The 55,467-nt window shown below is 56.7% G+C and carries 59 protein-coding genes and 1 pseudogene (1 of these 60 only partly in view); 34 read left to right on the forward strand and 26 right to left on the reverse strand.

Features of this window, described 5'->3' with window-relative positions:
* Window positions 1-210 (reverse strand): annotated as a pseudogene (locus AC2FID_RS09265) (hypothetical protein); the annotation flags it as partial.
* A gap of 54 nt (window positions 211-264) precedes the next feature.
* On the reverse strand, window positions 265-978 hold the full coding sequence (locus AC2FID_RS09270) for a uroporphyrinogen-III synthase (RefSeq protein ID WP_496836485.1): 714 nt from the start codon (window positions 976-978) through the stop codon (window positions 265-267).
* A 96-nt stretch (window positions 979-1,074) separates the two neighbouring features.
* On the opposite strand from AC2FID_RS09270, the gene tsaD reads away from it, so the two are divergent.
* Genes tsaD through AC2FID_RS09290 form a run of 4 tightly spaced genes read left to right on the forward strand, consistent with a single transcriptional unit; the run spans window position 1,075 to window position 3,824 of the window.
* Complete coding sequence (gene tsaD, locus AC2FID_RS09275; protein WP_496836487.1) at window positions 1,075-2,172, forward strand: tRNA (adenosine(37)-N6)-threonylcarbamoyltransferase complex transferase subunit TsaD; 1,098 nt, start codon at window positions 1,075-1,077, stop codon at window positions 2,170-2,172.
* The gene (locus AC2FID_RS09280) at window positions 2,169-3,131 is read left to right on the forward strand and encodes an NAD(P)H-dependent glycerol-3-phosphate dehydrogenase (protein WP_496836489.1); all 963 of its coding nucleotides are present in this window, start codon (window positions 2,169-2,171) and stop codon (window positions 3,129-3,131) included. The genes tsaD and AC2FID_RS09280 overlap by 4 nt, the downstream gene beginning before the upstream one ends.
* Before the next feature lies 1 nt (window position 3,132).
* Complete coding sequence (locus tag AC2FID_RS09285; RefSeq protein ID WP_496836491.1) at window positions 3,133-3,402, forward strand: YciI family protein; 270 nt, start codon at window positions 3,133-3,135, stop codon at window positions 3,400-3,402.
* Window positions 3,402-3,824 (forward strand): EVE domain-containing protein, encoded by a 423-nt coding sequence (locus AC2FID_RS09290; protein ID WP_496836492.1) that lies wholly within the window; start codon window positions 3,402-3,404, stop codon window positions 3,822-3,824. Before AC2FID_RS09285 ends, AC2FID_RS09290 begins: the two co-directional genes overlap by 1 nt.
* A 213-nt stretch (window positions 3,825-4,037) precedes the next feature.
* On the opposite strand, the gene AC2FID_RS09295 is transcribed toward AC2FID_RS09290, so the two are convergent.
* On the reverse strand, window positions 4,038-4,379 hold the full coding sequence (locus AC2FID_RS09295; protein WP_058275175.1) for a DUF2853 family protein: 342 nt from the start codon (window positions 4,377-4,379) through the stop codon (window positions 4,038-4,040).
* 198 nt (window positions 4,380-4,577) lie between these two features.
* Between AC2FID_RS09295 and AC2FID_RS09300 the strand changes: the two genes are divergently transcribed.
* Window positions 4,578-5,225, forward strand: a complete 648-nt coding sequence (locus AC2FID_RS09300) for a DUF899 family protein (protein WP_496836495.1) — start codon at window positions 4,578-4,580, stop codon at window positions 5,223-5,225.
* A 17-nt stretch (window positions 5,226-5,242) separates the two neighbouring features.
* Here the strand turns inward: AC2FID_RS09300 and AC2FID_RS09305 are convergent, their stop codons facing one another.
* From AC2FID_RS09305 to AC2FID_RS09315, 3 genes are all read right to left on the reverse strand, one after another.
* A complete protein-coding gene (locus tag AC2FID_RS09305) occupies window positions 5,243-5,992 on the reverse strand; it encodes an extensin-like domain-containing protein (RefSeq protein WP_496836496.1) in 750 nt (249 codons plus the stop codon).
* Window positions 5,993-6,006: 14 nt separating this feature from the next.
* Window positions 6,007-7,395: an adenosylhomocysteinase gene (gene ahcY / locus AC2FID_RS09310; RefSeq protein ID WP_282170564.1), complete on the reverse strand. Its 1,389-nt coding sequence runs from the start codon at window positions 7,393-7,395 to the stop codon at window positions 6,007-6,009.
* Window positions 7,396-7,498: 103 nt separating this feature from the next.
* Window positions 7,499-7,813: a hypothetical protein gene (locus AC2FID_RS09315; RefSeq protein ID WP_282170565.1), complete on the reverse strand. Its 315-nt coding sequence runs from the start codon at window positions 7,811-7,813 to the stop codon at window positions 7,499-7,501.
* Between the two features lie 204 nt (window positions 7,814-8,017).
* Between AC2FID_RS09315 and AC2FID_RS09320 the strand changes: the two genes are divergently transcribed.
* Window positions 8,018-8,611, forward strand: coding sequence for an HD domain-containing protein (locus AC2FID_RS09320; protein WP_282170566.1), 594 nt, complete (start codon window positions 8,018-8,020; stop codon window positions 8,609-8,611).
* Here the strand turns inward: AC2FID_RS09320 and AC2FID_RS09325 are convergent.
* From AC2FID_RS09325 to AC2FID_RS09345, 5 genes are all read right to left on the reverse strand, one after another.
* Window positions 8,608-8,979: a VOC family protein gene (locus AC2FID_RS09325; RefSeq protein WP_058275170.1), complete on the reverse strand. Its 372-nt coding sequence runs from the start codon at window positions 8,977-8,979 to the stop codon at window positions 8,608-8,610. The two genes, AC2FID_RS09320 and AC2FID_RS09325, sit on opposite strands and share 4 nt — an antisense overlap.
* Window positions 8,980-9,254: 275 nt before the next feature.
* Window positions 9,255-9,650, reverse strand: coding sequence for a DUF805 domain-containing protein (locus AC2FID_RS09330; RefSeq protein ID WP_282170567.1), 396 nt, complete (start codon window positions 9,648-9,650; stop codon window positions 9,255-9,257).
* A gap of 92 nt (window positions 9,651-9,742) precedes the next feature.
* Window positions 9,743-10,237, reverse strand: a complete 495-nt coding sequence (locus AC2FID_RS09335) for a lactoylglutathione lyase family protein (protein WP_058275168.1) — start codon at window positions 10,235-10,237, stop codon at window positions 9,743-9,745.
* A gap of 139 nt (window positions 10,238-10,376) precedes the next feature.
* Entirely contained in the window at window positions 10,377-10,931 is a 555-nt protein-coding gene (locus tag AC2FID_RS09340; protein WP_496755521.1) for an ActR/PrrA/RegA family redox response regulator transcription factor, read from the reverse strand.
* Window positions 10,932-11,017: 86 nt separating this feature from the next.
* On the reverse strand, window positions 11,018-11,638 hold the full coding sequence (locus AC2FID_RS09345) for an SCO family protein (RefSeq protein WP_496836498.1): 621 nt from the start codon (window positions 11,636-11,638) through the stop codon (window positions 11,018-11,020).
* Between the two features lie 92 nt (window positions 11,639-11,730).
* Between AC2FID_RS09345 and regB the strand changes: the two genes are divergently transcribed.
* The 10 genes from regB (at window position 11,731) to AC2FID_RS09395 (ending at window position 24,379) form a co-directional block, all read left to right on the forward strand.
* Complete coding sequence (gene regB / locus AC2FID_RS09350; protein ID WP_496697628.1) at window positions 11,731-13,128, forward strand: sensor histidine kinase RegB; 1,398 nt, start codon at window positions 11,731-11,733, stop codon at window positions 13,126-13,128.
* A gap of 85 nt (window positions 13,129-13,213) precedes the next feature.
* Window positions 13,214-14,722 carry a PAS-domain containing protein gene (locus AC2FID_RS09355; protein ID WP_496836501.1) on the forward strand — a complete coding sequence of 503 codons (1,509 nt, stop codon included), beginning with the start codon at window positions 13,214-13,216 and terminating at the stop codon, window positions 14,720-14,722.
* 41 nt (window positions 14,723-14,763) lie between these two features.
* Window positions 14,764-15,237, forward strand: coding sequence for a tRNA (adenosine(37)-N6)-threonylcarbamoyltransferase complex ATPase subunit type 1 TsaE (gene tsaE / locus AC2FID_RS09360; RefSeq protein WP_496697624.1), 474 nt, complete (start codon window positions 14,764-14,766; stop codon window positions 15,235-15,237).
* Window positions 15,234-16,238, forward strand: a complete 1,005-nt coding sequence (locus tag AC2FID_RS09365) for an aminoglycoside phosphotransferase family protein (RefSeq protein ID WP_496836503.1) — start codon at window positions 15,234-15,236, stop codon at window positions 16,236-16,238. Before tsaE ends, AC2FID_RS09365 begins: the two co-directional genes overlap by 4 nt.
* Window positions 16,235-16,921, forward strand: a complete 687-nt coding sequence (locus AC2FID_RS09370; protein WP_282170571.1) for a nucleotidyltransferase family protein — start codon at window positions 16,235-16,237, stop codon at window positions 16,919-16,921. The genes AC2FID_RS09365 and AC2FID_RS09370 overlap by 4 nt, the downstream gene beginning before the upstream one ends.
* Window positions 16,914-19,841: a double-strand break repair protein AddB gene (gene addB / locus AC2FID_RS09375; protein ID WP_496836505.1), complete on the forward strand. Its 2,928-nt coding sequence runs from the start codon at window positions 16,914-16,916 to the stop codon at window positions 19,839-19,841. Before AC2FID_RS09370 ends, addB begins: the two co-directional genes overlap by 8 nt.
* Window positions 19,838-23,197 (forward strand): double-strand break repair helicase AddA, encoded by a 3,360-nt coding sequence (gene addA, locus AC2FID_RS09380; RefSeq protein WP_496836507.1) that lies wholly within the window; start codon window positions 19,838-19,840, stop codon window positions 23,195-23,197. The genes addB and addA overlap by 4 nt, the downstream gene beginning before the upstream one ends.
* Before the next feature lie 59 nt (window positions 23,198-23,256).
* Window positions 23,257-23,577: a thioredoxin gene (gene trxA, locus AC2FID_RS09385; RefSeq protein ID WP_058275159.1), complete on the forward strand. Its 321-nt coding sequence runs from the start codon at window positions 23,257-23,259 to the stop codon at window positions 23,575-23,577.
* 92 nt (window positions 23,578-23,669) lie between these two features.
* Window positions 23,670-24,020 (forward strand): Lin0512 family protein, encoded by a 351-nt coding sequence (locus AC2FID_RS09390; RefSeq protein WP_496836509.1) that lies wholly within the window; start codon window positions 23,670-23,672, stop codon window positions 24,018-24,020.
* The gene (locus AC2FID_RS09395) at window positions 24,017-24,379 is read left to right on the forward strand and encodes a Lin0512 family protein (protein ID WP_496836511.1); all 363 of its coding nucleotides are present in this window, start codon (window positions 24,017-24,019) and stop codon (window positions 24,377-24,379) included. The genes AC2FID_RS09390 and AC2FID_RS09395 overlap by 4 nt, the downstream gene beginning before the upstream one ends.
* A gap of 61 nt (window positions 24,380-24,440) precedes the next feature.
* Here the strand turns inward: AC2FID_RS09395 and AC2FID_RS09400 are convergent, their stop codons facing one another.
* The gene (locus AC2FID_RS09400) at window positions 24,441-24,635 is read right to left on the reverse strand and encodes a DUF1127 domain-containing protein (protein WP_496836513.1); all 195 of its coding nucleotides are present in this window, start codon (window positions 24,633-24,635) and stop codon (window positions 24,441-24,443) included.
* Between the two features lie 197 nt (window positions 24,636-24,832).
* Here AC2FID_RS09400 and hslV point away from each other — a divergent pair, with 197 nt between their 5' ends.
* Both hslV and AC2FID_RS09410 read left to right on the forward strand, forming a co-directional pair.
* Complete coding sequence (gene hslV / locus AC2FID_RS09405; RefSeq protein WP_496836515.1) at window positions 24,833-25,390, forward strand: ATP-dependent protease subunit HslV; 558 nt, start codon at window positions 24,833-24,835, stop codon at window positions 25,388-25,390.
* Window positions 25,387-25,740 (forward strand): hypothetical protein, encoded by a 354-nt coding sequence (locus AC2FID_RS09410; protein WP_496755511.1) that lies wholly within the window; start codon window positions 25,387-25,389, stop codon window positions 25,738-25,740. The genes hslV and AC2FID_RS09410 overlap by 4 nt, the downstream gene beginning before the upstream one ends.
* Window positions 25,741-25,759: 19 nt before the next feature.
* Here the strand turns inward: AC2FID_RS09410 and AC2FID_RS09415 are convergent, their stop codons facing one another.
* Together AC2FID_RS09415 and AC2FID_RS09420 are read right to left on the reverse strand one after the other, a co-directional pair.
* Window positions 25,760-27,001: an MFS transporter gene (locus AC2FID_RS09415; protein WP_496836517.1), complete on the reverse strand. Its 1,242-nt coding sequence runs from the start codon at window positions 26,999-27,001 to the stop codon at window positions 25,760-25,762.
* 116 nt (window positions 27,002-27,117) lie between these two features.
* Window positions 27,118-27,519, reverse strand: coding sequence for a DM13 domain-containing protein (locus AC2FID_RS09420; RefSeq protein WP_058279372.1), 402 nt, complete (start codon window positions 27,517-27,519; stop codon window positions 27,118-27,120).
* A gap of 197 nt (window positions 27,520-27,716) precedes the next feature.
* Here AC2FID_RS09420 and hslU point away from each other — a divergent pair, with 197 nt between their 5' ends.
* The 3 genes from hslU (at window position 27,717) to AC2FID_RS09435 (ending at window position 31,440) form a co-directional block, all read left to right on the forward strand.
* A complete protein-coding gene (hslU, locus tag AC2FID_RS09425; RefSeq protein WP_108860507.1) occupies window positions 27,717-29,024 on the forward strand; it encodes an ATP-dependent protease ATPase subunit HslU in 1,308 nt (435 codons plus the stop codon).
* A 98-nt stretch (window positions 29,025-29,122) separates the two neighbouring features.
* Window positions 29,123-30,223, forward strand: coding sequence for an alpha/beta hydrolase (locus AC2FID_RS09430; RefSeq protein WP_282170578.1), 1,101 nt, complete (start codon window positions 29,123-29,125; stop codon window positions 30,221-30,223).
* On the forward strand, window positions 30,220-31,440 hold the full coding sequence (locus tag AC2FID_RS09435) for an MFS transporter (RefSeq protein WP_496836519.1): 1,221 nt from the start codon (window positions 30,220-30,222) through the stop codon (window positions 31,438-31,440). The genes AC2FID_RS09430 and AC2FID_RS09435 overlap by 4 nt, the downstream gene beginning before the upstream one ends.
* Here the strand turns inward: AC2FID_RS09435 and AC2FID_RS09440 are convergent.
* The 3 genes from AC2FID_RS09440 to AC2FID_RS09450 are packed head-to-tail and all read right to left on the reverse strand — an operon-like array spanning window position 31,437 to window position 33,714.
* Window positions 31,437-32,024, reverse strand: coding sequence for a Smr/MutS family protein (locus AC2FID_RS09440; RefSeq protein ID WP_282153650.1), 588 nt, complete (start codon window positions 32,022-32,024; stop codon window positions 31,437-31,439). The two genes, AC2FID_RS09435 and AC2FID_RS09440, sit on opposite strands and share 4 nt — an antisense overlap.
* Window positions 32,024-33,058: a murein transglycosylase A gene (gene mltA, locus AC2FID_RS09445; protein ID WP_282153649.1), complete on the reverse strand. Its 1,035-nt coding sequence runs from the start codon at window positions 33,056-33,058 to the stop codon at window positions 32,024-32,026. The genes AC2FID_RS09440 and mltA overlap by 1 nt, the downstream gene beginning before the upstream one ends.
* Complete coding sequence (locus AC2FID_RS09450; RefSeq protein WP_108860512.1) at window positions 33,055-33,714, reverse strand: Tim44/TimA family putative adaptor protein; 660 nt, start codon at window positions 33,712-33,714, stop codon at window positions 33,055-33,057. The genes mltA and AC2FID_RS09450 overlap by 4 nt, the downstream gene beginning before the upstream one ends.
* 107 nt (window positions 33,715-33,821) lie before the next feature.
* Here AC2FID_RS09450 and AC2FID_RS09455 point away from each other — a divergent pair, with 107 nt between their 5' ends.
* Window positions 33,822-34,322 (forward strand): FxsA family protein, encoded by a 501-nt coding sequence (locus AC2FID_RS09455; RefSeq protein ID WP_108860513.1) that lies wholly within the window; start codon window positions 33,822-33,824, stop codon window positions 34,320-34,322.
* Window positions 34,323-34,376: 54 nt separating this feature from the next.
* Entirely contained in the window at window positions 34,377-34,874 is a 498-nt protein-coding gene (secB, locus tag AC2FID_RS09460; protein WP_058275145.1) for a protein-export chaperone SecB, read from the forward strand.
* Window positions 34,875-34,901: 27 nt separating this feature from the next.
* Here the strand turns inward: secB and dnaQ are convergent, their stop codons facing one another.
* From dnaQ to AC2FID_RS09480, 4 genes are read right to left on the reverse strand one after another with little or no spacing between them, the layout of a single operon-like run.
* Window positions 34,902-35,624: a DNA polymerase III subunit epsilon gene (gene dnaQ / locus AC2FID_RS09465; protein ID WP_496836522.1), complete on the reverse strand. Its 723-nt coding sequence runs from the start codon at window positions 35,622-35,624 to the stop codon at window positions 34,902-34,904.
* On the reverse strand, window positions 35,617-36,210 hold the full coding sequence (coaE, locus tag AC2FID_RS09470; RefSeq protein WP_496836524.1) for a dephospho-CoA kinase: 594 nt from the start codon (window positions 36,208-36,210) through the stop codon (window positions 35,617-35,619). The genes dnaQ and coaE overlap by 8 nt, the downstream gene beginning before the upstream one ends.
* Complete coding sequence (locus AC2FID_RS09475) at window positions 36,207-37,040, reverse strand: shikimate dehydrogenase (RefSeq protein ID WP_496836526.1); 834 nt, start codon at window positions 37,038-37,040, stop codon at window positions 36,207-36,209. The genes coaE and AC2FID_RS09475 overlap by 4 nt, the downstream gene beginning before the upstream one ends.
* Window positions 37,037-37,636: a Maf family protein gene (locus AC2FID_RS09480; protein ID WP_496836527.1), complete on the reverse strand. Its 600-nt coding sequence runs from the start codon at window positions 37,634-37,636 to the stop codon at window positions 37,037-37,039. Before AC2FID_RS09480 ends, AC2FID_RS09475 begins: the two co-directional genes overlap by 4 nt.
* Window positions 37,637-38,039: 403 nt before the next feature.
* Between AC2FID_RS09480 and AC2FID_RS09485 the strand changes: the two genes are divergently transcribed.
* From AC2FID_RS09485 to AC2FID_RS09515, 7 genes are all read left to right on the forward strand, one after another.
* Window positions 38,040-38,489, forward strand: a complete 450-nt coding sequence (locus tag AC2FID_RS09485; RefSeq protein ID WP_496721351.1) for a CopD family protein — start codon at window positions 38,040-38,042, stop codon at window positions 38,487-38,489.
* Window positions 38,490-38,611: 122 nt separating this feature from the next.
* Window positions 38,612-39,883 (forward strand): transcription termination factor Rho, encoded by a 1,272-nt coding sequence (rho, locus tag AC2FID_RS09490; protein ID WP_058275260.1) that lies wholly within the window; start codon window positions 38,612-38,614, stop codon window positions 39,881-39,883.
* A gap of 30 nt (window positions 39,884-39,913) precedes the next feature.
* The gene (mnmE, locus tag AC2FID_RS09495) at window positions 39,914-41,200 is read left to right on the forward strand and encodes a tRNA uridine-5-carboxymethylaminomethyl(34) synthesis GTPase MnmE (RefSeq protein WP_496836433.1); all 1,287 of its coding nucleotides are present in this window, start codon (window positions 39,914-39,916) and stop codon (window positions 41,198-41,200) included.
* Window positions 41,201-41,212: 12 nt separating this feature from the next.
* Entirely contained in the window at window positions 41,213-43,081 is a 1,869-nt protein-coding gene (gene mnmG / locus AC2FID_RS09500; protein WP_496836530.1) for a tRNA uridine-5-carboxymethylaminomethyl(34) synthesis enzyme MnmG, read from the forward strand.
* Window positions 43,078-43,692 (forward strand): 16S rRNA (guanine(527)-N(7))-methyltransferase RsmG, encoded by a 615-nt coding sequence (rsmG, locus tag AC2FID_RS09505; RefSeq protein ID WP_058275138.1) that lies wholly within the window; start codon window positions 43,078-43,080, stop codon window positions 43,690-43,692. The genes mnmG and rsmG overlap by 4 nt, the downstream gene beginning before the upstream one ends.
* Entirely contained in the window at window positions 43,685-44,488 is an 804-nt protein-coding gene (locus tag AC2FID_RS09510; protein ID WP_058279264.1) for a ParA family protein, read from the forward strand. The genes rsmG and AC2FID_RS09510 overlap by 8 nt, the downstream gene beginning before the upstream one ends.
* 20 nt (window positions 44,489-44,508) lie before the next feature.
* Window positions 44,509-45,405 (forward strand): ParB/RepB/Spo0J family partition protein, encoded by an 897-nt coding sequence (locus AC2FID_RS09515; RefSeq protein ID WP_496766009.1) that lies wholly within the window; start codon window positions 44,509-44,511, stop codon window positions 45,403-45,405.
* On the opposite strand, the gene AC2FID_RS09520 is transcribed toward AC2FID_RS09515, so the two are convergent.
* Genes AC2FID_RS09520 through rph form a run of 4 tightly spaced genes read right to left on the reverse strand, consistent with a single transcriptional unit; the run spans window position 45,395 to window position 48,220 of the window.
* The gene (locus AC2FID_RS09520) at window positions 45,395-45,748 is read right to left on the reverse strand and encodes a YbaN family protein (protein ID WP_496836532.1); all 354 of its coding nucleotides are present in this window, start codon (window positions 45,746-45,748) and stop codon (window positions 45,395-45,397) included. The genes AC2FID_RS09515 and AC2FID_RS09520 overlap by 11 nt on opposite strands.
* Before the next feature lie 3 nt (window positions 45,749-45,751).
* Window positions 45,752-46,903: a radical SAM family heme chaperone HemW gene (gene hemW, locus AC2FID_RS09525; RefSeq protein WP_496836864.1), complete on the reverse strand. Its 1,152-nt coding sequence runs from the start codon at window positions 46,901-46,903 to the stop codon at window positions 45,752-45,754.
* Window positions 46,896-47,510, reverse strand: a complete 615-nt coding sequence (rdgB, locus tag AC2FID_RS09530) for an RdgB/HAM1 family non-canonical purine NTP pyrophosphatase (protein WP_282170591.1) — start codon at window positions 47,508-47,510, stop codon at window positions 46,896-46,898. The genes hemW and rdgB overlap by 8 nt, the downstream gene beginning before the upstream one ends.
* On the reverse strand, window positions 47,507-48,220 hold the full coding sequence (gene rph / locus AC2FID_RS09535; protein WP_496836534.1) for a ribonuclease PH: 714 nt from the start codon (window positions 48,218-48,220) through the stop codon (window positions 47,507-47,509). The genes rdgB and rph overlap by 4 nt, the downstream gene beginning before the upstream one ends.
* Before the next feature lie 112 nt (window positions 48,221-48,332).
* Between rph and hrcA the strand changes: the two genes are divergently transcribed.
* Together hrcA and AC2FID_RS09545 are read left to right on the forward strand one after the other, a co-directional pair.
* Entirely contained in the window at window positions 48,333-49,397 is a 1,065-nt protein-coding gene (gene hrcA / locus AC2FID_RS09540) for a heat-inducible transcriptional repressor HrcA (protein ID WP_282170592.1), read from the forward strand.
* 10 nt (window positions 49,398-49,407) lie between these two features.
* Complete coding sequence (locus AC2FID_RS09545; protein WP_058275130.1) at window positions 49,408-49,971, forward strand: nucleotide exchange factor GrpE; 564 nt, start codon at window positions 49,408-49,410, stop codon at window positions 49,969-49,971.
* Between the two features lie 58 nt (window positions 49,972-50,029).
* Here the strand turns inward: AC2FID_RS09545 and mutS are convergent, their stop codons facing one another.
* Window positions 50,030-52,645: a DNA mismatch repair protein MutS gene (mutS, locus tag AC2FID_RS09550; protein ID WP_496836866.1), complete on the reverse strand. Its 2,616-nt coding sequence runs from the start codon at window positions 52,643-52,645 to the stop codon at window positions 50,030-50,032.
* Between the two features lie 161 nt (window positions 52,646-52,806).
* Between mutS and AC2FID_RS09555 the strand changes: the two genes are divergently transcribed.
* Window positions 52,807-55,062: an NADP-dependent malic enzyme gene (locus AC2FID_RS09555; RefSeq protein WP_472722505.1), complete on the forward strand. Its 2,256-nt coding sequence runs from the start codon at window positions 52,807-52,809 to the stop codon at window positions 55,060-55,062.
* A 3-nt stretch (window positions 55,063-55,065) separates the two neighbouring features.
* Window positions 55,066-55,467: the 5' portion of a ribokinase gene (locus tag AC2FID_RS09560; protein ID WP_472722506.1), read on the forward strand. Its footprint extends 471 nt past the window's final position; 402 of the gene's 873 nt are visible here — the first part of the coding sequence; it begins with the start codon at window positions 55,066-55,068; the stop codon falls past the right edge of the window.

Here is a 55,467-nt window from a genome sequence, read left to right on the forward strand (position 1 = left end):
TTCGGCTTCGGCTTCGGCTTCGGCTTCGGCTTCGGCTTCGGCTTCGGCTTCGGCTTCGGCTTCGGCTTCGGCTTCGGCTTCGGAAAGGGCCTTTTCTAGCGGCTCATCCGCGTCAACGACTGTCTCATCACGCTGCGAGGTGAATTCAACTGTTTCGTCCGACTTGGGGTCTTCCACCGGCTTTTGATCGGTTTTTTTCTTACGAGCCACCGCGACGTTCCCCTTATCGAATCCAATTTCATATGAATAACAGACCGCTCTAAGTTAATCAGTGGTCTCTCCACGCTCAACCCGCATCGCGTGTTTGACAAGCTTTTTCACGGCTTTCCGCATTTTCTTGGGTGTCGGCTCTTTGGCGATCTTCAGGCGCTCATAGTCCAAGGAATAAAGGGGCTCGGCCGTGGCTTCGCTAATGGCAACCAGCCACAAGGGCGCGGTTCCGGTCCAAATTTCGGCAAATTGTCGCGCCGTTCGGGGCGAAAACAGCGGTGCGAGAACAGGTCTGTCACCGGATGTGGCCGCAACCGCTTCGGATGTCAGCGGTAACAAACGCTGTTGATAAACAATCTGTTCGTGAACCGTCAGCCCCGATTCGGTCAGACGCCCGGCAACATTTCCCCGCGTATGTTCACCCCTGAGATGCAGCAACGGGCTTTCAGGCCGGTGCTTCAACAGGTAGGCCACCAGCTCTTCGGCGGTATTACCCACCACCAATGCATCCCATCCAGCCCCTTTGGCTGTTCCAGTGGTCGCCGGACCAACACAATAGGCGGGCAGACCGGGTTTAACGCCCAACGACGCGGCGGCATTGACCGAGTTGGCCGAAGTAAAGATCAATCCGCGAATTCCGTCCGTTTCGACCGCAACCCTCAGGGGTCGGATTTCCAGGATCGGAGAATAGATGACATCCACCCGCGACCTGACGCGGTCCGACAGCTGTGCCACAAACCTTTCAGAGGCGGCGCGAGGGCGGGTCATCAACAAATACAATGGCGGGGCCTTCGGCCTTGGGATTGTTTGCGTCCGCGCAGGGTGATACCCCGCTTGAGTGTCATGATGCAACGGATCAGGCCTATGGTGCAAACACTTACCGTTCTTGGATTGGAAAGCAGCTGTGATGACACGGCCGCTGCTGTTGTGCGCCAATCCGATGGTGCGGGTGCCGAGGTTCTGTCGTCTATTGTTCACGGTCAAACCGAGCTGCACAGCGCATTTGGCGGGGTCGTGCCCGAAATCGCAGCGCGGGCCCATGCCGAAAAGCTGGACATTTGCGTGGTGCAGGCGTTGGAGGTCGCAGGACTGACACTGGCAGATATGGATGCGATTGCCGTCACTGCGGGTCCCGGCCTGATCGGCGGGGTCATGTCCGGCGTCATGTGCGCCAAGGGGCTGAGCGCTGCAACCGGGCTTCCCTTGATCGGTGTAAACCATCTGGCCGGTCATGCGCTGACACCCCGGTTAACGGATGGTATAACCTTTCCCTACCTGATGCTGCTGGTTTCAGGCGGTCACTGCCAATACCTGATTGCACACGGACCTGAGGAATTCACCCGGTTGGGCGGAACCATTGACGACGCGCCTGGAGAAGCGTTCGACAAAACCGCCCGTTTGCTGGGCCTATCGCAACCCGGTGGTCCTTCGGTGGAGGTTGAAGCACATTCTGGCGATCCCAAGCGTTTCCGGTTTCCCCGACCTCTTCTGGATCGGCCGGGATGCGATCTCTCCTTTTCGGGGTTGAAAACCGCGTTGATGCGGATGCGGGATCAAATTGTCGCCGAAAAGGGCGGCCTGATCCGTCAGGACCGCGCCGATCTATGTGCCGGATTTCAGCAAGCCATCGTGGATACGCTGGCCGAGAAGACCCGCCGAGCGATTGACAGGTATCTTGAGGAAAACCCAATTGATCCAGTCATTGCCGTCGCTGGCGGCGTTGCCGCCAATTCTGCCATTCGGGCTGCGTTAGAGACTGTTTGTGCCGAAAAGGACGCCCGGTTTACTGCACCGCCGCTCAACCTGTGCACCGACAATGCCGCCATGATTGCCTATGCCGGCATGGAACGATTTCGCGCTGGTGCGCGGGATGGTCTGGACCTTACGGCACGCCCTCGCTGGCCTTTGGACAAGACCAGTCCTGCTATGCTGGGCGGTGGCAAGAAAGGCGCCAAGGCATGAGCGTTTCCGTTCTGGGATCCGGCGCATTCGGCACAAGCCTGGCCATTTCACTGGCCGGGAACGGGCCGGTCACGCTGTGGTCTCGGGATCAGGATCAGGCCCAGCATATGCAAACAGCGCGTGAAAACACCCAGCGTTTGCCTGGCGTGGCTTTGCCTGCTGATATCACGGTGACATCGAACATCGATCAGGCGACCAAGGCTGATGTTCTGCTGATAGCTGTCCCTATGCAAAAGTTGCGCGATGCCTTGCAAGCGCAGGCCTCTGATCTGGCCGGAAAAACCTTGGTGGCGTGCTGCAAGGGCATCGAGCTATCGTCCGGGCTTGGACCGATTTCAGTCATTCGGGAAACGATCCCGGATGCGCGACCCGCCCTGCTGACCGGGCCCAGCTTTGCCGACGACATTGCACGCGGGTTGCCAACGGCGCTAACCTTGGCCTGCGCAGATGACTCGCTGAGTCTGACGCTGCAACATGACCTGACCACTGCCAACCTGCGCCTTTATCGAACCACCGACATGGTTGGGGCGGAACTTGGCGGCGCCTTGAAGAACGTAATGGCCATCGGATGCGGCGCTGCGATCGGGGCCGGGTTGGGCGACAGCGCGCGCGCTGCCCTGATGACACGCGGGTTTGCAGAAATGCAGCGCTTTGCGCTGATGCGCGGGGCGCGACCTGACACTCTGATGGGATTGTCTGGATTGGGGGATCTGGTCCTGACTTGTTCGTCCGAACTGTCCCGAAACTATCGCTTTGGCCTGTCATTGGGTCGGAATATCCAGTTCGATACCCACACCACTGTTGAAGGGGTCGCCACAGCGCGGGCCATGACGGAAATTGCCACCGCTGAAGGGCTGGACATGCCGATCAGTACAACGGTGGCAGACCTTAGCAGTGGCGCCTACAGTGTGACTGAAGCTATCCGAGCCCTGCTCAACCGACCCCTGAAGGAGGAATAATATGCTGATCGCTCTCATCGCCCGTGACAAGGACGGCGCGCTGCAAACCCGGCTGGACAATCGCGCTGCCCACCTGGCCTATATTGAGGAAACGGGTGTCGTTGCGCAGGCGGGTCCCTTGCTGAACGGCGACGCAATGATCGGCTCGTTGATCATTCTGGAGGTCGAAGACATGGCCGCCGCGCAAAATTGGGCGGACAACGATCCTTATGCAAAAGCCGGGTTGTTCCAGTCGGTTGACCTGATTGTGTGGAAAAAGGTCATAGGCTGATGGCGTACTGGCTGTTCAAATCCGAACCATCGACCTGGGGCTGGGACCAACAGGTTGCCAAAGGGGATGCGGGCGAAGAATGGGACGGCGTGCGCAACTATCAGGCGCGCAATTTTATGCGTCAGATGACGGTCGGCGATCGCGGGTTCTTCTACCACTCGCAAAAGGACAAGGCGATTGTCGGTATTGTCGAGGTCTGCGCCGAGGCGCACTCCGACAGCACCACGGATGATGAGCGTTGGGAATGCGTGGACATCAAGGCCGTTCGCCCGTTTGCAACCCCTGTAACGCTGGACCAGATCAAGGCTGACGAACGGTTGGGGGAAATGGTGTTGGTCAAAAACTCTCGCTTGTCCGTTCAGCCGGTCAGCGAGGCGGAATGGCAGGTAATCTGCGATCTGGGCGGCACAGAGGCCACTTAATACCAGATTAAAGGGAAGGCCCTGACAGATGCAGAACCTTCCCTACCCCGCGTGCTCCCGACTCACCACACGCGTATGGAAATTTTGGCTCTGACCGTCCTGGTCACGTCCTGACACTAACCGATCCATGCGGCGCGGTTCAAACGGCAAGTACTTAAAATTGGAAACGCCCGCCAGGGATCTGACGGGCGCTGCAAAAAAGGTGTGGCGGGATCAGCCGTAAACAGCCTCTTTGCCGAAGTGCTTGGTCAGCATGTAATACACGACGGCGCGGTATTTGTTACGCTCGGACATGCCATAGGTTTCCAGTGTCTTGTTGATCGCTTCCATCAGTTCCGGTCCGTCCGACAGGCCCAGCTTTTTGATGAGGAAGTTGTTCTTGACCGTTTCCAACTCACCTTCCTGAGTTGCCGCGACAGTCGATGCATCGGCGTCATAAATTGCAGGTCCACAGCCGATTGTGACTTTGGTCAGCAGATCCATATCTGCGTCCATACCGCATTTGGACTTCAGGTCCTCGGCATATTTAGCGATCAGGTCGTCGCGTTTTCCCATGGTTATCTCCCGGTTGAAACTCGTTTTTGGCCATACCAGCGCCGCAGACACGGTAACGGGAGCGGGAATTTGCACAAAGGGAAAAATTAGCGGCATTCCCCCTAAACCCTGCCGGTCTGATCTGAGGCTTGATTTCGATGGCCCTTTATTTAACAATAAGGTTAAATATGTTACTTGTTCCAGAACCAGGAGGCTACAATGCCTGTGTCGCTACCCAACGAAACTTCGCAATACAGAACCGCACGAAACACCTTGCTGTCGGCTGAAGCCGAACTGCGGGCTCAGATTGAAAATGTTGCAAAACTGCGCCGCGGTTTGCCCAAAGGTGGGGCAGTTCCGCGGGACTATGCATTCCGGTCAGACAAGGGTGCGCCGACACCGCTGTCGTCTTTGTTCGGATCACATGACACCTTGGCTATATACTCGCTTATGTACGGTCCGGATGCAGAGTCACCTTGCCCGATGTGTTCTGCCTTTCTGGACGGGTTGAATGGACAGATCGCCCATGTATCGCAGAAAATCGCCTTTGCGGTCGTGGCGCAAAACACCTGTGAAAGGCTGGCAGCGCTGAAAGCGGAAATGTCGTGGGATGATCTGCCGCTTTATTCTGCATTGGGCACAGACTATCAGCGCGACTATCTGGCCGAGGCCGAGGATGGAAGCCAACTGCCGATCCTGAACATCTTTCAGCGCGATGCGGACGGCATAAGCCATTTCTGGAGTTCCGAGTTGTTCTTCGAACCCAGTGCCTGGCATCCGCGGCACGTGGATGCGGCGTGGCCCCTGTGGAATATTCTGGATTTCACACCACAAGGACGCGGAGACTTCTTTCCGTCCCTGCGTTAAATACCCGTTAAGGTGACCTATCGGCAATAACCCCAACCGGGACCCTGCAGATGAAAGTGGTCCGCGTGCAAGTGATTGAAATCCGGACCCAATACCACACGAAACCAATCACATGCGCCGCGCCAGATCTGGCGCAAATATTGACCCTCAGGTCCTTCAGCGCCCCAATCGGATAGCAAGGTCAGACTGCGCCCATCAGCGAATTGCAAACCAACAATATCAATGGAATCCGCCTTGGCATGACTGCTCCAACCACTGCTCTGACCCTGGGCGGTACGGATCTGGCGGCAATTGTAACTGCCCACATGCCGCAACCGGCTGACCTGCGTGCCCAGAAGGTCTCTCGCAGTGGGTTGAACGACTTGATGTTCCCACATGGCCAGCCGCAGAGTGGTCGCGCAACTGGTTTCAACCGCATTTACATCCGACGTCACCAGCGCGGACAACAGACCGCGCCCGGTGATGCCGCAATTCTCATCCACGATCAGATCATCCATCGCTTCAAAGTTTGCGCCGGCGTCGGCCAAGGCGGCGCGGCACTGTACTTCATTCGCCAGCGCGCGATTAAGCTGAAACCGGGTAATTGGCGTGACCGGCGCGGTGATTTTCAGCTCTCGCAAAGGGTTCCAATGCGATGGCACGGGTGTTTCCGGGTGCGCCAACAACCACCATCCGCCCCCTCCGAACAGGATGGCTACGACGGCGATGCTAAAAACAAAAGACGCCGCCGATAACAGGAATCGGCGGCGTCCGGTGTGTTTGCTCATGCGTTCTTTCGCACTCAATAACGGTAGTGTTCCGGCTTGTAGGGGCCTTCGGGCTTCACGCCAATGTAAGATGCCTGCTCGTTATCCATCTTGGTCAGCTTCACGCCGATGCGATCCAGATGCAAACGCGCGACCTTCTCATCCAGATGCTTGGGCAGGATGTAGACGTCGTTGTTGTACTGATCGCCCTTGGTGAACAGCTCGATCTGCGCCAGAACCTGGTTGGTGAACGAGGCTGACATCACGAAAGATGGGTGACCGGTCGCATTACCAAGGTTCAGCAGGCGGCCTTCGGACAGCAGGATGATGCGATTGCCCGAGGGCAGTTCGATCATGTCCACCTGTTCCTTGATATTGGTCCACTTGTGGTTCTTCAGGCTGGCCACCTGAATCTCGTTGTCAAAGTGACCGATATTGCCGACGATGGCCATGTCCTTCATCTCGCGCATATGCTCGATGCGGATCACGTCCTTGTTGCCGGTGGTGGTGATAAAGATGTCGGCCGATGCGACTTCGTCTTCCAGCAACGTGACTTCGAAACCGTCCATCGCGGCCTGCAGGGCGCAAATCGGGTCAACTTCTGTCACTTTCACACGGGCACCAGCACCGCGCAGCGACGCGGCCGAGCCTTTGCCAACGTCACCGTAACCGCAAACCACGGCAACCTTGCCGGCCATCATGGTGTCAGTGGCGCGGCGGATGCCGTCAACCAGCGATTCCTTGCAGCCGTATTTGTTGTCAAACTTCGACTTGGTGACCGAGTCGTTCACATTGATCGCCGGGAACGGCAGTTGGCCGTCTTTCACCAGTTGATACAGGCGGTTCACACCGGTGGTGGTTTCCTCGGACACGCCCTGAATCTGGTCGCGCATCTTGGTGAACCAGCCGGGGGATGCCGCCAAACGTTTGGCGATCTGCGCTTTGATGACTTCTTCTTCTTCGGATGTCGGAACAGCGATGATGTCCTCACCCGCCTCGGCACGTGCACCCAGAAGAATGTACAATGTCGCGTCGCCGCCATCGTCCAGGATCATGTTTGGGCCATCGTCGAACAGGAAGGATTTGTCCAGGTAATCCCAGTGCTCTTCCAGCGTCTGACCTTTGATTGCGAAGACCGGGATACCAGCCTCAGCAATTGCTGCCGCCGCATGGTCCTGCGTCGAGAAGATGTTGCACGATGCCCAGCGCACGTCCGCGCCCAGCGCGACCAGTGTTTCGATCAGAACAGCCGTTTGGATGGTCATGTGCAGCGAACCGACGATACGCGCGCCGCTCAACGGTTTGGTTTCACCGTATTCCGCGCGCAAAGCCATCAGGCCCGGCATCTCGGTTTCGGCGATGTCCAGTTCCTTACGGCCAAACCCGGCCAATGTAATGTCTTTGACGATATAGTCCCCGGCCATCAGGTGCTCCATTCCGGTAAATCACAGTCCGGGCAGCCCCTAGCACTCCTAGGGGCAGGTGGCAACGTGGATGGCCGGAAAGGGGATAAACCGTCCGTCTAAATCAACTTGGTTCACCCTTTAGCTCTATCTTTGGTATCGCTTCAAAAAAATCTGTGCCAACGGCGACAATACAACTAATGCCGTTCGCCTGGGTCACCAGAACCGTATAGCTTCCGGTTGTCTTCGAGGTCCAAACCTCCATAACAGCCCGTGCGCCCCGTGTTTTCTGCAATCCGCCAAAGACCAGTTCTTCTGAATAACTGTCCTGCAGTTTGGCGATCACATGTTCGCGCTGTGCACAGCTTTTGGCGAAGGCAGGCGGCGCAGTAGCGGCCATGCCGAAGGTCAGAGTTATAGCAAATAGACGTTTGAACATAACATGCTCCTTTCGATACGCGTTTCAGTACGAGAGGGGCACAACTGAAAGGAGTACGCCCCCCTCAGTCCATATGTCGGGATCAAAACGTGCAGGTTCAAAGCACGAAAGCTCAATAAATTGTTGGCAGCCTGTGATCCAGACAGGTACATCATAGCACAAAAGCGCGAAGTTAACGTGTCCTACTTCACAAGGCATGGCAGAATGGCAACACAACCCAGAGCATGGCAGCGAATGCTTTCCGGTCGCAGACTGGATTTGCTGGACCCGACGCCTGTGGATATCGAGATCGAAGATATCGCGCACGGTCTGGCCTTTGTCGCCCGCTGGAACGGGCAAACGGTTGGTGATTTTGCCTATTCCGTGGCCGAGCACTCCCTTCTGGTCGAAGAGCTTTTCGGCCGAATTGCACCCAAAGCCCCGGTGAAATGGCAACTGGCGGCGTTGTTACACGACGCGCCGGAATACGTGATCGGAGATATGATCTCGCCCGTAAAATCCGCCGTTGGCCCGGATTACGGCGCGCTGGATGACCGTTTGGCAGCAGCCATCCACATTCGGTTCGGCCTACCTGCAGCGGTGCCGAAAACGGTGAAACGACAGATCAAAAAGGCCGACAAGATCAGCGCTTGGATGGAGGCGACCCAGATTGCAGGCTTTTCCGAGGCTGAGGCGACGAAGTTCTTTGGCCGTCCTGATAAGTCAGTGATGGAGGGGTTGGAGATCACGCTACGCCCGCCGGTTGAGGTGCGGCGGGCGTATATGGAACGTCATATGGCTCTGCTGACGCAGCTTTAGCCGAAGACGTAAAAACACAGCTTATTGCCGTCCAGATCGCGAGCGTAAGCGCCGTAGAACCGATCAGGGACGCGCTGGCCGGGTTCTCCTTCATCTGTAGCACCAAGGCTGATTGCCTTCTCGTAGAGCGCCTTAGCCTCATCCTTGGAGTCAGCTGCAAAAGCAACCATTCCGCCATTACCGGTCTCGCAGGCTTCGCCATCGTAGGGTGTGCAAACGGCGAGCATTGGCGCTGAAGGGTCATTGCCGATGAAAGCGATGCGCCCAGCGTCGATCACAACCTTTGCGCCCTTGTCGGCAAACAGTGTCGTATAAAAACTTTTAGCGCGCTCCAAATCCGAAACGCCGATGGTCACATAGCCGATCATTGATTTACTCCATTGTGACTAAAGATGAATTCCCTGCCCGAACCTCGGGCAAAGTGGAACTGGTATCAAGTCACTAAACTGTCAGGACCGGCGTACTATTGCAGACTTTTCCTGGGCCAGGGCATTCAAGGATTTTGGGCGGCCGGACAAAGCGGTGATGGAGGGGTTGGGGATCACGTTGCGCCCGCCGACAGAGGTGCGGCAGGCATACACTGAACGGCACGAAGAACTGCTGTTGAAACTGTAGCCTGAAACGACGACTTTCACCCCTCAAATCAAGGGAAGACGTCGGGTTCTCCAAACTGGTTTGAACCACTCTCACTTGGCTGAATGTAGAAGTACAACAGGACCAGAGTTCCGATTATCGGAATCAAGCCAATCAACAGCCACCAACCAGTTCGTCCGATGTCGTGCAAACGTCTGACTCCAATCGCCAGATTGGGAAGCAAAAGCCCAAGCGAAACCAAAACGGAAAGCGGTTGTCCGGCGTTCGGCTCAAACACCCCAAATCCGAGCATCGGAGCGATCAAAGCGCCATCAATTATTCGCGTCACCAGAAGAACGAGAAGAACGGCCAGAACCCACCACCAAAACGTCGGGCGCGAAGAACGCCCATTGAAATTGGCGTAGTTTGACAGAGCCCTTCGAAATGCCGTCGTGAGATTGTTCATGCCATCCTCCGCAATTGGACGACATTCACATATCACTATTTCAAATTATTTAACACGGAAACTACCAGATTGGTGGTCTGCCAACAAACAAGTCACGCGTATGCCCCGGCCGAATAGGTTAGTTCATAAGAATGACTGTATAGCTCAAATACGTTTCCAAACGGATCTTCCATGTAGACCATGCGATAGGGTTTGTCGCCTGGGTAGTATTTGCGAACCTGCTTCATTCGCTGTTTTCCACCAAGCTCTTCGATGATCTTGACCCGTTCTTCAAGGTTGTCATCCTGAACACAGAAATGGAACAACCCGCGACGCCAATATTCGAACGGCCTCTCTTCTTCGATCGTGTTTGGAAACTCGAAGAGTTCAATACCTATACCATCCCCCATCGAAAGATGAGCAATCCGAAATGAACCCCAGCCTTCTCCAAAAACATCGTCACACATCTGACCTATGGCACTATCGTCATGCAGCACTTCGGTGGGCTCCATAAGCACATAAAGTCCAAATGCCTTAGAATAGAATTCTACCGCTTTTTCCAGGTCTGGAACGGTTACTCCGATGTGTGAAAAGGTTAGTGCAGACATTTTTAGATACTCCTCGTTCCGCAGCAAACAAGAGAAAGGGCATCAGCAACCCTTGCCGATACCCCCGAAATAGTGCGCTTGTTTCTGTCTCCACGTCCAGAACGAAGCAAAGGTCCGCTTTGGTCCGACCAGAAGAGATTTAACGTGGACTGCGCTTCGCCAATATCCGCTGCAATGTCCGACGGTGCATGTTCAGGCGCCGTGCGGTCTCGGAAACGTTCCGGTCGCACAGCTCATAGACCCGCTGGATATGCTCCCAACGGACGCGGTCCGCACTCATGGGGTTTTCTGGTGGTGGGGGCAGTTCGTCGCCCTTGGCCAGTAGCGCATTGGTGATGTCCGTGGCGTCGGCGGGCTTCGACAGGTAATCCGTGGCGCCGATCTTGACCGCAGCAACGGCGGTGGCAATCGCACCGTATCCGGTCAGGACCACAACCCGGCTGTCGGGGCGCTTTTCGCGCAAAACTTCGACCACATCCAGACCGTTGCCATCTTCGAGACGCAGGTCAACGACCGCGTAGGCGGGCGGGCGGGCGGTGGAAATGGCGCGGCCTGCGGCGACGGAACCTGCGGTTTCAACCTCGAACCCGCGTTTTTCCATCGCTTTTGCCAGACGTCTCAGAAACGGTTCGTCATCGTCCACCAAAAGCAGCGTTTTATCGGGGCCGATGTCGAGTTCAGAGCTGTCCGCCATATTCTGTTCTTTCCGCTATTTCACGCCTTTGGCTTAACCATGAGTAATAGCAGCGCCATCCCAAAGGTCAAACAACCCGTCGTTTTCTAGATTTTGTCGAGGAAACACTCAACCTTGTCGGCCATCTGCTCGGCGGTGTCGTCCCGGTTGAAGAATTCGATGAACCCATCCTCGGGCGTGACAAGATAGGTAAAGGTCGAGTGGTCTACCAGATAGTACTCATCGCTTTTGTCATGGGCCTTGTAGTAAGTTTTGTAGGCCTTGCTGGCGGCCTTGACCTGCTCAGGCGTGCCGGTCAGCGCGATAGTCTTACCGCCCAGGTTAAAGGCATAATCGGCCATCACTTCGGTCGTATCCCGATCCGGGTCAATTGAAATGAACAAGGGCGTCACGGACTGGCCACGCTCGGCCAGAATGTCCACGGCCTCGGCATTGCGTGACATATCGAACGGGCAGACGTCGGGGCAGAAGGTATAGCCGAAATATACCAGCGTCGGTTCGGTGATAACATCGGTGTCGGTGACCGTTTCGCCCTTGCCGTTGAGCAGTTCAAATGGCCCGCCGATGGCCGCCGTTCCGCCAGCAATCTGACTGGTCCGGCATTGTGCGAACTTGTCATCTGATCCGGCACCGCGCGTCAGCAGCCACATGGCCCCCAGGCCCACGGCAAGAACAACGGTTGCGAGGATGGCATAAAGACGGACCATGACATCAATCCTGACGTAAGAGGGGTTGTTGATCGTTTCGGCCGGGACACCTATCAAGAAGTTCAGCCGATGCAACAGGACATAATCGACCGATGGCAAATTCCAACATCACATTATGGCGCGGTCAGGAACGCAGCAGCTGGATTCGGCTGCGCACCCTGATCCTGTTGCGCTGGGTGGCCATTTTCGGCCAGATCACAGCGATCACCGTCGCGCAGCAAACTTATGACATCCAGCTGGACGCAACGCTTTGTTATCTGGCGATTGGCGTCTCGGTCATGGGGAATCTGACTGCAATTCTGCTGTTTCCCCGCAACAAGCGCCTGTCCGAGTTCGAGAACTTCCTGATGGTGCTGTTCGACCTGCTGCAGCTGACCATTTTGCTGTACCTTACAGGCGGGCTGAACAACCCGTTTGCGCTGTTGCTGGTGGGGCCTGTCACGATTTCCGCGAGCGTCATGAGCACCCGGTCAACCCTGATAATCGGCGGCGTTGCCATTGCCTTGACAACACTTCTGGCCGAATTCCACCTGCCTTTGCGCACCGCATTGGGGGCAGAACTGGACATCCCAGATATTCTACTGTTCGGAAACTGGGCCGCAATCGTCATCGCAATTGTCTTTCTGGGCGCGTATTCGCATCGCGTCAGCTCAGAGGTACAATCTATGTCCGAAGCGCTGGCCGCCACCCATATGGCGCTTGCACGCGAACAGAAGCTGACCGATCTAGGCGGCGTGGTCGCCGCCGCCGCGCATGAGCTGGGCACGCCGCTGGCAACGATCAAACTGGCGAGCTCCGAGTTGATTGAGGAATTGGATGACCGGCCCGACCTTATCGAGGACGCCGCCCTGATCCGCGAACAGGCGAACCGTTGCCGCGATATCCTGCGAGACATGGGCCGGGCGGGCAAAGACGACCTGCATCTGCGTCAAGCCCCGCTTTCTACCGTGGTGCATGAAGCTGCCGAGCCGCATATCAACCGAGGCAAGACCGTTCATTTCTTCGAAGGCCCGGCCGAGGATGGCGATGTGCAGCAGCCCTCGATCCTGCGCAAGCCCGAGATCATTCACGGCCTGCGCAACCTGATCCAGAACGCGGTGGATTTTTCGCGCGGAAATGTCTGGGTCGAGGCGGAATGGTCCACCAAACAGATCACCGTCAGCATCATGGATGACGGTCGTGGATATCCGTCGCAGATGATCGGCCGGATCGGCGATCCCTTCATGCGCCGCCGCCGCAGTGAGACCGAAAAAAGGACCCGTCCGGAATATGAAGGCATGGGTCTGGGTCTTTTCATTGCCAAAACGCTGCTTGAACGCAGCGGAGCAGAGCTGGATTTCGCCAACGGATCGGACCCTTACCAAACCCTGTCGGATAACCCCGAACGTCGGGGCGCGATCGTCAAAGTGAGCTGGCCGCGTAACCTTGTGGATGCGCAAACCGGTGATACGCCTGTGCCTTCAGGTGTAAACCAACGGTTCCAAACCTGACCTGATACTGGCGAACATTGGTTAAGACCCCGTTAACCATTAAGGCGCATAGTACCGCTTCTTGGTTTCGCGCACCGGAGGGCGCATGGTCGACTGGATCATTCTGGCCATCATCGGCATTGTTTCCGCAAGTCTTGCCGTGCAGTGGCTGTTGCCCCGCAGGCGGGAACGGGGGGACAATTTTGGGCTGTCCTCACCTGCCTCCTTGTTTGATGCGGCATTCCTGTTTGATGGTGACCGGCTTATCAGTCACTCGGACATCGCGTTGGAAGGGTTCGAGCAGGTCCGTGATTGGGCCGATCTGTGCCGGCTGCTGCACAGGGATTTTCCAACATTCCCCGAAACACCTGATCAGGTCCGGCGTGAAGGCAACCTGGTCATCCCGGCCATCGATTGCACGGTTGAACGCGATGTTCTGTGCGAATGGATAGACGGAATTGTACGCGTTCAGCTGCGCGACCGCACCGATTGTCCCTCGATAACTCAAATCGCATCAAATGATCCAAACCGCCTTGCCATGGAAAAAGCGCCCTACCCTGTCTGGCTGTTGGATCATCAGGGCGATGTGCGCTGGTGCAATGCTGCTTATGTTTCGCTGGTGCGCAAAGTACGGGATCAGGACACGGACCTGACCGCACCATTGTTTCCGGTCCCCGATGCCGACCAACGGCTAAGTGCAAAGGCGCGGGTCTCAATTTCCTCCGAGTTCAGTGAAAACAAGCTGTGGTTCGATCTGACGTTGGTAGATCACCCCGAAGGGCACTTGTCTTATGCCGTGGACATCAACGCGATCGTCGAGGCGGAGGTGGCGCAGCGCAAATTCGTTCAGACCATGACCAAGACCTTCGCGCAATTGCCCATCGGGCTGGCTATTTTTGACCGCAACCGGCAGCTGGCGTTGTTCAACCCAGCCCTGATCGACCTGACCACCCTGCCCCCGGATTTCCTAAGCTGCCGCCCCAGCCTGTCCAGCTTTTTCGATCGCCTGCGGGATCAGCACATGATGCCCGAGCCCAAGAATTACCGCAGCTGGCGCAGTCAGATGAACGACCTTCTAGAAGCGGCAGAGGACGGGAACTACCAAGAGACTTGGTCCCTGCCCTCCGGCTCGGTTTATTCGGTCAGTGGACGTCCGCACCCGGATGGAGCAGTTGCCTTTTTGTTTGAGGACATCACTGCCGAGATCACTCTGACCCGTCGGTTCCGGTCAGAAATGGATCTGATGCAATCCATTCTGGACAAACTGGCCGATGCCATCGCCGTCTTCAGTGACGATGGTACACTGGCTTTTACAAATTTCGCCTACCAACAGCTTTGGGGTGATACAGGCGACGCAGGCTTTGACGCGGACTCCGTTCTTGAGGTGACCAAAAGCTGGCAGGAACATTGCACCGCGACACCAATCCTTGGCGAAATTCGCGATTTTGTAGAGGCGCGGGAAAATCGCGCGGAATGGTCGGGCGTGATCTATCTGCGAAACGGTATCCAGGTGTTGTGCACGGTCAGCCCGATGCAGAACGGGGCCACCATAGTTCGTTTCTCGGTGGATCGGGATGCATTGATGCGGCAAGAGGCGCAGCGAATCAGCGCCTGAACCGGGTTGCAGCCAACCGGGCGCAAGGCCATTGTGGCGCCATGACCAATTCGCCCTGCACGATCACTTTGAATTCGCCCGAGGAAACAGCAGAATTCGCTGCCCGCCTCGGTGCAGAATTGAGATCTGGAGACATCTTGTTGCTTGAGGGCGAGATCGGCAGCGGAAAGACCCATTTTGCCCGCAGCCTGATCCAATCGCTGATGATCGAGCCCGAAGATGTGCCTTCGCCGACTTTCACCTTGGTTCAGGCTTATGACACGCCGGCTGGGGAAATCTGGCACTGTGACCTGTACCGCCTGAGCGCGGTTGAGGAGGTCGAAGAACTGGGCCTGACCGAGGCTTTCGAAACCGCAATCTGTCTGATTGAATGGCCGGATAAACTGGGCCCGCTGATGCCGGAGTCTGCGGCGAAGATATCCTTCGAAACAGACCCCAACATGACAGAAGCACGCCATCTGACCCTTCGCTGGTCAGACCCGAAATGGCCCGTGAAACTAAGGATTCCCGCATGACAAACCGCGCGGTATTGGCCGAAGCGTTGATCGCGCAGACCAAATGGTCAAATGCAAAGCACGCGCCGCTGGCTGGGGATGCCTCGAACCGTCGGTACGAACGGCTGACCGATCCGGAAACCGGCAAGACGGCGGTGTTAATGGATTCACCCCCGGGCAAGGCGGAAAATGTCGAAGATTTTGCCCGCATGGCCGAATACCTGCGGTCCCTTGGTCTGAGCGCGCCCGAGATTTATGCCGAGGACACGCATTACGGCTTTCTACTGCTCGAAGACCTTGGAGATGACCTGTTCGCGCGCGTGCTTGCGCAGACCCCCAGCATAGAGCGTGCGCTTTATGAGGTCGCAACGGATGTTCTGATCGACCTGTACAACGCGCCAAGCCTTTCTTTGCGATCCTATGATCCGAGTTTGATGACCGAGTTGGCCGCGTTGTCCTTTACTAAATACGCGCAGGCCGTGCAGGGCACGCACGACGCCGATGCGCGTAACCGATTTGAAAACCGGTTCTCGGACATTCTGCACCGGGAAACTTCGGGGTCCAAAGTTGTTGTGCTGCGCGATTACCACGCTGAAAACTTGATCTGGTTGCCGGATCGCGACGGGGTTCAGCGCGCTGGTCTGTTGGACTTTCAAACCGCCATGCTGGGCCATCCGGCCTATGATCTGGTATCTTTGTTGCAGGATGTGCGTCGCAATGTGTCACTCGGAACCGAGATGCAAATGGTGAATCGTTATATCGTGGCGACTGGGGTGAATGATCATGACTTCCGCACCGCCTATGCGGTGTTGGGTGCTCAGCGAAATCTGCGCATTCTGGGCGTCTTTGCCCGGCTGGCAACCGAATACGGCAAGCCCAGCTATGTCGATCTGATCCCGGCAACCTGGACCCACCTGATGCGGGATCTGGAGCATCCCGCACTGGTAACCATCGCCAATCTGTTGCGCGAGGCCTTGCCCGCACCCACCCCTGAAAATCTGGACAGGCTCCGACAGAAATGACCCAAGACCCCGAAGCCGTCATGCTGTTTGCAGCCGGGTTTGGCACCCGTATGGGCGCATTGACCGAAAATCGGCCCAAACCACTGATCAAGGTCGCCGGCCGGCCTCTGATTGATCACGCGTTGGATTTGGTGAATGCCCTGCAACCAAAGCGTATCGTGGCAAACCTACATTATCTGCCAGATCAGCTTGAAGCTCATCTAGTCCCAAAAGGTGTTCTGCTTTCCCATGAAACGCCGGAGATTCTTGAGACTGGCGGCGGAATACGCGCCGCTTTGCCCCTGCTTGGATCGCACCCGGTTTACACCCTGAACCCAGACGCGATCTGGTCAGGACCGAACCCTTTGACGATGCTCCGCGAGGCGTGGAACCCCGATCACATGGACGCGCTGTTGATGTGCGTACCGGTGGATCAGACTGTCGGGCACACGGGCAAAGGCGATTTCACAGCAGATGAGAACGGACGGATCGTGCGCGGCGGCAGTTTGATCTATGGCGGTGCGCAGATCATGAAATCCGAAGGGTTGATGGATATCCCTGAGAAAGCGTTCTCACTTAACGTGCTATGGGACCGGTTGCAGCGGCAGGACCGTCTGTTTGCGCTCACCTATCCCGGCCGCTGGTGCGATGTCGGCCACCCCGAAGGGATTGCACTAGCCGAGGGGTTGATTGCCGATGTTTGAACCCAGCCCAGCTCCGCGCGTTTTTGCCGTTCCGCCCGGTTCGGACTTCCCAAAAATGCTGGTTCAGGGGCTGCAAGATCGCAGTGCAGCGCATCCGCCCGAGATGCTGGCGCGCGTTCAACTGGTCGTCAATACAAGGCGTATGGCCCGGCGCGTCCGCGACCTGTTTGACCAAGGCCCGGCGTGCCTTTTGCCGCGTCTTTCACTGGTTACCGATCTGGGGGAAAGCGTCGATCTTGCGCAGATACCTCCGGCGATTCCACCGCTGCGGCGCAGGTTAGAGTTGACGCAGTTGATCGCTAAGCTGTTGGAACAACAGCCTGATCTGGCTGCACGGTCTTCACTTTTTGACTTGTCCGACAGCCTAGCCGCGTTGATTGATGAGATGCAGGGCGAAGGTGTTTCGCCCGACGCGATCCGGAATTTGGATGTCAGTGACATGTCCGGGCATTGGGAAAGGGCGCAAAAGTTCATCGGAATTGCCGATCAAATCATAGATTCAGGCCCAGATGCGCTGGATGTTCAGGCCCGGCAGCGGCTTGTGGTGGAAAACCTGATAGAACGTTGGCAAGTCGCTCCGCCGCAGCATCCGGTTATCCTTGCCGGGTCAACCGGGTCTCGCGGAACCACTCTGATGCTGATGGAGGCGGTCGCGCGCCTGCCGCAAGGCGCGTTGATCCTGCCGGGTTACGATTTCGATCAGCCCGACCGCGTTTGGCGAGGACTGGACGATGCGCTGACATCGGAAGATCACCCGCAGTACCGGTTCCGCAAGCTGATGTCACGGCTTGGTTTGGAGCCAGATCAAATCATGCCTTGGACGGGTGATCAACCACCCTCGCCTGCTCGCAACCGCTTGGTTTCGCTGGCTTTACGCCCGGCGCCAATCACTGATGCATGGATGTCCGAAGGCCCGCAACTGACCGATCTGGATGGCGCCACAAAGGAGTTGACACTGGTCGAGGCGCAATCGCCCAGATCCGAGGCCCTGGCCATCGCACTGCGCCTTCGCCAGGCAGCCGAAACCGGCCAAACTGCCGCGCTAATCACACCTGACAGGATGCTGACCCGCCAAGTCAGCGCTGCTTTAGATCGCTGGAACATCCTTCCCGATGACAGCGCTGGCCTACCGCTGCAACTATCGCCGCCCGGCCGGTTTCTGCGTCACGTGGCGGGGCTTTTCGCACGGCGTGTGGATGGCGAGGCATTGTTGACCCTTCTGAAACACCCGCTGTGTCATGATGGTGACGAGCGCGGCGCGCATTTGCTGCACACGCGGGACCTTGAACTAGATTTGCGCCGACATGGCCCGCCTTTCCCGGACAGCGCTAGCCTGACCGCTTTTGCAATCCGCGAAGAAGTTCCCGAGGACTGGGTACGTTGGCTAAACTCCCATTTCTGCGATCAACAGATCGCGGGCCAACTCCCATTGACGGATTGGGTTGCCAGGCTGCGCATCTTGGCCGAGGCGATTTCGGCGGGCGCGTCAGGGGAAACAGGCACGCTCTGGGACAAGAACGCAGGCCAAAAGGCGCAAGGCGTCCTAAGCGCACTGGAAAAAGAGGCACAACACGGCGGCCCGATGACCGCCCATGATTTCGCCGACCTGTTGGGTGCTTTGCTCGCGGGCGAAGAGGTCCGGGATCGCGACGCCCCGCATCCACACATCATGATCTGGGGCACGCTTGAGGCGCGCGTGCAAGGGGCAGATTTGCTTATCTTGGGCGGCCTAAATGAAGGCAGCTGGCCCGAGGCTGCCGCGCCAGACCCCTGGCTGAACCGCCAGATGCGCGACAAGGCCGGACTTTTGCTGCCCGAACGGCGGATCGGCTTGTCGGCACATGACTTTCAACAAGCCATCGGCGCGCCCGAGGTCTGGCTGACCCGTGCCAAGCGGTCCGATGACGCAGAAACCGTTCCATCACGCTGGCTGAACCGCCTGACGAACCTGCTGCACGGCTTGCCGGGGCAGGGCGGGCGTGAGGCACTGTCAGAAATGCGCAACAAAGGCCGGCAATGGCTGCAATGGGCGGAACAGCTTGAAGTCGCGCCGCATATCGAACCGGCAACGCGCCCATCTCCGCGGCCGCCAGTGGCATCGCGCCCAAATCGGCTGAGCGTGACGGAAATCAAACGGCTGATCCGCGATCCTTATGCGATTTTCGCCAAACATGTGCTGCGCCTGAAACCGCTGGACCCTTTGGTGCAAGCGCCGGATGCCTTGTTGCGCGGGATCGTGATTCACGAAATTCTGGAACATTTCGTCAAAGACAGTGTTCTGGACACCGCCTTGTTGACCCGCGAAAACTTTTTGAAACGCGCGGAAACCTTGTTGGATCAACATGTTGCGTGGCCCACAGCGCGTAAATTGTGGCTGGCGCGTTTGGAACGCATCGCGGATGACTTTCTGGCCGCTGAAATCGCGCGGCGAAGGGACGGGGGACCAGTCGCCTTCGAGGCGGCGGTGAAACTTTTGCTAACGCCTCTGGATTTCACCATCGTGGGGCGCGCCGACAGGATAGATCGCAACAAGCGCGGTGCATTACGGATAGTTGACTACAAGACAGGGGCGCCCCCAACGGAAAGCCAGCAATCCAAGTTCGACAAACAGTTGCTTATCGAAGCCGCGATGGCCGAAGAGGGCGGTATCGACGGTTTCGACCCTTCTCCCGTGGCCGAGGCGATTTTCATTGGTATGGGCGGCACTTACAAAGAAGTACCCGCACCGCTGGCGAAAGAGCCGCCAGACAAGGTTCTGGCCGAGCTCAAAGAGTTGGTTTCTGCCTATTTAGAGCCTGATCAGGGGTTTTCATCCCGTCGAATGTTGCACAAGGATTCGGATGTGGGTGACTACGATCAACTGGCGCGGTTCGGGGAATGGGACCGCACTGATGACACAACGCCTGAGGACCTGACATGAGCGCTCGCAACGACGCAACCGAGCGGCAGGTACAGGCCGCGCGGCCCGACGCCTCGACCTGGTTGGCGGCCAATGCAGGCTCTGGAAAAACGCGGGTTCTGACTGATCGGGTGGCGCGTCTGTTGTTGGGCGGCGTGCAGCCACAGCATATCCTTTGTCTGACATACACCAAGGCCGCCGCCAGTGAGATGCAGAACCGGTTGTTTGATCGCCTCGGACAATGGGCAATGAAGGATGATGCCGGTCTGATGTCCCAACTGACCGATCTGGGCGTACCCGGCGAGATCGACTCAGACAGGCTCGCACAGGCCAGAACCCTATTTGCGCGCGCCATCGAAACACCCGGTGGCCTGAAGATCCAGACGATCCACTCGTTCTGCGCTTCACTGCTACGGCGTTTCCCGCTTGAAGCCGGGGTCAGCCCGCAATTTTCCGAGATGGAGGACCGCGCGGCGGCCTTATTGCGCGAAGAGATTGTCGAGGATTTCGCCGCAGGTCCGCAGGCGTATCTGATCGAAGATGTCGCCCGGTTTGTCACCGATACCGGGTTCGACAAACTTACCGCGGCCATCACCCAGAAACGCAACCTGTTTGCGCAGCCGCTGGAATGGGCCGATGTGCTGCAACGGTTTGAACTGGCCGACGGGTTCGATGAAGACGCTTTAATAGGACGTGTGTTTCTGGGCGGCGAGGTGGAATTGATCAGGTCGATTCTGCCGGTGCTTTCCGAAAGTGGCGGCAATAACGCCAAGGCGGCCGACAAGCTTGCGGCATTTACCGAGGCCCGGGTTAGCAGCTTACCTATTTTGGAAAGCGTGCTTTTGACCGGAAAATCCGCCAAAGAACCCTTCACGGCTAAAATCAACAGTTTCCCGACCAAAGCCCTGCGCGAAGGGGCGCTGGTGGGCAAGATGCCCCAGCTCGAAGCGTTGATGTTGCGGGTGGAGGCCGCGCGCGAACATCGGCTGGCCCTGGTGGCCGCGCGCAAGACAATGGTGCTGCATCGCTTCGCGACGGCGTTTTTGCCGGAATATGAGCGGCGCAAGCAACTGCGCGGATGGCTAGACTTTGACGACCTGATCTTACGTGCACGGCAGGTGTTGAATGATCCGGCGGTTGCCGAATGGGTGTTGTACCGACTGGATGGCGGCATCGACCACATTCTGGTGGACGAAGCGCAGGATACCAGTCCCGATCAGTGGGACGTGGTAGAAAAACTGGCGCAGGAATTTACCAGCGGGGAAGGGGCCCGGTCCGGGGTTGAACGCACGATTTTCGTGGTCGGTGACAAAAAGCAGTCGATCTATTCGTTTCAGGGTGCCGATCCGCAGGCATTCGATCTGATGCAGGCAGAGTTTGGGCGGAAGCTCTCTGAATCAGGCTCTAAATTGTGGGATTCCACGTTAGAATACTCATTCCGATCCTCCAGCGCGATCTTGTCCTTGGTCGACATCCTGTTCGAAAACCGAGCGAAAGCCGGATTTCACAAGGAAAGCCAGCACCGCGCGTTCAAGGCGGATCTGCCGGGCCGCGTGGACCTGTGGCCCGTGGTCGAAAAGGTTGAAGAGGATGACGATGCTGACTGGACCGATCCAGTAGATCGGCCTGGCGCGCGGCATCACACTGTCATTCTGGCCGAGAAGGTGGCGCAGTCGATCAAGGCAATGATCGAACAGGGCGAAACGATCCCTGAGGATGGCGAAACGCCCGGCACATTTGTACGGCGGAAGGTTCAGCCGGGGGACTTCCTGATCCTCGTTCAGCGCCGTTCGGACTTGTTTGCCGAGATCATCCGGGCCTGCAAGGCCGCTGACCTGCCGATCGCCGGGGCAGACCGGCTTAAGGTCGGCGCGGAATTGGCGGTCAAAGATCTGGCCGCGCTATTGAGCTTTCTGGCCACGCCCGAGGATAGCCTGTCGCTTGCTACAGTTCTGAAATCGCCGCTGTTCGGGTGGGGCGAACAACAATTGTTCGATTTGGCACATCGGCGCAATGAACAGTTCCTTTGGGCGGCCCTGCGTCAACGCGCCGAAGAGTACCCTGAAACACTGGCCGTTCTGCACGACTTGCGCGGGCAGATCGACTTTCTGCGCCCCTACGACCTGATAGAACGCATCCTGACCCGCCATGATGGCCGTCGGAAACTGCTGGGCAGGTTGGGAGCCGAGGCGGAAGACGGGATCAACGCGCTGTTGTCGCAGGCATTGGCGTACGAGCGCACGGATATCCCAAGCCTGACTGGATTTCTGGTGTGGATGCAGACCGATGATCTGGAAATCAAACGGCAGATGAGCGGCGTCGGAAACATGATCAGGGTGATGACGGTGCATGGTTCCAAGGGGTTGGAGGCTCCGATTGTGATCCTGCCGGATACGGGCAAACGGCAAGCTCCGCGCGATGCCGAGATCATGGTGGCCGAAGGCACACCGCTTTGGAAAGTTCCGGCAGATGCTTCTCCGGCATTGATTGCGTGCGCGCGCGACGAAGCCCGAGCGCGGGAAGAAAATGAGCGGCTTCGCTTGCTTTATGTGGCTCTAACACGAGCTGAAAAGTGGTTAATCGTGGCGGCTGCCGGCGATGTCGGTAAGGATGGGACCAGCTGGTATCAGATGGTTCAAGCCGCGATGGAACGGGCAGGGGCGGTGGCACTGCCCGGCTCAGAAACCCTGCGATTGTCACATGGTGATTGGAACGCGTCGCCGATTATTGAATCCGCAAAGACCTCAACTGCCGTGACGGACCTGCCAGCCCCGTTCCTGTCTCCCGCCACACCACCAGAGCCCGAAGCGGAAACGTTCAGCCCTTCAGATCTGGGCGGCGCCAAGGCTTTGCCCGGCGATGCAGGTCACGACGAAGAAGTGGCAAAGTTGCGCGGCACACGATTGCACCTGCTGCTGGAACACTTGCCTTCGGTCACGCGGGAAGACTGGCCGCAGCTTTGCGCGCGGGTTCTGCCCGATATGCAGGACGCGGAACGGCAAGAGCTGATGGACGAGGCATGCGACGTTTTGACTGCGGCGCATCTTCGGCCTGTCTTTGCCGCCGGCGCCTTGGCTGAGGTGCCCGTGACAGCCGACCTGAACGGACGCCGCATGCACGGGGTGATCGACCGATTGATCGTCACCGATACCGAGGTTCAGGTCATTGATTTCAAAACAAATGCAACGGTTCCCAACAGTGCAGAGACATGCCCTGAGGGGCTTTTGCGACAGATGGGGGCGTATGCCAACGCCTTGTCGCAGGTCTATCCGAACCACGAAATCCGCACCGCGATCCTATGGACCAGAAAAGCAGATCTGATGTGGCTGCCACACGATCTTGTGACGCACGCCCTGTCGCGCACCCAGATATCTTGACCTTGGATTGCCCGGCCCCTACGTTCTGTTCCCGAGATACCCCATTCAGGAGACAGAATATGTCGACCGTTGCCGTTACCGACGATACCTTTGACGCCGAAGTCAAAAACTCTGATGTCCCCGTTGTGGTGGATTTCTGGGCCGAATGGTGTGGCCCCTGTAAACAAATCGGCCCCGCTCTGGAAGAACTGGCCAACGAATACGGCGGCAAAATCAAAATTGCCAAGGTAGACGTGGACAGCAACCCGAACGCCGCTGCCGCCATGGGTGTGCGTGGCATTCCTGCTCTGTTCATCTTCAAGGACGGTCAGGTTGTGTCGAACCGCGCCGGTGCGGCCCCCAAAGCCGCACTGCAAAGCTGGATCGACGAATCCATCTGATCCGATGTGATCGGTATTGATCAAGGGCGTCCGAATTCGGGCGCCCTTTTTTTGTGACTGGCTCAATTGGGCCATCAATACAGGGAAAGCAAATGGCGAAAACACGGGTTCTGGTGGAATTCGGGATGGGCACATCCCTGCGGCGCGAGGATTACACTGAGGCCGCCCTGCGGGCGATCAAGGATGCGCTGTGGCATAACTCGGTGAACATGGCCGAGCTGTTCGGGTTTCCGAAAGAGGCGATGATCATCGACGCCGAAGTGGGTGTGCAGCAGCCAGACAAGGTCGATACCGATACACTGAAGGCGATCTTTCCGTACGGCCAACCCAACATCACGGTAACGCAGGGTGGTCTGGACATCGAAAAGCCCCATACTGACGGCCGCACTGTGATCGCCAATGCGGCGGTCATCGTCTCATTCGATATGGAGCCCGCCCAATGACCGAGAAGCGTATTATTCTGGAAATGGGCACCGGCAACGATCTGTACGGTCAGGATTACACCAAAGCCGCCTGTCGCGCCGTGCAGGACGCGCTGCATCATTCGTCGATCACGCTGTTTTCCAAGCTTGGAATCGATCACACGGAGATGCGGGTTCAGGTGACCATCGCCGTTCAACAACCTGATAAGGTTGACTGTGACAAGGTCGCCGCCGACCTGCCAAGGGGCCGCGCCGAAGTGCGGGCCGTCAAGGGTGGGTTGGATGTTGTGGATGACGCCGCTGGCACGCGCCATGTCATCGCCACAGCCGCGATCGAGGCGTTTTTGCCAGATCAGGCTGGTAAATACGTGCAAAGCTGACAAAGAAAAAGCCGCTCGGATACCCGGGCGGCTGCTTCAAATTCTGGTTCTGATTGCGGGATCAGATTTTTGCGATGTCCGCGCGCGCCAGACCGATGTCTTCCAGCTGTGCGCTGGTCAGACCCGACAGGATCTTGCGTGTCTTGCGGCTTTCGTTCCACTCAACAGCGGATTCGAAGACATTGATGAATGCTTCCACTACGTGCAGGATGGTAGCTGCTCCGAGTGGGGCATGGATGTTTGCAGTTGTTGCCATGTTCCCAGTCCTTATATCTGAAACAGCCGACCCGTTGTCGGTTGTGAGCCTCATGTAGTCCCACGGGCGGGGACTCACAATTGCTGGTCTGGTAACCCCGGTTTGCGTTTTGTGCATATCTTTTGGGCAGTTGTGCAACGGGTTGCGCCGATCCCGCGCCCGGCCCATATATAGCGACTGAGAACACGGAGGCTTTCATGGCGGACAGCGATTTTCCCGGATGGCACGGGACCACGATCATTGGTGTCAAAAAAGGCGGGCAAGTCGTTATTGCCGGGGACGGACAGGTCAGCCTGGGCCAGACCGTGATCAAGGGGACCGCGCGTAAAGTGCGCCGCTTATCGCCGGGCGGGTTTGAAGTTGTCGCCGGATTTGCCGGTTCGACCGCTGATGCATTTACGCTGCTTGAACGACTTGAGGCGAAACTGGAAGCGACACCCGGTCAACTGGCCCGTGCCTCGGTCGAGCTGGCCAAGGACTGGCGCACTGACAAGTATCTGCAAAAGCTTGAGGCGATGCTGATCGTCACGGACGGCAAAGACCTGTTGGTCATCACTGGGGCTGGGGATGTGTTGGAGCCTGAACACAACGTGGCGGCCATCGGATCGGGCGGGAACTTTGCCCTGGCCGCAGCACGCGCGATGATGGGCAGCGATAAACCCGCCGAAGAGGTCGCGCGTGAAGCTATGGCGATTGCCGCTGACATCTGCGTCTATACCAATGGCAATCTGACGGTTGAAACGATCACATCATGAGCGAGGTTCTGGCGGCAATATTCGGCGGTGTTATTGGTGGGATATTGGGGCCGATCATTTTTGAAGAGTATAGGTCGTGGAAACACCAAAAAGACTGGAAGGAACCTCGTAAAGAGCTCCTGAAGTCCATGCTCTTGGACCCCAAATTCAAGTTCAAATCTCTAGAACGACTCAGCCGCACTATCGGTTGCACCGAGGATGACACCCGATCGCTGTTGATTGAACTTGGTGCACGCGGAACGATCCTGAGGAAGTCCAAAAAAGAGGGTTGGGTCCTGATTGACAGAGCGCCGCTAAAGGAAGACGTGCGCAATCTGGAAGAAGAAGAGCTCGAAGAAGATCAGCCTTGATGGCTCTACATTATGAAGCTTAGGCCAACAGCGCCGAGATTTCTTTTCCCTTCCAACGCCGGTACATACCGACCAGCCCAAGCAGGGCGGTTGCTATGACGATGTAATAGGGCAGGCGGATGTCGATACTCATCAATCCGCCGCCGACCAGGGACATGACACCGCCGGCAAGACAGAAGACCGCCGTCGTAACGCCCATGACCCAACCTTGATCCGCTTCGCCAACGCTGGACGAAAACAGACCTAGCAGGGTCGGGTAGGCGACGCCAAAGAAGAAATAGAAGAAGAAGACCGGAACATAGCTCAGTACGCCGCTGGGGCTGAAGGCGAAGCCAAAGCCGCAGATCACCATCACCACCAATGAGGTATGGATGATGGAATGCTTGCTGAACCTCTCTTGCGCTGGTTTCACGAGGAATGTGCTGGAAAACGCCAAGGCAAAACCGATGACCACCATAGCCATGCTGCCACCGATGACGCCGTAGCCCCATGCACTGGTCAGGAAATTATCGACGAATACGTAGAACGTGACATTGGCAATCATGAACAGCGCATAGACGGGCAGGATTTTCAGAACCAACGGGTGTTCACGTACCGCGATCAGACTGTCGGTGATATCGCGTGGGCGAAAGACAAATGCCGCGCGCTCGGTGCGGGTGTCCTTGAAGAAAAAACTCACCAGGAAGATGGCGATCATCACCAGAACAAACGCGCCGTAGAACGGCATCTTGAGCGTGGCATAGCTGCCCAGTATCGCTGCATCGGACAGAACAGCCCCGATAATCGGGCCGCCGACCAGACCAAAGCTGACGCCGGTGATGATATACCCCATGTTTCGGTCGCGGTCGGCGGCATCGGTGCTGCCGTCAATCATCCCCGCTTGTGCAATGGGCTGATTACCCGCCGTAAAGCCGGTGATCGACCGACCAACGATCAGCAGAAGCAAACTGTTAAGGTAAAGTGCCGTGATGGTGATGGCATAACCGGCCAGCGCCCCACCTAAACACACCAACAAAGCATTCTTACGCCCGATGGAGTCCGACACTTTCGAGACATAGACCACACCCAAAAACCACGACAGAAAGAAACACCCGATCACCAACCCATAGTAGAAATGGCGCTGGCCCATAGATGTGCTTTCCGGCAGGAACCCGGATTTTGTTTCCATGATCAAAGAGTTGATGATGGGAAAGACCAGCCCTTGTCCGATCAGATCTACAAATACCACGAACAACAACGTAATCTTGGCAATCTTCGTCATGATACACACCTTGGAACTAGTTCCTTAAGGTGAGTGTAACAGACAGGCGCAATGGCACCTAACGCCTTGTCAGAGGCCGGTAATTTACCGGCCTCCGGGCGCAATTCGTCGTTGGGTTACGAAAGCGCTGCAACGCCCAGCGGAACGCCGGCAACGTCACACCAGATGTAAACTTCGTTATAGCCCGAGATATCCATGGTCGGCGGTACCGCATAAGACTGCTTGCCTTTCAGGTTCAGCAGCGCGCCCAGTTTCGAGTTCGGGTCATAGGTGCCATCCTTGCCGAAGGCCACGCGCGGGTCCGGACCGTTATCCAGCGAAAAGTCATCACCCAGCTCAACAATATAGCGCTCACCGTCTTTGACCACTTTGACCGAACCGGTGGTGATATGTTTCGAGCGGCCTTCGAATGTGCCCTTTTTCTTGGCTCCGCCGGCGGCGGCGACATTGGCACTGGCCAGAGTCAGAGCGGCGCCCGTTGCAGCGGCATTCAAAAAGAGCGAACGACGAGTCATCATGATGTGGGTCTCCATTTCAAAGTGCAGGCGAACTTGCCCGTCGCGGCAGACTATGCGCAGCTATTTTCTGTCTGGCGATTCACATCACCACGATTTTCCGTGTGCAGACCGTGTGTTGGCGTGAGTTTTTCGTGATCAGCTTGTGTTTTTGTGGCTTATGATTAGGTTCCGGTGCGAAACAATTGGATAGAACTCACATGACCGACCTGACCCCGCGCGAAATCGTCTCGGAACTGGACCGTTTCATCATCGGGCAAAAGGATGCCAAACGGGCCGTGGCCGTTGCGCTTCGCAACCGCTGGCGGCGCAAGCAGTTGGCCGACGACATCCGGGACGAGGTCTATCCGAAAAACATCCTGATGATCGGCCCCACCGGTGTCGGCAAAACCGAAATCAGCCGCCGCCTGGCGAAACTGGCACGCGCGCCCTTTATCAAGGTCGAAGCCACCAAGTTTACGGAAGTGGGTTATGTCGGTCGTGACGTGGAACAGATCGTGCGCGATCTGGCGGACGCAGCGATCCTGCAAACCCGCGAATATATGCGCGAGGATGTCAAAGCCAAGGCGCATCAAGCCGCCGAAGACCGCGTGATCGAGGCCATTGCAGGCACCGATGCCCGCGAAGGCACGCGCGAGATGTTCCGCAAAAAGCTGAAAGCGGGCGAGCTGGATGATACGGAGATCGAGCTGGAGCTGTCCGACTCGTCGAACCCGATGCCTATGTTCGACATTCCCGGCCAGCCCGGTAGCCAGATGGGGATGATGAATCTGGGCGATATCTTCGGCAAGGCCTTTGGCGGGCGTACCGTGAAACGCAAAATGACCGTCTCGGAAAGCTATGAAGCGCTGATCGGGGAAGAGGCCGACAAGCTGCTGGATGATGAGATCGTTAACCGCATCGCGCTGGAATCCGTTGAACAGAACGGCATCGTGTTCCTGGATGAGATCGACAAGGTCTGCGCCCGCACTGACGCGCGGGGCGGCGATGTCAGCCGCGAAGGCGTACAGCGCGACCTGTTGCCTTTGATCGAAGGCACGACAGTATCCACCAAGCACGGCCCGGTCAAAACCGACCATATCCTGTTCATCGCGTCGGGTGCGTTCCATATCGCCAAACCGTCGGACCTGCTGCCGGAACTGCAGGGCCGCCTACCGATCCGCGTGGAATTGCGCGCACTGACCGAAGAAGACTTCGTGCGCATCCTGACCGAAACCGACAACGCCCTGACCCGTCAATACACCGCTTTGATGGGCACCGAAGAGGTCACGGTCAGCTTTACCGATGACGGAATCGCGGCCCTTGCGCGTATCGCAGCTGATGTGAACCAAAGCGTCGAAAACATCGGTGCGCGTCGTTTGTACACGGTGATGGAGCGCGTGTTCGAAGAACTGTCCTTTACCGCGCCCGATCAGGCCGGAATCTCGATCACGGTTGATGCCCAATTCGTGGACGACAATCTGGGCGAATTGACCAAATCCACTGACCTCAGCCGTTACGTTTTGTAACATCGCCAGCCGGTTTTTGCCGTTTATTCCGCCCTGCGCCGCTGGACGCCGGGCCAGAATGAGATAGCGTAGTCGCAATTCACCCAGAGGGCTGACTAGTGCTGCGCTATTTAATAATTCTGATTACGTCCCTGCCGCTAAGTGCCTGTGTCGATCGGACAGTAACCGAGATTGTTCCATCGGCCGTAACTGTCGGAACGCCTGAAAAGATATTCGCAGCCACGACGCGAGCGCGTGAAGCAGACGGAACTTATGGATTCAAGCGTGGGGAAGCGCTGAAGTTTTTGGAAACGACAGTGTCGATCCCGCCATCACACACACCGGGAACATTGAAATTCTCATATGCGAATCCGAACCCGAAAAAAGAATTTGTTCTTACAAATGTAACCGAACTGGGCGGGCCAAAGGGTTTACGCGAACATTTGCGCGGCGAAGACGATGTTACGATTTTTGTACACGGCTACAATTCGACCCAAACCGAGACGATTTTCCGCGCGGCCCAGCTGACCCATGACATTGGTCTTCCCGGCTCCACGCTGGTTTACTCCTGGCCTAGCCGCGCGACAGGGTATGGATATGCCTACGATCTCGACAGTATGTTGTTCGCACGAGACGGGTTGGAGCAGACGATCCGTGACCTGAAATCAATGGGTGTCAAACGCATTATTCTGGTCGCGCATTCAATGGGTGGTGCCCTGTCAATGGAAATGATGCGACAGGCTGAACTACAAGAACCGGGCTGGGCCAACAGGAACATCGAAGGGGTCATCTTGATTTCCCCTGATCTGGATGTCGACGTGTTTCGGTCGCAGATGAAGCGTATTAAGAACCCACCAGATCCTTTCCTGGTTATGGTTTCGCAAAAAGACAAAATTTTGAATATCTCCGCTCGCCTTCGCGGAACGGATGAGGGCGAGAGATTGGGCAGGATCAGTTCGCTGGAAACACTCGAAGAGTTCCCGATAAACGTGATTGATACAACTGCGTTCAACAAAGACGCCGAGTCTTCGCATTTCGTTGCCGCCACTTCTCCAGCACTCTTGTCAATTCTCAGTTCGTTGCGACGCGTCAATAACACGTTCGGACGCGAAGACAGGCCCGGCATCGATATACTGGTTCCGCCCAGCGAGCGTAATCCAGACGGTGCCACTGAAATCGTTCTGACAGAAACAGGGCAGGCTCAGGTCACTACCCCGTGACGCAGTTTAGCTTGCGTCAATATTTTCGGGACAACGCGACCTGGTTGGGCGCGGGGGTTTTGCTGACCTTTCTGTCCAGCTTTGGGCAGACCTTCTTCATCTCGATCTTCGCTGGAAACATTCGCGCGGAATTTGGTCTTGGGCACGGCGCGTGGGGCGGTCTTTACTCTTTGGGCACCACCGTTTCGGCCATCGTTATGATCTGGGCTGGCGGGCTGACAGATGTTTTCCGCGTCCGCGTATTGGGGCCCGCCGTTCTGGCCGGTCTGGCCGTGGCGGCAGTTGCCATGGCTGTGAACAGCTGGCTTGTCCTGTTGCCGCTGGTGGTCTTTTTGTTGCGCCTGTTCGGGCAGGGGATGAGTGTCCATCTGGCACAGGTCGCCATGGCGCGATGGTTCATCGTTACACGTGGCAAAGCCCTGTCGATTGCATCCGTCGGCTACGCGATTGGTGAAGCACTGCTGCCGCTGGCATTTGTGGCTGCGATGGCCTTTCTGGATTGGCGGTGGCTGTGGGTGTTGTCCGCAGCGGTCGTCCTGATGGGGATACCCGTTCTGACACGGCTTTTGCGTCAAGAGCGCACGCCGCAGAGCCTGGCGGATGCCTATTCAGCGACAGGGATGCAGGGCCGCCATTGGACCCGGAAAGACGCGTTGTTTCACCCTCTGTTCTGGTTCATGGCCCCGACTATACTGGCCCCATCGGCCTTTATCACCGCGTTTTTCTTCCATCAGGTGCATCTTGCCCAAGTCAAGGGCTGGCAGCATATCGAACTGGTCGCCCTGTTTCCGGTTTTCACCGGCGTATCCTTGATTGGGATGTTTGCGGCCGGCTGGGCGCTGGACAAATGGGGCACCGCGAGGCTGATGCCTTTTTACCAAATCCCGATCGCAATTGGTTTTGTGATCGCAGGAATGACAAACTCGATCGGCGGGGCCCTGATTGCAATGATCTTTCTGGGCCTGACGGTTGGAGCAAACAACACGCTACCAAGCGCCTTTTGGGCTGAATTCTACGGCACCAGGCACATTGGGGCGATCAAGGCGATGGCCACAGCAGTTATGGTTTTGGGATCAGCAATCGGCCCCGGCCTTACCGGGATATTGATCGACGCCGGAATACCGCTGAGCACGCAGTTCCTGTGGATCGGCGGTGTTTTCATTCTTGTATGCCTGTCGGCTAAAATCGGAATTACGCGCGCTATGCGCTCGCTTTAACGCGTCCGGCGCAGATAGACGTAATAGGCCCCGTCGCCACCGTGGCTGATATGGGCCGGGGTCACCTGCAGAACCGCCTGTGCAAGCGGCGGCAAGGCCAACCATTGGGGCACCTGATTGCGCAATACGCCGCGTGGAGTTGGGATTGGGCCGGGTTCATCCCTGTCCTTGCCCTTTCCGGTAACAATCAGAACAAGGCGCTTACCTGACGCCTGGGCCGTCAGAATAAACCGGGTCAGCGCCGGATACGCGGTGTCCATGCGCATGCCATGCAGGTCCAGTTTCCCTTCAGGCTTGATCTTGCCGCGTTTCATACGGCCAAATGCCTTGGTGTCCATTTGCACCGGGCTGGTACGCAAATTTTCACTGATCGAGGGCTTTAACGCATTTCGCACGGGTTTACCGGGCGCGTTTTGTCCGACCTCGAATGCCTCAAACCGGGGTTTTGGGGGTTTGTTCGGCTTGGGTTTGGGCAGCGTGACCGGGTGGACCGATTGTGGAATTTCGGGATGCAGCCGCTCAGCCTGTTTGGCGACCTTGCGCCACAGCTCGACCTCGTCTGCCGTCAATTTGCGTCGGGACATCAGAATTCATCCGGTAACAGTGCATAGGCCCGCTGGATCGGCAGCAGCAACACCATCCGCCCCGGATCCCTGAGGCGCCCAGCGGCCTTTCCCGCCTCGTCCCCTGTGCCAAAGAAGATATCCGCGCGCTGCGCCCCTTTGATGGCTGCACCGGTGTCCTGAGCAATCATCAACCTTCGCAACGGGGTCTTGCCGTCCTTTTCCACCCAAACAGGGGCACCTAGCGGCGTATGAGCCGGATCAGCTGCAATACTGCGCATCGTTGTGACCGACCGGTTCATGGCACCCAACGGCCCAAGCTCGGGCGCAACGCGCGAGACCTCGCGGAAGAACACGTAAGAAGGGTTGTGAAACAGCAACTCGGCCCCAGCTTCGGGATTTTTACGGACCCATGCGCGGATCATCTGAGCGCTAACCTCATGCGCACCCAGCGCACCCTGACGAATCAGCTCAGTCCCGATGGAACGATAGGGGTGACCGTTTGCACCGCCATAGCCGACGCGCAAGGCACTGCCGTCTGGAAGGCGCACACGCCCCGAGCCCTGAATTTGCAGAAAGAACAGCTCAACCGGGTCATCCACCCAGGCGATCTCAAGGCCGCGGCCCTGCATCGCGTCGCCCGTCAGGATTTCACGGCGGCTGAGCCAAAGCCCTTCGGCCCGCGCCTCTGGCGGCATTTTGTAAATCGGATATTTGAACCGGTCAGTCCGGGTTTTGGACCCGTCCAGTTCAGGTTCAAAATAGCCGGTGAACAGGGCCTCTTCTCCGTCCTCGACCAGAACCGGACGAAAGAACAGCTCAAAAAACGAGCGCGCCGCATCTGCGTCGTAGGTTTGGGCGACGCGGCACAATGCCTGCCAATCCGGATCGTTCAAATCACCGCAAGTGTTCAGAAATACCGAAAGGGCCGCCCCGTGATCGTCGGCAGCCCATCCATCCAGTTCGTCAAAAGAAAGAATTGATCGCGTCGGTTCAGCGCTGGCGGCAGTGGTCATAACTGCCACCAGAAATAGCGACCGGAGCGCGCCAATCATGCGTCCGTGGCAACAAGCAGCCAGTTTGGATCATCAGCGCCCATGACACGGGCAAAGGTCCAGCTGTCCTTTTGGCGTTTTACAGTGTTTGGGTTGCCTTCGATGATATCACCGCCACGATCGCGTACGACCGAGGTCAGTTCACCCACAAACCGCATGGTGATTTCCGCCTGGTTTGTGTCTTTGTCGAAGGTCGCATCCGCCAGCGCGGTTTCACGCACGCCGATAAATTCGGCCTCGATGGTCAGGCCCTGATCTTCACGGGCCGCCACAACTGAAACGAATGTGTCAAACACCTCTTCGGACAGGAAGGGCTGGATTTCATCCAGATTGCCCTTTTCGAACCCCATGACGATCATCTCATAGGCTCCGCGGGCACCCTGCACGAATTCACCAACAGAGAATTCGGGCTCGACCCTCTTCATCGCGGCCAGCGTTTTCGCCTGTTCGCTGTCTTCGGCGACATGGTCTGTGATGTCATGATCCGGCCCGCCTTCGATCACCTCGAAGCCGCGACGCGACTTGTCCGCCTCGGGTTGCTGTTGAACAGGGGGTTTCTCAAAACCCTCACGTGTACCCAGCACGCTTTTCAGGCGCAGGATCAGGAAAACGGCAATTCCGGCCAGGACCAGCAACTGGATCATCGGTTCGTTCATTTCATCCTCTTTTCAGACCGCGACTTTGTATACGCGGCCTCATGCCACTATGTAGGTGACAGATCGTGGCAAGTCCACAGCCCGGCCTAAGGGAAAGGATAACGCAGATGTACCTGTTCTTGGCATTTTTGTTGGTGCCGATCATCGAGATCGCCCTGTTCATACAGGTCGGCGGCCTGATTGGCCTGTGGCCTACGCTGGCGATCGTCGTTCTGACGGCCGTTATCGGCACCTTTATGGTCAGGACACAAGGTCGCATGGCACTGGTCAATTTGCAGCGATCCTTTTCTGAACTGGATGACCCGACCGAGCCTTTGGCCCATGGCGCGATGATCTTGCTGTCTGGTGTTTTGCTGCTGACGCCGGGATTTTTCACCGATGCCGTTGGCTTTGCACTGCTTGTTCCGGGTATTCGAGTGGCCGTATTCAAATACCTGAAATCCAAGGCGACCATCACGCATTTCCAGATGGGCACCGGCGCACAGTTCCGCACTGGTCCCACCCAGTTTGATCAGGATGACGTGATCGACGGAGATTTTACTGAGGTTCGCCCGCGTCAGAACCCCTCAAAGCCATCCAAATGGGTCGAAGGTCCACCCCAGCATTGAGGTGCCGCGCCCAACTTGCTAAGCAGTGGCAAATTTCATTTTCGGAGTAGATCCATGGCTGACGAAAGCCCTGCAGAAAACACCGCGGCACAGACCGCCCCTCAGATCCAGATGCGCGTTCTGGGACAGTTCATTCGCGATATGTCTTTTGAAAACGTGATGGCGCAAAAAGGCGTGTCTGGTGACGTTCAGCCCGAGATTGCCGTTCAGGTGAACCTGGACGCCAAAAAGCGCCCGACCGAGCATCAGTACGAAGTTGCCGTCAAACTGAACCTGACCTCCAAAGCTAAGGGCATGGAAGACGTTCTGTTCCTGTGCGAACTTGATTATTGCGGCCTGTTCCACATCGAAGGCGTGGCAGAAGACCAGTTGCACCCATTCCTGATGATCGAATGCCCGCGCATGCTGTTCCCGTTCCTGCGCCGCATTGTCAGCGACATCACCCGTGACGGTGGTTTCCCGCCGGTCAACCTGGACAATATCGACTTTGTTGCGCTGTACCGCAACGAGCTGATGCGCCGTCAGGCCGAAACCGAAAAAACCGAAGCCTAATCGGTACGACCCGCGCCGGGCAGGGGCTCAGGCGCGGGTCCACAGGGCGTTTTCGCCCAGCTTCTCCACAAATGTTTCATGTGCCGCGCGTTCTTCCGCGGTGATTTTCGACGCCAGCGGCGTCGGGCGCGATGTTGGCCGCCAATCGCTCCCTCCGCCACCGGCAGTAGCCGCGCTGGTGGACAGGCCAAAGTCTGGCTGTCGCCCGCCAATCAGTTCCAGGTAAACCTCGGCCAGAATTTCCGAGTCGAGCAGCGCCCCGTGCAGCACCCGGTTCGTATTGTCGATGTTGAACCGACGGCACAATGCATCCAGAGACGCGGGTGAGCCGGGAAACCGTTTGCGCGCAATCGCCAATGTGTCCAGCGCCTGATCCATCGGCAGCTGCGGCAACCCCATCCATCTGAGTTCCGCATTCAGGAACTTCATATCGAAGGATGCGTTGTGGATTACCAGTTTGGAATCCTGAATGAAATCAAGGAAGCCCTGACCAACCTTGGCAAAAACCGGCTTGTCTTTCAGCGTGACCTCACCCTTTTCCGGGGGGCGCGGAGTGTCCAGCAGGTCGGGACCGATACCGTGCACACCAAATGCCTCTTCGGGCATCGAACGCTCGGGGTTGATGTAGACGTGATACGTCTCACCCGTGGCCATATGGTTCCACAGTTCGACCGCGCCGATTTCTACGATCCGGTCACCGCTTTCGGGATCAAATCCCGTGGTTTCGGTATCGAGTACAATCTCACGCATTAGCTATCCCCGCCCGTATCTGTCTCACCACATCCTGCACCTGTGCGCGGGCGTGGTCCAGTGTGTCCGTCACGATCACAAAGTCCGACCGCGCGCATTTTTCGTCATTAGGCATCTGCTTGGCGCGGATCTGTTCGAACTGCGCCTCAGTCATCGTTCCGCGCTCTATCACACGTCGCTTTTGCTCGTCCGCCGGGACCTGAACACAAGCAACCGCATCCATCGCCGCATTGCCGCCTGTTTCAAACAACAAGGGGATGTCGAAAACCAGAATGTCCGCCGTGGCGCTATCCCGAAAACCCGCCCGGTCGGTGGCCACCAAAGGGTGCACGATGCTTTCGATCACTTTCAATGCCGCCGGATCCAAGGATATGGCTTGTTTCAAGGCATCCCGACTGACCGAGCCATCAACAATTGCCTCAGGAAACGCATCACGCATCGGCTCTACCGCTGCGCCGCCCGCTGAATACAGTCGATGCACAGCTGCATCCGCATCCCACAGCGCACAGCCTTCGTCCACGAACATTTGCGCCGTGGTGCTTTTGCCCATTCCGATCGAGCCTGTCAGGCCAAGAGCAAAGCTCATCCCAGCACCGTGGCGCGCAACTCATCCGTTACCTCGGGCCGTTTGCCAAACCAACGCTCAAAACCTGGAACCGCCTGGTGCAACAACATGCCCAGACCGTCGACGGTTGTGCACCCGGCCTCTTCGGCCGCTTGCAGAAGCCTGGTTTTCAGAGGGACGTAGACAAGATCAGTAACCACAGAGCCCGGCTGCAACCCATCCAGCGGCACACGCAATTCGGGCTGTCCCTGCATACCCAGCGATGTGGTGTTCACCACCAGCTCCGCATTCTCGATCACATTGCCGGCCTTGACCCAATCAACCACGGTTATGCGCGGTCCAAATTCTTCTTTCAATTGGTCGGCCCGGGCACGCGTGCGGTTGGTCAGCATAATCTCGGGCACACCGGCCTCTACCAGGGCCTGCAAAACGGCGCGCGCAGCCCCGCCCGCGCCAAAAACCACGGCTGGCCCGTCCTGCGGGTTCCAGTCGGGCGCCCCTGCAAGCAGATTTTCCATAAATCCGTAACCGTCGGTGTTATCTGCATGGATCGAGCCATCAGGCTGAAAAACAAGTGTATTCGCCGCACCAATCTTTGCCGCCCGATCTGACACGTGATCCGCAATCTGCAAGGCGGCTTCTTTATGGGGGACGGTTACATTTGCGCCGACAAACCCGGCTTTGGGCAGGGTCCGCAGAACACTCTCCAAATCCTCGGGTGCGACGTCCATAGGGACATAGTGCCCGGGCAGCCCATAAGTCTTTAGCCAATGTCCATGCAGTTTAGGGGATTTTGAATGTCCAATCGGATGCCCAATTACGCCGGCCAATGGAATTTGGTTATCCGTCATTGATCAATCACCCCTTTAACAGCCAGAAAATCCAGCAACTCCAACAGGGGCATACCCAAAACATTAAAATAGTCGCCGTCAATGGTCGCGAAAAGGCGCACACCTTCTTCCTCAAGCTTATAAGCCCCGACCGCATGGCGAATACTGTCCCAGTTGCGGTCTATGTAGTCGCGTAGATAGGCATCCGAACTCATCCGCATGCGCAGACGCACTTGACCAACATGGCGCCAGATCGGCTCGCCATTCTGATAGATCACGGCCGCGGACAACAGCATATGCCGCTTTCCCCGCATTGCCTTCAACTGTGCCAGCGCGTCTTGGGGCGTTTCTGGTTTCGACAAAAGCTGGCCATCGAAGTCCAGCACCTGATCACAACCCAGAACCATCGAACCTGGGTTCTTGTCGCTAACCTTGCGGGCCTTCATTTCGGCCAAAGTGTCTGCGATATCCCGAGGGGGCGCGTCTTCGGCCAACAAGGCGCGTTTGGCAGTATCCTCATCCACGCGCGCGGTTTCCACCGTGAACGGCACGCCCGCATTGCGCAAAAGCTGCGCGCGGATAGATGACCCCGAGGCAAGGATGATGGGGACAGACATGTGGAAAACCCCTGAGCAAATCGTTGAGCGTTCTAGGATGGTTTGTATGGTTTTCCGGTTGACACGCAACCCCGGGAATTTCGCCTGAAACTTCCATGAGTCGTTCGAAGATCGTCCTTTTGGGACAAGGATAACTTTGCAGCGTGGGAAAACTGGGATTTCCTGTCTTACCCAACGAGTTATCCCCAGACAAGCTTGGATGAATTCTGTCTATCCTACTGATTTTAAATCATAAAAACTGAAATCAACAGAATCACCTATTCGCGGCACAATTCTATCCACCTGGGGAAAACACATGCGTAAAAAAGTAATCCACGGAATTTACTCACCCTACAAAACCATCATCCTTTTTCTTTTCATAATTTTTTATTAGGGAGGGTTCCAACCAACGTCCGGAGTCAGAATGACCGATCTTCTTTTCACGATTTACCCGTGGGTGAAGTCATTGCACATCATGGCTGTGATCTCATGGATGGCAGGTTTGTTCTATTTGCCCAGACTATACGTCTATCACGTTGAGAAAGCCCAAAAGGTCGAAGGCGCAGAAACCATCTTCTTTGAGATGGAAGAGAAGCTGCTGCGTGTGATCATGCGACCCGCGATGTATGTAGCATGGCTCTGCGGTTTGATCATGGTGTTCACGCCCGGCATTGTCGGGTGGGATTGGTCCTGGCCCTGGATCAAGGGTGCTGCCGTAATTGGCATGACCTGGTTCCATCATTGGTTGATGGCGAGGCGTAAGGATTTCCTGGAAGGCCGAAATAAGCTCACTGGGCGGCAGTTTCGCATGATGAACGAGGTTCCGACCGTTCTGATGGTTATCATCGTTCTGGCGGTCGTTGTGAAGTTTTGAGGGCCTGTTTGACTCCTACGATCACTGCGCTTATGTAGGGATCAACACGCCCGTCCGGGCGGCGTATCTTCCGTACTGAAATTCCACTTCGTGCCGCAATGTCAGCGGCGAAGGTATATATCATGTCCACTGAATCCCTGAATCTGGCCGACCTGAAGGCCAAAAGCCCCAAAGACCTTCTGGCGATGGCCGAAGAGCTGGAGATCGAAAACGCCTCGACCATGCGAAAAGGCGAGATGATGTTCCAGATTCTGCGCGAACGCGCGGATGAAGGCTGGACCGTTGGCGGCGACGGCGTGCTGGAAGTGCTGCAAGACGGCTTTGGCTTTCTGCGCTCGCCCGAGGCGAACTATTTGCCAGGTCCGGATGATATCTATGTCTCACCCGACATGATCCGCCAGCATTCCTTGCGCACCGGTGATACGGTCGAAGGGGATATCAAAGCGCCTGATGACAATGAGCGTTACTTTGCGCTTATCAAGGTCACCAAGATCAACTTTGAAGAACCGGAAAAAGCCAGACACAAGATCGCGTTTGACAACCTGACGCCGCTCTATCCCGATGAACGCCTGAAGATGGAGATCGAGGATCCCACCATCAAGGACAAGTCGGCGCGTGTGATCGATCTGGTGGCCCCGATCGGTAAAGGCCAGCGATCGCTGATTGTGGCGCCGCCGCGGACCGGTAAAACAGTGATCCTGCAGAACATCGCGCATTCGATCGAACAGAACCACCCAGAGTGCTATCTGATCGTTCTGCTGATCGACGAACGCCCCGAAGAGGTGACCGACATGCAGCGTTCGGTGAAGGGTGAAGTTGTGTCTTCAACCTTCGACGAACCTGCAACGCGCCACGTGGCTGTGTCTGAGATGGTGATCGAAAAAGCCAAGCGTTTGGTCGAACATAAACGAGATGTTGTTATTCTTCTCGACTCGATCACAAGACTTGGTAGGGCCTTCAACACTGTGGTGCCATCATCGGGTAAAGTTCTGACCGGTGGTGTGGACGCGAATGCTCTGCAACGGCCCAAGCGGTTCTTTGGTGCCGCGCGGAATATCGAAGAGGGTGGCTCGCTGACTATCATCGCCACCGCGCTGATCGACACCGGCAGTCGGATGGACGAAGTTATCTTCGAAGAATTCAAAGGCACCGGTAACTCGGAAATCGTTCTGGATCGCAAGATCGCAGATAAGCGCGTGTTCCCGGCCATCGACATCCTCAAGTCAGGCACCCGGAAAGAGGATCTGCTGGTCGACAAGGGCGATCTGGCCAAGACATTCGTCTTGCGTCGTATCCTTAACCCGATGGGCACAACCGACGCGGTCGAGTTCCTGTTGTCCAAGCTGAAACAGACCAAGACGAACGGTGAGTTCTTCGATTCGATGAACACCTGACATAGGTCTTAAACGACGCGAGGCCTTCGAATGGATACGATATTCGCCTTGGCCAGCGCGCAAGGCAAAGCCGGGGTGGCGGTCATCCGCCTGTCGGGACCACACGCGCATTCCGCAGCTGCCAGCTTAACCGGAAGCCCGCTGCCGCCTCGTGGTATGCGGGTCCGGTCGTTATATGCCGCGGATGGCGCAAGGTTGGATGACGGGCTGGTTCTAACCTTTCAGGTGCCGGCCAGTTTTACCGGCGAAGACGTGGCTGAACTGCAGATCCATGGTAGCACCGCTTCGGTTAACGCAGTGATGCGGTGCCTTTCCGATATGGACGGGCTGCGGCTGGCGGAGCCAGGTGAGTTCACCCGACGCGCGCTGGAAAACGGCAAGATGGACCTGACACAGGTCGAAGGTCTTGCTGATCTGATTGATGCGGAAACCGAGGCGCAGCGCAAACAAGCGCAAACTATTCTGGCTGGTGATTTGGGTGTATTGGCGGAACGGTGGCGACGCGATCTGATCCGTGCTGCATCCTTGCTGGAAGCCGTCATTGATTTCGCGGATGAGGACGTCCCAACAGACGTTACACCCGAGGTAAAATCCCTTGTGACGGGTGTCATGGCTGATCTGCAACGTGAAGCAGATAGCGTACAGATTGCAGAGCGCATTCGAACAGGGTTTGAAGTCGCGATTGTTGGTCTTCCGAATGCCGGAAAATCAACCTTGCTAAATGCTCTGGCAGGGCGAGAGGCGGCGATTACTTCGGAATATGCTGGAACTACTCGCGATGTAATCGAGGTTCGAATGGATCTTGCAGGACTTCCGGTCACATTGCTGGACACCGCAGGATTGCGGGAAACTGAGGACCACGTCGAAAGCTTGGGAATCGAACTGGCAAGAAAGCGCGCCGATTCAGCTGATTTGCGTGTGTTCCTGACAGATGACCCGAAGGACCTGGGTGTTCAGATTATGAATGGCGATATACAGGTTTTGCCGAAATCTGATCTTCGAGATCCATCCGAAGGTGGAATATCCGGAAAAACCGGGCTGGGTATTGATCAACTCATTTCCCAGATTTCGGATGTACTTAGTACCCGAACTACAAGCAGTGGTATTGCGACGCGGGAAAGGCACCGGGTTGCCTTGATCAAATCGCGGGAATCCCTGAGTTCTGCTATGGCGGTTCTGGAATCGGGTCCAGACTTGTATGATATCGCAGCAGAAGAATTGCGCACGGCGATCCGTGCACTTGAAACCTTGGTTGGCAGAATCGGTGTAGAAGACCTTTTGGATGAGATCTTCTCGAGTTTCTGCTTGGGTAAGTAAGGAGTGTTTCACGTGAAACATTCAGATTTCGACGTGATTGTAATTGGCGCAGGCCATGCGGGTACAGAGGCAGCTCATGCGGCAGCGCGTATGGGTGTCAAGACAGCACTGGTCACATTGTCCGCATCAGATATAGGCGTCATGTCTTGTAACCCGGCAATTGGTGGGCTGGGTAAAGGCCATTTGGTCCGTGAAATTGATGCCCTGGATGGCGTCATGGGACGTGTTGCCGATCAGGCCGGCATTCAATTCCGCTTGCTAAATCGACGCAAAGGGCCAGCCGTTCAAGGTCCCAGAACACAGGCAGATCGTGCGCTATACCGCGCGGCCATGCAGAAAGAGACGGAAAAACAGACAAATCTTTTCGTCGTTACCGGCGAAGTTGTCGATTTCCTGATGGACGGGAACCAAGTTTCAGGTGTGAAACTGGCCGACGGTTCTGAAATCAAGAGTAAAACGGTTATCCTGACGTCCGGAACCTTCTTGCGCGGTGTTATTCATATTGGGGATGTATCTCGGCCCGGCGGTCGTATGGGTGATCGCCCGTCAGTCAAATTGGCAGAACGGCTCGACAGTTTCGAGCTACCCCTGGGGCGTTTGAAAACAGGAACACCGCCGAGGCTGGATGGTCGGACGATTGATTGGAGTGATCTGGAACAGCAAGACGGGGATGATGACCCAACCTTGTTTTCATTCTTGTCAACAAAGGTGATTGCCCCACAGATTTCCTGCGGAATCACGCATACAAACGCGCGGACGCACGAAATTATTGAAAAAAACTTGTCTCGATCGGCGATGTATGGCGGGCATATTGATGGGGTGGGCCCCAGGTATTGCCCATCCATCGAGGATAAGATCGTACGTTTTGCTGATAAGGAATCACATCAGATTTTCCTGGAGCCCGAAGGTGTCGATGATCACACGATCTATCCGAACGGGATTTCGACCTCTTTGCCTCAGGACGTGCAAATTGAGTATGTGCGTTCAATCAAAGGTCTTGAGGCGGCAGAGATCCTGCAGCCTGGTTATGCGATTGAGTATGACTATGTGGATCCGCGTGTTTTAACATCGACTCTCGCAATACCAGATGTCGAAGGACTATATCTAGCAGGGCAAATAAACGGAACCACAGGATATGAGGAGGCAGCTGCGCAAGGCTTGGTTGCGGGGTTGAATGCTGCGCTAAAGGTGCTTGACCGGGAACCGCTGCATTTTACACGTGCTGACAGTTATATCGGCGTGATGATCGACGACCTGACAACACGCGGTGTTGTGGAACCTTATCGCATGTTCACGTCACGCGCAGAATTCCGTTTGTCACTACGTGCGGATAATGCAGACCAGCGCCTTACGCCAATTGGGCTGGAAATCGGCTGTGTTGGCGGTGAGCGGCGCAGCATGTTTTCAAGCAAGATGGAGAGGTTGTCCGCCGCAAAGTCCCAGCTGACAGAAAAAACCTTTACTCCCAAAGAAGTTCGAGCAGCTGGTATCAATGTCAATCAAGATGGAAACCGCAGGGACGGGATGGCTATTCTGGCATTCCCGGATGTTCACTTTGGTGATCTTGTTCCTCTGATGCCCGAGATTGAGAGTGTTGAGGAGGAGATCCGTCTGCAAGTAGAGCGGGACGCTTTGTACGCAAACTACATTGCCCGGCAACAAAAAGATGTCGAGGCAATGAAACGCGATGAATCATATGAGATTCCACGGGGTTTCGACTATTTTTCGATGGAAGGGCTATCTTCTGAAATGAAGCAAAAGCTTTCAAATGCAAAGCCGGAGAACATTGCACAGGCGGGGCGTGTCGAAGGAGTTACCCCTGCGGCACTGACGTTGTTATTGGCTAAGCTTCGACGCGATCAGAAGGTCCGCAAGGTATGAATGGGACCACTATTGATGATTTGGATGTTTCACGTGAAACATTCGAGCGTCTCACAACCTATGTAGAGCTTGTGAAGCGGTGGAACCCGAAGATTAATCTTGTTTCACGGAAAAGCTTGGATGACATCTGGGTTCGACACATAAAGGATTCCGTACAAGTTTATAAAAGCGCAGGCCCATTCGAAAACTGGGTGGATTTGGGTAGCGGAGGCGGCTTCCCCGGGATGGTTTGTGCCATAATGGCCATTGAAGACGCACCAGATGCCCAGTTCACCTTTATTGAAAGTGACCAACGAAAGTCCGCCTTTCTGCGCAACGTTGCACGCGAGTGCGGCGCGAAATGCACTGTTGTTTCCAAGCGAATCGAAGTGGTTGAACCGTTGAGCGCTGATATCCTTTCTGCGCGGGCTCTTGCTGATCTTCCTACGCTATTGTCCTTTTGCGACAGACATTTGAGCAAAAAGGGGCTGGCGCTGTTGCCGAAAGGCGAAAGGTGGAAAAAAGAGCTGGAAGAGGCGCAGGAAGAATGGAATTTCGACGTTGACCCGATTACAAGTTTAACTGAGCCTCAGGCCGTTATCCTTAAAATCAAAGGAGTATCACGTGGTTGATTTGTCTCGTCCCTCAGGGCCCCGGATTATTGCGGTAGCCAATCAGAAGGGCGGGGTTGGGAAAACCACAACAGCGATCAACCTTGCGGCCGGCCTGGCTGAGGCTGGATGCAAAGTGCTGGTTGTCGATCTTGATCCTCAGGGGAACGCGTCCACCGGATTGGGGGTCGAAGATCGGGATTGGACGACGTATGATCTGATACTGGATGACGCGCCTTTAGAGGCGGTCGTTCAGGAAACCGAAATCGAGGGGTTGTTTGTTGTCCCGGCGACGGTTGATCTAAGCTCGGCGGATATTGAGCTGATATCCAATGAAAAACGCAGCTATCTGTTGCATGACGCACTGCGGCAAACCGCAATCGACAAGTTTGACTTGGATTTCGTGCTAATCGACTGCCCGCCTTCACTAAACCTTCTGACCGTCAACGCTATGGTTGCTGCACATTCTGTCCTGGTTCCGTTGCAAAGTGAGTTCTTTGCGTTGGAAGGATTATCGCAATTGATGCTGACCATCCGAGAGGTGCGCCAAACCGCGAATCCGGACCTTAGAATCGAAGGTGTTGTGTTGACCATGTATGACAACCGCAACAACTTGTCCCGTCAGGTCGAAAAAGACGCGCGTGACAATCTGGGCGAGATGGTATTTAAAACCAAGATACCCAGAAATGTGCGGGTCAGCGAGGCTCCGTCTTACGCGTTGCCCGTTTTGCAATACGACTCGGGATCACTGGGGGCGATGGCTTACCGGCACCTGGCCCGGGAAGTCATGCACAAGAACAAGAAAGTCGCCGCCTAAGCGACAGTGAGGAGGGCACCGTGGCCGCCAAAAAAACAAAACCCAGAGGTTTGGGCCGGGGACTTTCCGCTTTGATGGCGGATGTGACGCAGGATAGCGGGGGGCTTATGCCCACAGACCCGCGCCGTCCGGATATGAAAGTCCCGATTGAAAAACTGCGCGCGAACCCGAACCAGCCACGCAGAACCTTTCAGCAAGAGCGATTGGATGAACTTGCGGCCTCGGTCAAGGAAAAGGGCATCATTCAGCCGCTGATCGTGCGTGAGGTTCGCGGCGGCGACTATGAAATCGTGGCAGGCGAACGCCGCTGGCGTGCGGCTCAGATGGCGCAGCTGCATGATATCCCGGTTATCGTGCGGGATTTTGACGACACCGAAGTTCTGGAAGTCGCCATTATCGAGAATATTCAACGCGCAGACCTGAATGCTGTCGAAGAGGCTGCGGGTTACAAGCAGTTGATGGATCGTTTTGGCCATACACAGGAAAAGCTGGCCGAAGCGTTGGGTAAAAGCCGCAGCCATATTGCGAACCTTTTGCGTTTGCTGTCGTTGCCGATGGACGTTCAGAAGCTTGTTGTTGAAGGAAAACTGTCTGCCGGTCATGCCCGGGCGCTGATCACAGCTGAAGACCCCTCTGAGCTGGCGAAGATCGTCGTCAAGGACGGGCTGAGCGTGCGTGCGACTGAAGCGCTGGTGAAAAAACAACAGCAGGGGGATGCTCCTCAGGCGGCGCCGCGGTCCAGAAATCTGAATGCTGGCAAGGATGCGGATACGCGCGCGTTGGAGAAGGATCTTTCGGCCATTCTGGCGATGAAAGTAGCCATCAACCACAAAGCGGGATCGGAAACGGGGCAGGTCGTGCTGACCTACGAAAACCTTGATCAATTGGACGATCTTTGCGCCAAGCTCAGCCGTTAGGGCGGGTCCAGATAAAAATCATAACCCCGCTAAGGACAACTGCCTGAATGATCAGGACGTGGCTTGGAAGCGCAAGAACGACAGACAATCCAAAAACGGCGGCAACCGACAGGGTGGCCGCCTTTTTTGCGGCCGGACGAATGGAGCCCGAGCGTTGCCAATCCAAGATCATCGGCCCGAAGGTTCCATGACTGACCAGCCAAGTGTGCAGTCGGGAGGAAGATCGGGCAAAAAAGAACGCGGCCAGCAAAAGAAACGGGACCGTCGGCAGCAGCGGCAACACAATGCCGACAACAGCCAACCCGACGCAGATCAATCCCATTGCGGCCCAGAGGTACTGCATCGTTTATCCCAATAACTCTCGAATGACCGCATTCAGGACTGCGCGACCATCTTTGGTGGCGATCAATCGGCCGTTTGATCGGTGTATCATACCCAGCTCTTCCAGGTCTCTCAGTTTGTTTTCTGGCAGTGTGAGATCGGAAAGTGCATTGAAACGATCAACATCTAGTCCTTCAGAAATTCTCATACCCATCATAAGGTATTCACTTGCCTGATCTTGCGTAGATAGCAATGATCTTTCTTTCTCGCCGTTTCCTTTTTCAACAGCACTGAGCCAGGCGTTGGGTGACAGATAGGTCTCTGTCGCTATCTTCTGGCCGTCCAGCGTAATACGCCCGTGCGCGCCGGGTCCGACACCGACGTAATCTCCGTAACGCCAATAGATCAAGTTGTGCCGGGATTCTGCCCCCGGACGGGCATGGTTGGAAACCTCATAGGCGGGCAGGCCGTGGGCTTCGCAGATCTCTTGTGTGGCCAGATACATGTCGGCGGCGTGGTCATCCTTGGGCAGTCCACGCAGCTTACCAACTGCATACCGGTCCCCAAAGGCGGTGCCTTCCTCAATCGTCAATTGATAGAGCGAGAGGTGATCGATGGCCATCGACAGCGCCTCGGTCAGTTCTGCTTGCCAGGCCTTCGGGGTTTGATGCTGACGTGCGTAAATCATGTCAAAGCTGACGCGGTCAAAGCAGTCGCGGGCGATATCAAATGCGGCGCGGGCCTCGGAGACCGTGTGGATACGACCCAATCGGCGCAGGTCCTCGTCATTCAGGGCCTGAACGCCCATGGAAACTCGGTTCACGCCTGCATCGCGATAGGCGGCAAACCGGCCTGCCTCGACCGATCCGGGGTTGGCCTCAAGCGTGACTTCCATGTCATTTGCAGGGCGCCAAAGCTTGCGCGCCTCGTCGATAATGGCTGCCACCGTTTCTGGTGCCATAAGGGACGGCGTGCCGCCACCAAAGAAGATCGTGCTTAAAACCCGATCTGGGGTTTCAGATGCCGAGCGGTGCAGTTCAGCTAAATAAGATTTAAGCCATTGTTTTTGATCAATATTTTTCGAAACATGGCTGTTGAAATCGCAATAGGGGCACTTAGCCTCGCAAAAAGGCCAGTGCACATAGAGGCCGAAACCTCCATGCCGCCAGTCATCCACCGAAACAGCCTTGAACAAAGGCATTTACGGCGCGTCCGCGATGGCTGATTTTGTGTTTTTCCGCCGGAACCATTTCCGCACAGGTCACATCGTGCCCGTCCGGTTGGAACATCGGGTCATAACCGAAGCCGTTTTCCCCACGGATGGGCCAGACAAGCTGACCGGGCATGACGCCCTCAAACACTTCGTCATGACCATCAGGCCAGGCCAGGACCAGCGTGCAGCGAAATTGTGCAGTGCGGGGATGAGGCGCCTGTGCGGCCTCGAGCTCATCATGTGCGCGAGTCATCGCCATCAGGAAATCGCGGCCATTGCCGGTTTCTGCCCAATCGGCGGTGTAGACACCGGGCGCGCCGTCCAGCGCGTCGATCGTGATTCCGGAATCGTCCGACAGGGCAGGCAGGCCGGTAGCTTGTGCCGCCGCATGGGCCTTGATCCGGGCGTTACCGACGAATGTATCTTCGGTTTCTTCCGGTTCCGGCAGGTTCATCTCTGCCGCGCCAACAACCTTCACGCCGAAGGCCTCAAGGAGATGGGTCATCTCCTCAAGCTTGCCTTTGTTGTGCGTGGCCACCAGCAGCCTGTCGCCGTCGAACTTGCGGGTCATGCGGTGGCTGCCTTTTGGGCCGCAACCAGCTCACCCACGCCTTTTTCTGCCAGATCCATCAGCTGGTTCATTTGATCACGGCTGAAAACAGAGCCCTCGGCGCTCATCTGCACTTCGATCAGTTTGCCTGATCCGGTCATGATGAAGTTACCGTCAACACCAGCTTCGCTGTCTTCGGGATAGTCCAGGTCCAGGACAGGTTGGCCCGCGTAGATGCCGCAGGATACGGCCGCGACGGGATCGACCAGCGGGTCGGAAATGACGTCACCGGTTTTCATCAGTTTGTTCATGGCCAGACGCAGCGCCACCCAACCACCTGTGATCGAGGCGCAGCGGGTGCCGCCATCAGCCTGGATAACATCGCAGTCCACGGTGATCTGACGCTCACCTAACGCAACCCGATCCACGCCTGCGCGTAGCGAACGACCGATCAGGCGTTGAATTTCTACGGTACGGCCGCCTTGCTTGCCACTGGCCGCCTCGCGCCGCATGCGGGTGTTTGTTGCGCGCGGCAACATGCCGTACTCGGCGGTAACCCAACCCAGGCCCGAGCCCTTGATGAACGGTGGCACGCGATCCTCAATCGTGGCGGTGCACAGGACATGGGTATCGCCTATTTTGATCAGGCAGGAACCTTCGGCATGTTTGGTAAACCCCGTTTCGATTGAAACGGCGCGCATTTCGCTTAAATCTCGTCCTGAGGGTCGCATGGAAAATCCTTTGTTTGCTGGGTTGGGGATAACGTCCCCGTGCCTTAGGATGCAACCCCGATTGACCTTTCAGATGTCTGCGATTTAATGCCGATCCAGCAGAGGATTGCCGATGAGCAAAGCAAGTAGAGTTCTGGACGAAATGAATGACCGGTCACGCGAGGTGTTCCGGTTGATCGTCGAGAGCTATCTGGACAGCGGCGAACCGGTCGGAAGCCGCTCGCTGACCCGCACATTGTCGGAAAAGGTCAGCGCCGCCACCGTACGCAATGTGATGCAGGATCTCGAATTTTTGGGTCTTCTCGACAGCCCGCATGTCAGTGCAGGCCGGGTGCCCACGCAGATGGGTCTGCGGATGTTCGTCGATGGGTTGCTGGAAGTGGGTGATCTTGGTGTAGACGATCGGCAGAAGTTGGATGAAACACTAGGCTCTAACGCGGGTGATGTGGGCGGGATGCTGGACCGAGTTGGTTCGGCCTTGTCACACGTAACACATGGCGCATCGCTGGTTCTGACCCCCAAGCAAGAGTCCGAGATCAAGCATATAGAGTTCGTGTCTCTGGCCCATGACCGCGCTTTGGTGGTTCTGGTTTTTGCGGACGGGCATGTGGAAAACCGGCTATTTACGCCTCCGCCGGGACAGACACCCAGTTCGATGCGCGAGGCGGCGAACTTTCTGAACTCTCTGATCGAAGGACGAACGCTCAGCGAAGTGTTGCGTCAGATGCAGACCCAGATTACCGCGCGCAGGCAGGAAATTGATGTATTGGCGCGCGAGATGGTCGAAAGCGGCATGGCGGCTTGGGATGGGGACGGGACAGACTCGGCCCGTTTGATCGTGCGCGGGCGGGCGAATCTGCTGGGGGAGCCAGGCGAAGCCGAGGAATTGGACCGAATCCGAACGTTGTTTGACGACCTGGAGCGAAAGCAAGACATTGCTGAATTCCTCGAATTGACCGAAGAAGGCGAGGGTGTGCGCATTTTTATCGGCTCAGAGAACAAACTTTTCTCACTTTCGGGTTCCTCTTTGGTGGTGTCTCCATATATGAACGCTGATCGAAAGATAATTGGTGCGGTTGGGGTCATCGGACCCACTCGTCTGAATTATGGGCGGATCGTGCCGATCGTGGATTATACGGCGCAACTGGTCGGCAAACTGATTTCCGACCGGAGCTAGAGGGTAAGAGATGGCAGAGCCCAAAAACGAAGAATTTCTGGACGATATCGCAGCCGCCGAGGCGGAAGAGCTGGCCGAGGAATTTGCCGAGATCAGTGAAGAAGCGCTGGAACTTGATGCGCTGCGTGCTGAGCGGGATGATTTCAAAGACAAGTTCATGCGCGCGCTGGCGGATGCGGAAAACGCGCGCAAGCGGGGTGACCGGGCGCGCCGCGATGCGGAACAATATGGCGGATCGAAACTGGCCCGCGACATGCTGCCGGTTTACGACAACATGAAACGTGCGCTTGAAGCCGCGACCGATGAGCAGAAAGAAGTGGCAGGACCCCTTCTGGAAGGCGTGGAACTGACCATGCGTGCGCTGAAGGACGTGTTCCAAAAGCATGGGATGGAAGTGATCACGCCCGAAGTTGGCGACCGGTTTGATCCCAACGTGCATGAAGCGATGTTCGAGGCCCCGGTGCCGGGTACCCGTGCAGGTGACATAATACAGGTGTCCGCAGAAGGCTTCATGTTGCATGATCGCCTGCTGCGGCCGGCGCAGGTTGGGGTGTCGTCTACTCCGGCAAGTTAATTGGCTTCGTTGAAGCCAAGCCTTGGGCGAGAGTATTTTTGAAAAGGTGAAGGGGCGGTCAGGTTTTGGCCGCCTCTTTCAGTTTGTAGATCAGGTCGAGTGCTTCGCGCGGGGTAAGCTCATCCGGCAGAATATCGTTCAGCATGTCGGTTACCGGAGAAGCTTTGGGCGCTGATGGTGGCGGTGGCGGGGCGGCCGAAAACAAAGGCAGATCGTCGATCAGGGTCTTTTGCTTCCCCCCTTCGCGTTCGGTTTTTTCAAGTTGATCCAGAACGATACGGGCACGTTCAACGACCGAGGCGGGCAGTCCTGCCAATTGGGCGACCTGCACACCGTAGGACCTGTCAGCCGCGCCTTTGTGAACTTCGTGCAGGAAGATCACTTCGCCTTCCCATTCTTTGACAGCAACGGTGGCGTTTTCCACGCCTTCCAGTTTGCCGGCAAGTGCGGTGAGTTCATGGTAATGGGTTGCGAACAGGGCGCGACATTTGTTGGAGGCGTGCAGATGTTCCAGCGTGGCCCAGGCGATGGAGAGGCCATCATAGGTGGCCGTACCGCGACCGATTTCATCAAGAATAACAAGAGCGCGGTCATCAGCCTGATTGAGAATGGCGGCGGTTTCGACCATTTCGACCATAAAGGTCGAGCGCCCGCGTGCCAGATCATCCGACGCTCCGACGCGGCTGAACAACTGGCTGATAAGACCGATATGCGCCCGCTCTGCCGGGACGTAACTGCCCATCTGGGCAAGCAAGGCAATCAGGGCATTTTGGCGTAGGAAGGTCGACTTACCGGCCATGTTGGGACCGGTCAGCAGCCAGATCGCCGCGCCTTTGTCAGCACTGAGATCGCAGTCATTAGCAACGAAGGCGTCACCGTTTTGCTGGCGCAATGCCTGTTCGACGACCGGATGCCTGCCGCCCTGAACGTTGAAGGCGCGCGAGGCATCAACCTGTGGGCGGCACCAGTTCTCACCACGCGCCAGATCGGCCAGAGCAGTGGTCAGATCCAGTTCAGCCAAACCGCGCGCGGCTTGGTTGAGCCGTGCGGCCTTATCCAGAATTTCGCCAGAAAGCGTTGCATAGAGCCGCTTTTCGATCTCAAGCGCCAAGTTTCCGGCGTTCAGAATGCGGGTTTCGATCTCGGACAGTTCGACTGTGGTGAAGCGCACCTGATTGGCTGTGGTCTGCCGATGGATGTAGGTTTCGCTGAACGGCGGGTTCAGCATTTTCTCGGCATGGGTGGCCGTTGTTTCGATGAAGTAGCCCAGCACATTGTTATGCTTGATCTTAAGCGATGTGATGCCGGTGTGTTCTGCATATTTCTGCTGAAACCCGGCAATGACGGAACGACCTTCGTCGCGCAGGGTGCGGGCTTCGTCTAGTTCGGCATCATAACCCGGGGCGATGAACCCGCCGTCCCGGGCCAGCAATGGGGGTTCGGCCACAAGCGCTTCGTCAAGCAGGTACAGCAGGTCGTCAAATCCGACCAGATTTTGCAGGGCGGTGGCTAGGACAACTGGCAGGTCTCGACCTGCGCAGAGTTCGGCGATTGCTGCGGCCTGTGTCAGGCCGTTGCGAATGGCGGTCAGATCCCGCGGGCCACCCCGATCCAGTGACAGGCGGGACAGCGCCCGGTCCAGATCCGGAGTTTTGCGCAAGGCCTCGCGCAGGTCTGATGTGATCAGGCTGTCGTCGGCCGCAAAAGTTACAGCATCCAGCCGCCCATGGATGACATCCAGATTGCGGGATGGGCTCGAAAGCCGTTGATCCAACAGCCTTGCGCCACCCGGTGTGGCAGTACGATCCATCACAGATAGCAGCGAACCAGCGCGGCCACCGGACAGGGATCGGGTCAGTTCTAGATTGCGCCGTGTGGCGGCGTCGATCTGAACGACTCGGTCCTCAGATTCTTTCAATGGGGTTTGCAGAAGCGGCAGTTTGCCTTTTTGCGTGATTTCCAGATAGTCGATCAGTGCGCCCATGGCGGAAATCTCAGCCCGGCCGAAACTGCCAAATGCGTCCAGTGCGCCCACGTGAAACAGCCCGCATATGCGCTTTTCCGCCACAGTGCTGTCGAAGCTGGCACGCCCGATCGGAGTCAGCGAGATACCCAGATCCATAACGGGTTCGTTCAGTTTGTCCTGCACACCATCGGCCACGATCAACTCGGATGGAGCCAGCCGGGCCAGTTCGGGACTGAGGCGCACTGAGGTCAAAGGCATCACGTGAAATGCGCCAGTTGAGATATCGGCCCAAGCCAGCGCGGCCTCATCGCGAACCTCGGCATAGGCGGCCAAGAAGTTGTGGCGGCGAGCCTCAAGCAGGGCATCTTCGGTCAAAGTGCCAGGCGTTACGAGGCGCACAACATCGCGCTTTACGACCGATTTAGAGCCTCTTTTTTTCGCTTCAGCCGGGCTTTCCATCTGTTCGCAGACGGCCACGCGAAACCCTTTCCGGATCAGGGTCAGCAGATACCCCTCGGCCGCATGGACCGGTACGCCGCACATCGGAATGTCGGTGTCGTTATGCTTTCCGCGTTTGGTCAAGGCGATGTCCAGCGCTTCGGCGGCGTTGACGGCGTCCTGAAAGAACATCTCGTAAAAGTCGCCCATGCGGTAAAACAGCAAGGCATCGGCATGCGCTTCTTTGATTTCGAGATATTGCGCCATCATCGGCGTGACTGTGGACAAGGCTGACCCCTTTTGGCGTATTCCGGTCGCGACCTTACAAATCCACCCATCTCGACGAAAGGTGAAAAGTATTCTCGTTGAGGCGCGCGCCTGCCTGCGCTATGAGGCAAAAGTCCCGCAGATGTAAAGAAACGACCCATCACATGCCCAAAGCGAAGATCACCAAAGAAGAGGCGCTGGCCTTTCACCTCGACCCGACACCCGGCAAGTGGGAGGTTCAGGCCACCGTTCCCATGACGACGCAACGCGATCTGTCGCTGGCTTATAGCCCCGGTGTCGCTGTTCCATGTGAAGCTATCGCCGAAAACCCAGAGACTGCTTACGACTACACCAACAAGGGCAATCTGGTTGCTGTGATCTCTAACGGTACTGCCGTTCTGGGCCTTGGTAATCTTGGCGCGTTGGGTTCGAAGCCGGTGATGGAGGGGAAATCTGTCCTGTTCAAGCGGTTCGCCGATGTGAACTCGATCGATATCGAACTTGATACCGAAGATCCTGACGAATTCTGCCGCGCCGTGCGCCTGATGGGACCGACCTTTGGCGGTATCAACCTGGAAGACATCAAGGCGCCCGAGTGTTTCATCATCGAACAGCGCCTGAAGGAAGAGATGGACATCCCCGTCTTCCACGACGACCAACACGGCACGGCGGTGATCTGTGCGGCGGGCCTGCTGAACGCGCTGCGTATCTCGGGCAAAAAGATCGAAGACGTGAAAATCGTCCTGAACGGCGCGGGTGCGGCGGGTATCGCCTGTATCGAGCTGCTCAAGTCGATGGGCGCAAAACACGAAAACTGCATCGTCTGCGACACTAAGGGCGTGATCTACCAAGGCCGGACCGAGGGCATGAACCAGTGGAAATCGGCCCACGCGATCACCACCGAGTTGCGCACATTGGAAGAGGCGATGAAGGGCGCGGACGTATTCCTTGGTGTGTCGGTCAAAGGGGCAGTGACGCAGGATATGGTTGCCAGCATGGCAGACAACCCGGTGATTTTCGCCATGGCGAACCCGGACCCGGAGATTACGCCAGAAGAGGCGCATGAGGTTCGTGTTGATGCCATCGTCGCCACCGGGCGCAGCGATTATCCGAACCAGGTGAACAACGTTCTGGGCTTCCCTTACCTGTTCCGCGGCGCGCTGGACATTCACGCCCGCGCTATCAATGACGAGATGAAGATCGCTTGCGCCCATGCACTGGCCAATCTGGCGCGCGAGGATGTGCCGGATGAGGTTGCCATGGCCTATGGCAAATCTCTGACCTTTGGCCGGGATTACATTATCCCGACGCCGTTCGACCCACGCCTGATCCACCGTATTCCGCCCGCCGTGGCAAGGGCCGGGATGGACACCGGAGCAGCCCGACGCCCGATCATTGATATGGACGCCTATGAGCTGAGCCTGAAATCCCGCATGGACCCGACCGCCAGCATCCTGCGCGGCCTGAACGCCCGTGCACGTCAAGCGCAAAGCCGGATGATCTTTGCCGAAGGCGACGATCCACGCGTCTTGCGCGCGGCGGTGATGTATCAGCGATCGGGCTTTGGCAAGGCGCTGGTTGTTGGTCGTCCAGACGATGTGAAGGAAAAGCTGGAAGCCGCCGGCCTGGAGGACGCGGTGCGCGAGCTGGAGGTGATTAACGCCTCCACAACCACGCATCTCGAAGCCTATAAGGATTTTCTTTACAAGCGTCTGCAGCGCAGTGGCTTTGATCGCAAGGATATCCATCGTCTGGCCGCGCGGGATCGCCATGTGTTCTCTTGTTTGATGCTGGCGCATGGCCACGCCGATGGCATGGTCACCGGTGCAACGCGGAAATCGGCACATGTGCTGGAACGCATCAATCATGTGTTTGACGCTGATGCCGAACATGGGGCCGTTGGTGTAACGGCGCTGTTGCACAAGGGTAAGATCGTTTTGATTGGTGACACGCTGGTCCATGAATGGCCGGATGAGCATGATCTGGCCAATATCGCCGAACGCTCGGCCTCGGTCGCGCGGCATTTGGGGCTGGACCCACGCGTTGCCTTTGTCAGCTTTTCCACCTTCGGCTATCCGGTATCTGAGCGGGCTGAGAAAATGCACGTAGCGCCCGAGATTCTGGATAAGCGCGGCGTCGATTTCGAATATGATGGCGAGATGACCGTGGATGTGGCGCTGAACGTGGAACAGCAGGAGGCTTATCCCTTCTCGCGTCTGACGGGCCCGGCGAATATCCTGATTGTTCCAGCACGGCATTCGGCCTCAATCTCGACCAAGCTGATGCAAGAGATGGGTGGCGCGAACGTCATTGGCCCGATCCTGACCGGTGTCGATAAGCCGATTCAGATCTGTTCGACTGGCTCGACAGCAAATGACATTCTGAACATGGCCATTCTGGCCTCTTGCGATATTGGATAAACCGTGACGATCTGGAACCTAGGCTCGATCAATGCGGACATGGTCTATGCCCTGCCGCATCTGCCCACTGCCGGTGAAACCCTGGCCGCTTCGAACTTGGAGCGGTTTCTGGGTGGCAAAGGGGCCAACATGTCCGTTGCAGCGGCGCGTGCCGGATCGCGTGTGGCGCATATCGGAGGCATTGGGCCGGACGGGCGCTGGGCCTTGGATCGCATGACCGAATATGGCGTCGACACCCGGTTTATTGCCGAGGTCGACGTGCCTACAGGTCACGCGATCATTGCGGTTGACAAGCAGGGTGAGAACCAGATCATTCTGTATCCCGGCGCGAACCACGCCATCGAACAGGATCAGCTGGGACAGGCCTTATCGCAGGCTGTTCCCGGTGATCTGCTGGTTATGCAG

This window comes from Ruegeria sp. CDSC068, assembly GCF_059610545.1.

Excerpts from the sequence above, each read along its gene's own strand:
- AC2FID_RS09480 (WP_496836527.1), bottom strand. The coding sequence starts at position 37,636 with ATGTCTGTCCCCATCATCCTTGCCTCGGGGTCATCTATCCGCGCGCAG.
- mltA (WP_282153649.1), bottom strand. The coding sequence starts at position 33,058 with ATGATTGGCGCGCTCCGGTCGCTATTTCTGGTGGCAGTTATGACCACT.
- AC2FID_RS09315 (WP_282170565.1), bottom strand. The coding sequence starts at position 7,813 with ATGTTCAAACGTCTATTTGCTATAACTCTGACCTTCGGCATGGCCGCT.
- regB (WP_496697628.1), top strand. The coding sequence starts at position 11,731 with ATGGCAAATTCCAACATCACATTATGGCGCGGTCAGGAACGCAGCAGC.
- AC2FID_RS09455 (WP_108860513.1), top strand. The coding sequence starts at position 33,822 with ATGTACCTGTTCTTGGCATTTTTGTTGGTGCCGATCATCGAGATCGCC.
- tsaD (WP_496836487.1), top strand. The coding sequence starts at position 1,075 with ATGGTGCAAACACTTACCGTTCTTGGATTGGAAAGCAGCTGTGATGAC.
- AC2FID_RS09325 (WP_058275170.1), bottom strand. The coding sequence starts at position 8,979 with ATGATCGGCTATGTGACCATCGGCGTTTCGGATTTGGAGCGCGCTAAA.
- AC2FID_RS09335 (WP_058275168.1), bottom strand. The coding sequence starts at position 10,237 with ATGTCTGCACTAACCTTTTCACACATCGGAGTAACCGTTCCAGACCTG.
- AC2FID_RS09300 (WP_496836495.1), top strand. The coding sequence starts at position 4,578 with ATGCCTGTGTCGCTACCCAACGAAACTTCGCAATACAGAACCGCACGA.
- AC2FID_RS09320 (WP_282170566.1), top strand. The coding sequence starts at position 8,018 with ATGGCAACACAACCCAGAGCATGGCAGCGAATGCTTTCCGGTCGCAGA.
- AC2FID_RS09555 (WP_472722505.1), top strand. The coding sequence starts at position 52,807 with ATGCCCAAAGCGAAGATCACCAAAGAAGAGGCGCTGGCCTTTCACCTC.
- rsmG (WP_058275138.1), top strand. The coding sequence starts at position 43,078 with ATGAATGGGACCACTATTGATGATTTGGATGTTTCACGTGAAACATTC.
- AC2FID_RS09330 (WP_282170567.1), bottom strand. The coding sequence starts at position 9,650 with ATGAACAATCTCACGACGGCATTTCGAAGGGCTCTGTCAAACTACGCC.
- rph (WP_496836534.1), bottom strand. The coding sequence starts at position 48,220 with ATGCGACCCTCAGGACGAGATTTAAGCGAAATGCGCGCCGTTTCAATC.
- mutS (WP_496836866.1), bottom strand. The coding sequence starts at position 52,645 with ATGATGGCGCAATATCTCGAAATCAAAGAAGCGCATGCCGATGCCTTG.
- addA (WP_496836507.1), top strand. The coding sequence starts at position 19,838 with ATGAGCGCTCGCAACGACGCAACCGAGCGGCAGGTACAGGCCGCGCGG.
- hrcA (WP_282170592.1), top strand. The coding sequence starts at position 48,333 with ATGAGCAAAGCAAGTAGAGTTCTGGACGAAATGAATGACCGGTCACGC.
- AC2FID_RS09475 (WP_496836526.1), bottom strand. The coding sequence starts at position 37,040 with ATGACGGATAACCAAATTCCATTGGCCGGCGTAATTGGGCATCCGATT.
- AC2FID_RS09520 (WP_496836532.1), bottom strand. The coding sequence starts at position 45,748 with ATGCAGTACCTCTGGGCCGCAATGGGATTGATCTGCGTCGGGTTGGCT.
- AC2FID_RS09485 (WP_496721351.1), top strand. The coding sequence starts at position 38,040 with ATGACCGATCTTCTTTTCACGATTTACCCGTGGGTGAAGTCATTGCAC.
- AC2FID_RS09545 (WP_058275130.1), top strand. The coding sequence starts at position 49,408 with ATGGCAGAGCCCAAAAACGAAGAATTTCTGGACGATATCGCAGCCGCC.
- rdgB (WP_282170591.1), bottom strand. The coding sequence starts at position 47,510 with ATGACCCGCAAGTTCGACGGCGACAGGCTGCTGGTGGCCACGCACAAC.
- addB (WP_496836505.1), top strand. The coding sequence starts at position 16,914 with ATGTTTGAACCCAGCCCAGCTCCGCGCGTTTTTGCCGTTCCGCCCGGT.
- AC2FID_RS09420 (WP_058279372.1), bottom strand. The coding sequence starts at position 27,519 with ATGATGACTCGTCGTTCGCTCTTTTTGAATGCCGCTGCAACGGGCGCC.
- dnaQ (WP_496836522.1), bottom strand. The coding sequence starts at position 35,624 with ATGCGTGAGATTGTACTCGATACCGAAACCACGGGATTTGATCCCGAA.
- AC2FID_RS09415 (WP_496836517.1), bottom strand. The coding sequence starts at position 27,001 with ATGACGAAGATTGCCAAGATTACGTTGTTGTTCGTGGTATTTGTAGAT.
- AC2FID_RS09270 (WP_496836485.1), bottom strand. The coding sequence starts at position 978 with ATGACCCGCCCTCGCGCCGCCTCTGAAAGGTTTGTGGCACAGCTGTCG.
- AC2FID_RS09370 (WP_282170571.1), top strand. The coding sequence starts at position 16,235 with ATGACCCAAGACCCCGAAGCCGTCATGCTGTTTGCAGCCGGGTTTGGC.
- coaE (WP_496836524.1), bottom strand. The coding sequence starts at position 36,210 with ATGAGCTTTGCTCTTGGCCTGACAGGCTCGATCGGAATGGGCAAAAGC.
- secB (WP_058275145.1), top strand. The coding sequence starts at position 34,377 with ATGGCTGACGAAAGCCCTGCAGAAAACACCGCGGCACAGACCGCCCCT.
- tsaE (WP_496697624.1), top strand. The coding sequence starts at position 14,764 with ATGACCAATTCGCCCTGCACGATCACTTTGAATTCGCCCGAGGAAACA.
- AC2FID_RS09440 (WP_282153650.1), bottom strand. The coding sequence starts at position 32,024 with ATGTCCCGACGCAAATTGACGGCAGACGAGGTCGAGCTGTGGCGCAAG.
- AC2FID_RS09340 (WP_496755521.1), bottom strand. The coding sequence starts at position 10,931 with ATGGCGGACAGCTCTGAACTCGACATCGGCCCCGATAAAACGCTGCTT.
- AC2FID_RS09280 (WP_496836489.1), top strand. The coding sequence starts at position 2,169 with ATGAGCGTTTCCGTTCTGGGATCCGGCGCATTCGGCACAAGCCTGGCC.
- AC2FID_RS09390 (WP_496836509.1), top strand. The coding sequence starts at position 23,670 with ATGGCGAAAACACGGGTTCTGGTGGAATTCGGGATGGGCACATCCCTG.
- AC2FID_RS09290 (WP_496836492.1), top strand. The coding sequence starts at position 3,402 with ATGGCGTACTGGCTGTTCAAATCCGAACCATCGACCTGGGGCTGGGAC.
- AC2FID_RS09295 (WP_058275175.1), bottom strand. The coding sequence starts at position 4,379 with ATGGGAAAACGCGACGACCTGATCGCTAAATATGCCGAGGACCTGAAG.
- rho (WP_058275260.1), top strand. The coding sequence starts at position 38,612 with ATGTCCACTGAATCCCTGAATCTGGCCGACCTGAAGGCCAAAAGCCCC.
- AC2FID_RS09345 (WP_496836498.1), bottom strand. The coding sequence starts at position 11,638 with ATGGTCCGTCTTTATGCCATCCTCGCAACCGTTGTTCTTGCCGTGGGC.
- AC2FID_RS09410 (WP_496755511.1), top strand. The coding sequence starts at position 25,387 with ATGAGCGAGGTTCTGGCGGCAATATTCGGCGGTGTTATTGGTGGGATA.
- hslV (WP_496836515.1), top strand. The coding sequence starts at position 24,833 with ATGGCGGACAGCGATTTTCCCGGATGGCACGGGACCACGATCATTGGT.
- trxA (WP_058275159.1), top strand. The coding sequence starts at position 23,257 with ATGTCGACCGTTGCCGTTACCGACGATACCTTTGACGCCGAAGTCAAA.
- AC2FID_RS09400 (WP_496836513.1), bottom strand. The coding sequence starts at position 24,635 with ATGGCAACAACTGCAAACATCCATGCCCCACTCGGAGCAGCTACCATC.
- AC2FID_RS09355 (WP_496836501.1), top strand. The coding sequence starts at position 13,214 with ATGGTCGACTGGATCATTCTGGCCATCATCGGCATTGTTTCCGCAAGT.
- mnmE (WP_496836433.1), top strand. The coding sequence starts at position 39,914 with ATGGATACGATATTCGCCTTGGCCAGCGCGCAAGGCAAAGCCGGGGTG.
- ahcY (WP_282170564.1), bottom strand. The coding sequence starts at position 7,395 with ATGGCCGGGGACTATATCGTCAAAGACATTACATTGGCCGGGTTTGGC.
- AC2FID_RS09285 (WP_496836491.1), top strand. The coding sequence starts at position 3,133 with ATGCTGATCGCTCTCATCGCCCGTGACAAGGACGGCGCGCTGCAAACC.
- AC2FID_RS09395 (WP_496836511.1), top strand. The coding sequence starts at position 24,017 with ATGACCGAGAAGCGTATTATTCTGGAAATGGGCACCGGCAACGATCTG.
- AC2FID_RS09365 (WP_496836503.1), top strand. The coding sequence starts at position 15,234 with ATGACAAACCGCGCGGTATTGGCCGAAGCGTTGATCGCGCAGACCAAA.
- AC2FID_RS09305 (WP_496836496.1), bottom strand. The coding sequence starts at position 5,992 with ATGAGCAAACACACCGGACGCCGCCGATTCCTGTTATCGGCGGCGTCT.
- hslU (WP_108860507.1), top strand. The coding sequence starts at position 27,717 with ATGACCGACCTGACCCCGCGCGAAATCGTCTCGGAACTGGACCGTTTC.
- AC2FID_RS09450 (WP_108860512.1), bottom strand. The coding sequence starts at position 33,714 with ATGAACGAACCGATGATCCAGTTGCTGGTCCTGGCCGGAATTGCCGTT.